The sequence below is a fragment of the Alexandriicola marinus genome (assembly GCF_004000435.1).
Lineage (GTDB): Bacteria > Pseudomonadota > Alphaproteobacteria > Rhodobacterales > Rhodobacteraceae > Alexandriicola > Alexandriicola marinus.
The window spans coordinates 1-56768 of the sequence record NZ_RBVZ01000010.1 but is presented as its reverse complement, the minus strand read 5'-3'; the positions used below and the strand labels follow the sequence as shown (position 1 = coordinate 56768).

The following is a 56768-nucleotide window of genomic DNA, read 5'->3' as shown; positions in this document are numbered from 1 at the left end:
CCCGAGAAGGCCGAATCCGATCCGCCGATATCCTTGGGCCAGAAATCGAACGGGATGTTCATTGCAGGATCAATCACGTCGTTTGTTCCCAGCTTGTAAACCATCTCGAATTCGCCGCTGGACCACATCGACCACCATGTCCCGGCCTCGACGGGCATCACGTTGACCTGGATGCCGATCTCGCCCAGCTGGTCGTTCAGGATGACCGCCGTCTGCTGGGCCATCTCGTCACCAGACGGGATGGTCAGATCGACCTCGAAGCCATCAGGCGCCGAGGATTCCGCCATCAGCTGCTTTGCCCGTTCAAGATCGAAACCCGTCGCGAACTCGTCGGTGTGATAGAGGATGCCGGGGCCGTAGAACGGCGATTCCGCAGGCTCCCCGTTGCCCAGAAGGATCGCGTCGATCATGGCTTCGCGGTCCACCGCGTAGGAGATCGCCTGACGCACCTTGACGTCGGACAGTTCAGGCACGTTGCGGATGTTGGGAACGATCGCCGCGGTGCCGTAGATCGTCACCATCGTCGCCTCGACCCCCGGGGCATTCGCAAGCGAGGCCGCCTGGCTGAACGGCACCAGAAGCGCGACATCGACTTCGCCGGTGCGCAATTGCAGGATACGCGCGTTGTCATCCTGCACGACCCGCATCTCGACCCTGTCGACATAGGGCCTTTCAGGGTCCCAGTAGCCCGGGTTCGGCGTCAGGATCGCAACCTGCCCTTTCTGCCAGTCTTCAAGGCAGAACGCGCCCGATCCCATGGGCGCGGCCGCAAGGCCTTCGGGACCGACCTCCTCGGCATAATCCTTGGACAGGATATGGCTGCCCCAAAGCGTCAGGTAGCTGACGAAGGCAACGTTCGGCCGGTCGATGTCGATCTGGACCGTGTGATCGTCGATCACGGTGACAACCGGGTTGGCCGGGAATTGCCAGCTGACGTTGCTGTCAGCCTCTGTTGCCCGGTCGAACGAGAATTTCACGTCCTCTGCCGTGATCGGATCACCGTTGCAGAAGCTTGCATCCTGGCGGAGGTTGAACGTGTAGGTGGTTGAATCTTCCGATATTTCCCAGGATTCCGCCAGCGATGGCCGCAATTCCAGCCCATCGGCGGAATTCTGGATCAGGTTCGCGAAAACCTGATGCTGGGCCCAGAGGGATGCGTTGTCGTTGGTGTATTTCGGATCCCAGAGATTCACATCGGCCGGTCGCGCGACCACCAGTGTGCCGCCCCGACGGGGCTCTTCCTGCGCATTTGCGGGCGCGGCAAGGGCCGCTGCAAATGCGACGCCGACGGCAGCCGTCTGGCGTAATGTCATTCGTTTCATTGAACGTCTCCCCAAAGTGGTTCCTGTTTCACGATCACTGCGCCGGTTCAGAGGCCTTTGCCGGTGTCATCGCGATCAATTCGTCCACGGTTCGGCCGCGGATCACGTTTCCATCTGTCATGCGCTGCACCGCATCGTCGTGTGCCGCACGGCGCGACGACGCGCAGCCATCCGTCACCAGCGTGACGTGGTAGCTGCGGTCGCGTGCATCGCGCGCGGTCAGTTCCACACAGCCTTCGGTCACCACGCCGCAGACCCACAGCCGATCGCGACCCATGTTGCGCAGGATCTGGTCGATCGAGGTCGAATTGAACGTGCTGACGCTGGTCTTGTTGATGATGATCTCGTCGCCGACCGGCGCGACGGCCTCGAGGAAATCAGCATCCATCGGCAGATAGGGCGTGCCCTGATCGCGCCGGGCCTGCAGATCGGCCCCGCCATCCTTGTTCGAGGCAGTCCGGAAGTTCACACGGATATGAAACGGCTCGATCCCGTGTTCCCGGCAATGCAGCAGCAATTTGCGAAGACGCGGGCTGATTTCGTCGATGAACTCGAACCGTTCCTTGAGGTGATCCGGTTTGCCCTGATCGCGCCCCAGACGCCCCATCCACCCGTCCGGATGCGCGCACATATTGTGCATATCAACGATCAGGAGCGCCGTTCGGGAAGGGTCTATCTCGATGTCCCTCGGTTCGGCCACCAGATCCCAATAGGGATCATGTACCATCGTTCTTACCTCCAAGCTCTTTGCCAACCCCGTTCAGAATTGACTCAATCATGCATTAGAAAAAAGATTGTCGACAGGCTACAATCAGGATTGAAAGCGAACCGATTCCTGTCAAGCAGCAATGTGGCGCGATGCAGGTTTCGCGCCGTTTTGCGCGAAAAACAGCCACTACACCCCGGATGCCCGGCTTTTGGGCGCCATATCGCGGGCAAACGCCCATTTTTCGCGCAAATCTGCGAGACCTCAATCCAACCTTGCAGCCCGGCCCGCCCGCGCATCAGGGGCCTTGTGCCCAACAGGTCGTGACAAAGGCTGCGTATCGGCCCGCCTCGATCCGCCACCGCCACCCATGTTCCATTTGGAATTTGACTTGCGATCAGGTTGCTGTTGCCATCCAAGGAGAGATGAAAAGGGAGCGGGCCGATGCTGGATCCGTTTTGCAGGATCGCCGACGCGGCCAAGGCTCTTCGCGATGGCAGCGCCGATCCGGTCGAGGAAACGCAGGCCGCTTTCGAAAGGATCGCCCGGGCCGAACCGCGGCTGAATGCGTTTTCACTGCTAGCCGAAGACCATGCGATTGCGCGCGCGACACGCGCGCGGGCAGAGTTGAGGTCCGGATTTGACCGGGGGCCATTTCACGGTGTGCCGGTGTCGGTCAAGGACCTCATCGACATGGGCGGGCTGGTGACGGGCTATGGCACGAGCGCCCCTCTCCGGAGCGGCCCGCAGCCGCGAAACGCCGAACTGGTCGACAGGCTGGAGGCCGCGGGTGCGGTGATCGTCGGCAAGAACAATTGCCTCGAATTCGCCTATGGCGCGGTCAACCCCGAGGTGGGGCAGACCAACAATCCCCACGATCCGAACCGCACGGCGGGCGGGTCTTCGGGTGGCGGGGCGGCCGCTGTCGCGGCGGGGCTTGTCTGGGGCGCGGTCGGGACCGATACCGGCGGGTCGATCCGTATCCCGGCGGCCTATTGCGGGATCACGGGGCTCAAGCCTTCCTTCGGTGCGGTCAGCCTCGAGGGCGTCTTTCCCCTGTCTCCCACGCTCGATCATGCGGGGCCGATGACACGCAGCGCGGCGGATGCGCTCGCGATGTTCGATGTCCTGTCCGGCCAGGATGGAGCGACCGATCCCCTCCCTGCCAGAAGGCTCCGGCTTGGTGTGATCCGCGAGCAGGCCCGGCATCCCGCGATCCGGCCCGATGTGCTGGAAACCTTCGACAAGACACTTGAAATGCTGGCCGCCGCCGGGGCGGTCATCGAAGAGGTATCCCTGCCCGAGCTTGCGGGGTTTGGCGAACGGCTGGTGGAAATCCTGCTGCCCGAGGCCGCGTTGATCCATGCCACGCGGCTGGCCGCGCATGATGCCGACTACGGGCCCCAGACCCTCGCGCAATTGCAGGCCGGCCCCGAGGTCTCGGCGATGACCTATCTCGCGGCGCGCGATTATGCCCGCGCACTCGCCGGGGCCTATGCCCGCAGGCTTGCGGGATTCGACGCCCTGATCGCACCCTCCGTGGCATGGGTCGCCCCTCGGGAAGACCCCGCCGTCGACGGCGAAGACGGATTTGTCGAGATGCTGTGCTCGGGCCTCGGCAATCTGGTGGGCGCGCCCTCGGTGTCGATCTTTGCGGGACCGGGCGAGGCGGGCATGCCCGTCGGGTTGACACTGAACGGCCCGACAGGTGGCGACCGGATGCTCATGCGGGTGGCGGCAGAGATCGAAAGCCTGCTGCCGCCAAGTCCAAGGCCAGCACTTTAGGCAGGTAAACCGGCCCTGATCCTGGGGCTCCGGCCGGGCTCACGCCCGACAGCGCACGTAATCTGTCCGGCTCTGCCGGCCGACCCGCCGGAGGATGGCGACCCAGGCCGCAAGACCTTCGTCGATGGCCGACATGCGCAGGAATTCGTTCGGCGCGTGATAATCCTCGTCGGCGGTCGAAAAGGAGAACATGACCGTGTCGATCCCAAGTTTGCGTTTCACGATCTCGGTCAGCGGGAGTGTCGCGCCGATCCGCACCCGGACCGGCCGCGCGCCGGTCACGGTCTCCAGCGCGCCTTCGGCCGCCGCCAGCAGGGGATGATCCCCGGGGACGGCATAGGCCCCGGCCGCGCCCCGATCCTCCGTCACGCTCAGTTCGGCACCCGGCGGGCAATGGCGCCGGAGGTGGTGCAGAACTGCATCCTGCACCGCCTGCGGATCCTGCACCGGCACCAGCCGCATGGTCAGCTTGGCATGGGCCATGTTCGGGATGACGGTCTTGCTTCCGGGTCCGGTATAGCCGCCCCACAGCCCGTTGACGTCAAGCGTCGGCCGCATCCACAGCCGTTCGAGAAAGCCGTATCCCGGCTCGCCCGCAGCCACCGACCCGATGCTGTCGAGAACCTCGTACTCGCCAAAGGGAATGGCGGCAATCTCGGCGCGTTCCGCCTCGGTCGGGTCGGCGACACCGTCGAAAAACCCCTCGACCATGATGCGCCCGGCCCCGTCGCGCAGGCTTGAGACCAGCGCCGCCATCTCATGCAGCGCGTTCGGCACCACGCCACCATAGCGGCCGGAATGCAGATCCTTGGCCGCTGTGCGAAGCGTGATTTCGAACCCGCAGATGCCACGATTGCCGACGTTGATCGACACAAGATCGGCCCGCCAGCGCGCACCATCCGCCGAGAGGACGGCATCGGCAGACAACAGGTCCCGATGGGCGACAAGGATCGGTTCGAGAGACGGGCTCCCGGTTTCTTCCTCTCCCTCGAGGAGCAGACGCACATTCACTGGCAATCGCCCCTCTACGGCAAGGAAGGCGGCCATCGCCTCGATGGCGATCATCATCGGCCCCTTGTCGTCCGAGACGCCACGCCCATAAAGACGCGCGTCCCGCGGCGTCGCCTCGAACGGCGCAGAGTGCCAGAGATCCAGCGGATCGGGGGGCTGCACGTCGTAATGGCCATAGACAAGAAGCGTCGGCGCCTGCCCCGCCCCAAGCCATTCGGCATAGATGGCAGGTTGGCCGCTCCCGTCCGAGGCTGTAAGGCGGCGCAAGCCGGTAAAGCCGATCTCGGCCAGCCGCGACTCGAGAAATGTGCGGGCGCCCTCCATCCCCGCAGCATAGGACGGATCCGCACCGACAGAGGGCTGCGCTATGAAGGCCGAAAGCCGCGCCATGAAGCCCTCCGCATCGGCAAGCGCGGCCGCGGTGACGGGATCGGCGGTCACGAGATACCCCCGTCGACGGACAGGATCTGCCCGCTGATCCATGCCGCAGCGTCAGACGTCAGAAAACAGGCCGCCGCCGCGATATCCTCGGGCGTGCCGAGCCGTCGGGTGTGAATCCGGTCGAGCAGTTGGGCCTGCCCATCGGGGCCATAGCTGGCCCATTGCCGCTCGGTCGAGTGGTTGGACAACACGAAGCCGGGCGCTACCGAATTGACGGTGATCCCGTGGGGGCCAAGCTCCAGAGACAGCTGTTTGGTCAGCCCGACCAAGGCGTGTTTGGCGGCGCAATAGGCCTGAATGCCGGTCAGGCTGGGCCGGAGGCCCGCCCCGGATGAAATCGTCACGATCCGGCCCCAGCCCGCCGCCTTCATTGGCCCCGCCACACCACGGGCAAGGTGAAAGGCGCTGTCGACATTGGCGGCAAAGACCTCGTGCCACGCCGCATCGCTGACCTGCTCGACCGGTTGGGCGGTCTGCCCGCGCACGCCACCGGCCGCGCTCACGACGATCTCGGGGGCGGCATCAAGACGGGCGAGCATCGCGACGACATCCGCCGCATCACCCAGATCGCAGGGCTCCGCCCGCAGGCCGAGGGCCAGGGCCGCGGACCTGAGCGGCTCGCCCGGAAGGTCCGTCACAACGACCTCGTGGCCCGCCTGGGCCAATTGCCCGGCGATTGCCGCGCCGATGCCGCCGACCACGCCCGTCACCAATGCTCTGCGGGTCATGTCAGGCGCTCCATCAGGGCGGCAAAGCTGTCGGGCGACAGGTCCCGCCGCCCGTCTTCGATGTCGTGGATCAACTCGACCAGCCGGTCGAGCAGCGGCACGGCGATCCCGTGCCCGTGGGCAATCCGCGCAACTGCCCCCACTTGCGCGTCGACCTCCGTGCGGCGCTTCCGAACGGCAAGATCGCGCCAGACGCCGGTGTGCGTCTTGGCGGTTCTGGAGTTGAACTCGGCCAGCTGCGCAAGGCAGGCGTGTGCGGCCTCCGGGCTCGCTCCAGGGACAAAAGCCGCAGGCTCGAACCCGTTGAAGGCGCGCGGGGTCACGCCCTCGGCGGCCGCGGTCGCCATGACCTCGCGGGCAAGCCCGATCAGTGCGGGGCCACGGGTCGGGTCGGCAAAATTCGCAGTCATGCTGTCGTTGGTCAGCGCCGTCGCGAACAGCATGGCTCCGTATCCCATCTTGCCCCAGAGATAGGCCCAAATGTCATCGGTCAGAACCGCGTCGGGTTCGAACACCTGCATAAGACGATGCATCTCGCGGGTGCGGTCGCGGATCGTGCCGTCGATCTCGCCCACCACGACAGCACCACGGTTCCCGAACAGGATGCGCCCCGGCTCCTGCCAATCGGCACCGAAATTGACGAAGGCGCCCATCGTGCGGTCAGGGCCCGCCATCGCGGCGATCACCCGTTCGTTCAAACCATTCTGCGCCGACACGACATACCCGTCCTCGGCCAGATGCGGCAACGCGGCTGCCATCGCCTCCTCGGTGGCCTGCGCCTTGACCGCCAGAACGATCCGGCGATAGCGGCCGGTCAGGTTGTCGGGTGTCACGCAGGGCACGACCTGCGTGAACGCCTCGACCGGGCCCTCGATCCGAAGGCCGGGGCCCGAGCAACACTGGGCGTGTTCGGCCACGATATCGACCATGCGGACGGGAATGCCCGCCCGCGCCCAATAGGCCCCGATCGTCCCACCGATCGCGCCTGCGCCCCAGATCAGTATCTCCTCGTCGTTGGTCATTCAGGCCCTCCGATGACATGGATCCGGGCAACCGATCTGCCGGCAAGACCGATGCCGGAGGGCGTCCCGCTCAGGCGCCAAGGTCGGGCCATGGCCCCTCCAGCGCGTCTCTTGTTTCGGCCACGCCGCTGTCCCACAGCGCCTGCATCTGGTCATCGGGGCGCTGCCATGGGCCACCGAATGCCCCATCGCCCATCAGGACGCGGCCCTGCGCGGGTGGGCTGGCCTTCATCAGGCCCATGTCGAACGGAGGCTTCTCGCCCTCGGGGGCCGGGGCATGCGCCAGCCGCGTCCATGGAAAGTTCTCCATCCAGTTGGCATGACTTCCCGAGGGGTCGATCTGCTGGACCATCTCCCAGGTCCGGGGAGCCTTCCACCATTCGTGGTATTTGATCGAAACGTCGCCCCAATCGGCCATCAACTCCTGCGCGAGGGCGCTGACCGGGGAATTTCCCCCATGCCCGTTCACGATCAGGATCTGGCGAAAGCCGGACCGCCGGACCGAGACCAACACATCGCGCATCACCGCCAGCAGGGTTTCGACCCTGAGAGAGATCGTCCCCGGATAGGCCTCGAAATAAGGGGCAAGCCCGAAGGGCATGACCGGGAAGACCGGGATGCCCAAAGGTTCCGCGGCATCAACGGCAACCTTTTCCGCAAGGATGGCATCGACGCACAGGGACAGCTGCGCATGCTGCTCGGTCGATCCGACCGGAACGATGCAGCGCGGATCGCGGGCCGCCGCGGCCTCGACATCCTTCCAGTTCATTTCCGATATCTTCATTGCACCTCGCCGCTGTCGTTGTTCCCGCGGCGCCGCCCGACAAGGGGAGGAAACCCGGCTCGTGATGGCTCAGCCCGTGGCCCACCGCGTCCTCGTTCAGGCCGCGCCGGGCATCGATGCCAAACCGATCCGAAGGGAGGGGCGGTCCAAGTCGCCCCCGATCTTCGCGATCCTATCCCTCATCCGTCGCGGGGCAAGTTGCAAAATGGGGGCGGCCCGACGAGGGCAGCCACGACGATGCCATCGACATGCGAGGCCTCTCGTCCGGCGAAGCTGTCCTGAAATCCGCAGATCCCGCGGGATTAGCTCCGGCGAACGCGCAAGAGGCCAAAGAAAACCTCCGGCAAGGTTTTCCGACGCTTTCCCAAATAATTCATATGCATATATGTGTCCCGACTGACCGCCGCATCCGCCATCGGCGGGTTCCGATGCCGGCAGGGCTGCGGTCAATGATCCATGTCAAGGCACAGCACGTTTGCGCGTCCGACGCTCGGGCCGATGATGGCTGCGCCCCTGACCCGGGCCTCTGCGATCATCCAATTGATATGATTAGAGTGGAGGAGAACCAATGCGTATCCGTTCCATGTTTCTTGTATCGTTAACCGCTGTCCCGCTTTCCCTCAGTATTGGTGCGTCGCAGGCTCTGGCCGATGGTGCGGGCGAATTCATGCGCTCCTGCGCGGTCTGTCACGGGGCCGACGGGCGCAGCAATACCAGCTTTTCCGACCTGTTGACTGTCGCGCCGCCCAACCTGACGACGCTTGCCGCCAACAATGATGGCGTATTTCCGATGCTTGAGGTCATCCAGATGATCGACGGCCGGACCGGCCTGCGCGGTCATGGATCGGAGATGCCCATCTGGGGCGATCGCTATCAGGGCGAGGCCGACATGGCGGGCCAGTATGGCGCCGAACTGATCGTGCGCGGGCGGGTTCTGGAACTGGCGGAATACATCGCCTCGATCCAGGAATAGCCAACCACCCCGCTATGGGCTGACCAGCGAAAGGGCACGTTCCGGTGCGGCAAACACGGTATCTGTCGCGCCGGGACGGCACCGCATCTTGCTCACGTCTGCGCCGGGTGTATCCTTTGACGAACCAACATATCAGGGGACCCGCGCGTGACCGAACCAGACCAGCCCGACGCCCAGCGCGCCATCGACCTGAAACATCTTCGCCGGGCGATAGAGCTGGGCGACCTCGCAGTCACACAGGGCAATCATCCCTTCGGGTCGGTCCTTGTTTCCGGCGCGGGCGAGGTGCTGGCCGAAGGCATGAACAGCCATTCCATCGACAAGGGCCCCGGCCACGCCGAGGCGAACCTTGCCCGGACGGCGGCTCGCGAATTCGACATCGCAACGCTGCGCGACGCCACGCTCTATACCTCGGTCGAGCCCTGTTCGATGTGCTCGGGCACGATCTATTGGGCCGAGATCGGAACGGTTGTCTTCGGCATGACCGAGCGGCTCTTGGGGGAAATGACGGGCGATGATCCGGAAAACCCGACGCAAGACCTTGAATGCCGTCAGATTTTCGCCTCGGGCCGCAGGCCCGTCGACGTGCGCGGCCCGTTCCCCGAGCTTGAGGATCGGATCGTGGCGCAACATCGCGCGTTCTGGCGCAGTGGTGCCGACGAATGACGGCGATCGAGTTCCGCCTCGAGGGCGATCTGGACGCGGCCTCGTTTCCCGACTGGATATGCCACCGCGCCCGGCTTCTGGACCTGTCGGGATGGGTGACGAACGAGGCCGATGGCGCCGTCTCGATCGTGGTGACCGGGCCCGAGGCGCTTATCGACGCGATGGAAATGGCTTGCAGCCTCGGCCCGCGGGAGGTGCTTGTCGACCGAATCGAACGGCGCCCCCACGGGGTGCCTGCTGCGCTGAACGGCTTTCACAAGCGCTGATGGGCCTGCCGTCCATTGCCCGATTGTTGAGCACTTGCACCATATCATATGCGTATCTATAGGCGTCTGGCGTTTTTTTGGGCTTTACGCTTCACTCTGGCGCCAAGATCCGCATCCATCGGGTGCACCACTGGGGGACGATCAAGAATGACGACAAGACCTGTCGGACTGACGCGGGATTTGCCTGCCGGTCGCGTCATGCATGCACAGGCGGATGGCAAGGACATGGTGGTGTGGCGCGCAACGGACGGCACGATCGCCGCCTGGGACAATCGCTGCCCGCATCGTGGCATGGCGCTGAGCCATGGCTTCGTAAGGGGCAACCGCCTCGCCTGCCTCTATCACGGCTGGCACTATGATCGCTCGGGCCGATGTGGCCTGATCCCGGCCCATCCCGATCTTGAACCGCCCGCGACCATTCACGCCACGCAATACGGCGTGGTCGAGACAGGTGGCGTCATCTGGGTGTCGGCCGACGAAGCGCCCGCCCCCGACGACAGCGATCTGGCGCCTTTGCGCAGTTTCATCGTCGAGGCGTCGGAAGACGCGCTGCGCGATGCGCAAGAGGCCACGTCCGCCGACGGCGCGCCCCCTGCGCCCGAAGCCTCGGATCGGGTGTCGGTCCTGTGCAATCCAATCGAGCCGGGCCGCACTCAGGTCACCGTTCTGACGGCCCCGGGCCTGCCCCTGCCCCGCCTGCGCACCTTGTCGCGCTGGTGCGAGGCGATGCGCAGGCAAGCAGAGGCGAAGGAGACGGCATGAGCCTCGAATACGCGAAGAACGACTGGTACGCCGTGGCAGACATCTTCTGCCTGCGCGACGGGCCGCGCCGGACCCGGCTTCTGGAAACCGACATCACCGTTACCGGCCCCGCAGAGGACGCGACCGTGACCGATGATCAGGGGAACCGCTATCCGGTTCAGCTGAAATTCGATCACGTCTGGACGACCCTTGGCGACTCGCCACGCCCGCTGTTCGACATTCCCGAGGGCGACGAAGAAGGCCGCCGCCGCGTGCCGTGCGGCGTGGTTCGGGTGAATTGCTCGCCCCTGCGGGCGGTTGAGAATTTCCTCGATATCGCGCATTTCCCCTTTGTTCACACCGATATCCTCGGCTCTGAACCGCATACCGAAGTCAGCCCCTACAAGGTCGCGATCCGCGAAGAAAGCGACGAGGTCTGGGCCACGCAGGTCAAGTTCTTTCAGCCGCAGGCCGCGAAAAGCGCGGGCGACGGCATCGTCACCGATTACGATTACCGCGTGCCTGCACCGACGGTCGCGGTCCTATACAAGACCTGCCCGCCCAAGCCCGAGGCGCAGGATGTCATCGCGATCTTCGTTCAGCCGGTCAGCGAGACGGTATCGGATGTCTGGCCATGGATGGCGCTCTATGACGATGCTTCCACCTTTTCCGAGATGGCTCAGTTCCAGCACGAGATTTTCGTGCAGGACCGCTCGATCCTCGAAAACCAGAGGCCGGTCAAACTGCCACTCGATCCAAAGATGGAAATCCCGACGCGCGCCGACATGACCTCGGTCGCCTACCGCCGCTGGCTCAAGAAACGCGGGGCCTTCTACGGCGCGCTGAGGGACGGCGCATGACGGCCTTTACGCTCTACAATTACGTCCTGTCCGGGAATTGCTACAAGATCCGGCTGATGGCCGGGATCTTGGATGTGAAATACGACACGGTAGCCGTGGATTTCTATCCCGGGTTCGAACATCGCCAAAACCACATGCTGGCGCTCAACCCGGCGGGCACCTTGCCTGTCATGACGATCGGCGAACAGGTGCTGACCGACACGCAGGCGATGCTGGCATGGATTGCGCTGAACCATGACCCCTCGGGCACATGGTATCCCGCGGCCGATCCGATGCTGGGGCCGCTTGTGCAGCAATGGCTGGCGTTTTCGGGGCGGCTGACCAACAGCGCAGGGCTCGCGGGGCTGCATTCCATGCTCAACTGGCCCATCGACGGCGAGGCGGCGCGCCGGGCCGCGATCAAGGACCTGCGCGAACTGGAGTTGCACCTGACCGACCGGGTCTTCGAGGGCAAGACCTGGCTTGTGGGCGATCATCCTACGATCGCCGATATCGCCTGTTTCCCCTACGTCGCGCTCAGCCCCGATGCAGGGCTCGATCACGACGGATATCCGGCGATCCGGAACTGGCTTTATGCCGTGCGGAGCCTTCCGGGTTTCGTCACCATGCCGGGCATCCACCACCTGCATGAATTGCGCGAGGGAGCCGATGGCTGACGCGCCCCCCCTTCTGCGCCTGCGCGGCATCACCAAGGCCTACCCGGCCGTCCTTGCCAATGATGCGGTCGACCTCGACGTCGGCACCGGTGAAATCCACGCCGTCCTCGGCGAGAACGGCGCCGGCAAATCCACCCTGATGAAGATAATCTACGGCTCTGTCCGTCCCGATGCGGGCACCGTCGAATGGAACGGGTCGCAGGTCGATATCCAGTCGCCCGCGATGGCGCGCGAGCTGGGGATCGGGATGGTCTTTCAGCATTTTTCGCTGTTCGAGACGCTGACCGCGGCCGAGAACATCTCGCTTGCCGTCAGCGGCACGATCCCCGAACTGTCGCGTCGCATCCGCGAGGCATCGGCCCGTTTCGGGCTGGACGTGGAGCCTGACGCGCGGGTGCAGTCTATGACCGTGGGCGAACGCCAGCGGATCGAGATCCTGCGCTGTATCCTTCAGGAACCGCGGCTGATAATCATGGATGAGCCGACCTCTGTCCTGCCGCCTCAGGGTATCGCCAAGTTGTTCGAAACGCTTCGGAAACTGGCGTCCGAAGGGATCGGGATCATCTTCATCTCGCACAAGCTCGAAGAGATCCGGGCGCTGTGCGACACGGCCACGATCATGCGCGGCGGGCGTGTCGTGGGCGTCTGCGATCCGCGCGAGGAAGACGCGCGCAGCCTGACCCGGCTGATGATCGGGCGCGAGATCGCACGGCCCCGCCACGGGGCCGAGCGGGGCGACGGCCACCCGGTGCTCGAGGTGACGGGGCTGAACCATACTCCCGAAAACCCCTTCGCGACCCCGCTTCGCGATGTCCACCTGACCCTGCGCAGCGGCGAGATCCTCGGCATCGCGGGCGTATCGGGCAATGGACAGGATTCCCTGACACAAGCGCTTGCCGGCGAAATCGAAACGCCGGACGATCGCGGCAGCACCGTCATGCTGGAAGGCAAGGCCATCGGCGCGCTCGGGCCCTATGCGCGGCGCAAGCTGGGTCTGCATTTCATCCCCGAAGAACGACTTGGCCGCGGGGCCGTGCCGATCCACACCTTGTCCGAGAATTCGGGCCTGACCACCTATCACAGGGGCATGGTGAACTGGGGCTTTCTCAACCTGGGCCGCCGCCGGAAACTGGCTGCCGAGACGATCGAGCGGATGGACGTGCGCTGCGGCGGCACGGAATCCACGGCGCAAAGCCTGTCGGGCGGCAACCTTCAGAAATTCATCGTGGGTCGGGAACTGGCCCTCGCACCGCGGGTGCTGATCGTGTCGCAGCCCACATGGGGTGTCGATGTGGGCGCCGCCGCCGCGATCCGGCAACAGCTGATCGACCTGCGCGACAGCGGAGCGGCGCTTCTTGTCGTATCCGAAGAGCTGGAGGAACTGCTGGAGATTTGCGACCGCATACAGGTCATGTTCCGAGGTCGTCTTTCGGGCTCCGTCCCGGTGCGCGATACGGATATGGATCATTTGGGCCTTGCCATGGCCGGTGATTTCGACGCCCTGAATTCCAGCCAAACGATGAAGGAGCCCGCACTTGGCTAGGTTCGTCATCGAGGCACGGCCCGAACGCTCTGCCTGGGCGCCGGTGCAGGTTGCCCTGCTCGCGCTGATCCTGACCTGTATCGGCGGATCGGTCCTGTTCATCATTTATGGCGTGTCGCCTCTCAAGGGGCTCGATGCGATCTTTATCGACCCGCTGCGCAGCACCTACGGAATTGGCGAAGTCCTGCTGAAGATGGCGCCGCTTCTGCTGATCGCACAGGGGCTTGCCATCGGGTTCCGGGCGCAGATCTGGAATATCGGCGCCGAGGGCCAGCTGATCCTTGGCGCAATTGCCGCATCGCTTCTGGCGATCCAGTTCGAGGGATCGACGTCACCTCTGCTGCTCCCGGGCATGATCGTGGTCGGCATGGTCGCCGGCATGGCCTGGGCCGGCATCGCGGCCTTCCTGCGCGCGCAGTTCAACGCCAATGAAATCCTCGTGACCTTCATGCTGTCGAGCGTCGCGCTTCAGCTTCTGTATTTCCTCGTGACCGGGCCGCTGCGCGATCCGTCGGGGTTCAACTTCCCGCAATCGATCCGCTTCGATCAGGCCGCGATGTTCCCGATCCTGATCCCCGGCACGCGGGTCAATGCCTCGCTGTTCATCGGGCTGTTCGTGACGGTGGTGGCGCTGGTCTTCGTCCAGCGCTCCCTTGCGGGCTACAAGCTGTCGGTGGGCGGCATCGCGCCGCGCGCAGCGACCTATGCGGGCTTTTCCTCGAAACGGACGATCTGGCTCGCACTTCTGATCTCGGGCGGGGCCGCTGGCCTTGCCGGCGTGGGCGAGGTCGCGGGGTCGCTGGGAATGCTTCAGCGCAACGTCTCGCCGGGCTATGGCTATGCGGGGATCATCGTGGCGGTGCTTGGCGGGCTCCATCCGATCGGGATCCTGTTCGCCTCGGCGCTGATGGCGCTGGTCTATGTCGGCGGCGACTTCGCACTCTTGTCGGTGGGCGTGCCCAACGCGGTGACAGACATCTTCCAGGGGATGCTTCTGACCTTCTATCTCGCCTGTTCGTTCCTTCTGACATCGCGCATCCGGCGGATCACGCCAGAAGCCATCGCATCGGAGGCACCGGCGGAATAATGGATGTTCTCATTTTCATCGTCGGCGGCACGCTGGCTGCGGCAACGGCCCTGATCTTTGCCGCCATGGGCGAGCTGGTGGCCGAGAAGTCGGGCGTTCTGAACCTCGGGATCGAGGGGATGATGGCCACGGGCGCTGCCATGGCCTTTGTCGTCCTGTCATTGAGCGGGTCCTACACGCTGGGCTTTGTGGCGGGTGCGGCGCTGGGGATGGTCCTGTCGCTGGTTCACGCGGCGCTGACGATCATCTTTCGTGCCAACCAGGTCGCATCGGGGCTTGCCGTGGGTATCCTCGGGCTCGGGCTTAGTTCCGCCATCGGCAAGCGCTATGAAGGCAGAACGGTGGCGGGCCTTCCGGAAAACGGCATCCCTTTCCTGTCGGATATTCCCGTGATCGGGCCGATGTTCTTTCAACAGGATATCATGGTCTACCTGTCGATCCTGCTGATCCCGGCCACGTGGTACGTTCTCAACCGCACGAAACTGGGCCTGACCATCCGCGCGATCGGCGAAAGCCCCGAGGCCGCACATGCGCTTGGCCTCAAGGTGCGGTTGATCCGGACCGGCTGCGTGGCCTTTGGCGGCGCGATGGCGGGCATCGGTGGGGCCTATATGTCGACCGCCTATACGCCGCTCTGGGCCGAGGGCATGATCGCGGGGCGCGGCTGGATCGTCGTCGCCCTGACGGTCTTCGGCACCTGGATGGTGGGCCGCGTGGCATTCGGCGCCTACCTGTTCGGGTCGATCTCTTTGCTGGAACTGTCGATCCAGGCCTTCGGGCTGAACATCCCCAGCCAGTTGATGTCGGCCCTGCCTTATCTGGTGACCATCGTCATGTTGGCGATCATTTCGCGCAACCCGACCTTCATCAAGCTCAACTCACCCGCCAGCCTTGGCGCAACACTTAAACTTTCCTGACACCACACCCCGAAAAGAGGACCACAACATGCTGCCAAACTTCCTTTCTCGCACCGGCCTTGCCGCCGCCGCGACCACGCTTCTGGCCGTCCCGGCCGTGGCGCAGGATCCGCTGACCATCGGCTTCATCTACCCCTCGCCCGTGGCCGATGTCGGCTGGGCCGCCGAACTGAACAACGGCCGCCTCGCCGTGGAAGAGCATTTCGGCGATCAGGTCCGCACGCTGTTTGTCGAGAACGTGCCCGAAGGCCCCGACGCGGCCCGCATCATGAACCAGATGGCGGCACAGGGCGCAGACATGATCATGCTGGGCTCGTTCGGCTATATGAACGACGGTCTGACGCTTGCGCAGCGGAACCCGGACATGACCTTCATCCATGCCTCCGGCTACGAGGTCGCGCCCAATTTCGGCAACTTCCAGAGCCGGAACTACGAAAGCTCCTACCTCGTGGGCATGGCCGCCGGTGACGTTACCGAGACCGACACGATCGGTATCGTCGCGGCCTATGCGATCCCCGAAGTCATCGGCATGATCAATGCCTTCACGCTCGGCATTCAGGAGATCAATCCCGACGCCACCGTTCGCGTCGTCTGGCTGAACTCCTGGTTCGACCCGCCGAAAGCGCAGGAAAGCGCCCGCGCCCTGATGGCGCAGGAAGCCGACGTGATCTATTCGCTCTACCAGGACACGCCGTCCGTCGTGACCGTGGCCGAGGAAGAGGGTGTCTGGGTCATCAACACCTCCTCCGACATGAAGGAATATGCCCCGAACTGGCTTCTGGCCTCGCAGGTTGCGGATTGGGAAAGCTACTTCGTCGAAAGCGTGCAGGCCACGCTTGACGGCACCTTCGAAGGCTCTGCCTTCTGGGGCGGCATGGCCGACGGCACGGTCGATGTGCGCAGCTGGGCCGATGCCATCTCGGACGAGACGATGGCAAAGATCGAAGAGGCCAGCGCCGCCCTGCGTGCCGGCGAGTTCCACCCGCTGACCGGACCGATCGTCGATCAGGCCGGGACCGAGCGGCTCGCCGACGGCGAAGTGATCGAGGACGGCGCCCTTCTGGGGATCGACTGGCTCGTTTCGGGCGTCGCCACGAATCTGCCCCAGTAAGGGCGGTTCCGATGCAGGCCTTTCGCGCCGACATCTTTCACAGCCCCGAACGGGGCCGGATCGAGCGCATCCCCGATGCGCTCCTTTCCGTGGGGGATGACGGTGCGATCCTGTCGGTGGCGCCCTGTCCTGACACGGCGCCACCCGATCTTGTCGACCTGCGCGCTCACGGTGTGCTGATCCCCGGTCTGGTCGATCTGCACATCCATGCACCGCAGTTCCCCCAGTTGGGAACCGCGCTCGACGTGCCGCTCGAGGAATGGCTCTTTCGCTATACCTTCCCGCTCGAGGCGCGCTACGCCGATCTTGATTTCGCGACCCGTGTCTATGACGCCTTGGTCCGGCGGCTCTTGGCCAATGGCACCACGACGGCGGTCTATTTCGCAACGATCCATGGCCCCGCCAGCCTCAGGCTGGCCGAGACCTGCCTTGCACTGGGGCAGCGCGCGCTGGTGGGCCGCGTCGCGATGGACCACCCCGAAGGCTGCCCCGAGTATTATCGCGATGCCGATCCCGAAACGGCGATCCGCGACACTGCCGATTTCATCGACGCCGTCCGCGCCCTGCCCGGCAACAGCCTCGTGGAGCCCGTCGTCACCCCCCGCTTCATTCCCGGCTGCACCGACGAGGCGCTGAAAGGTCTGGGCCGCCTTGCGGCCGAGACCGGCGCACCGGTGCAGACCCATTGCTCGGAGAGCGATTGGGAGCATACCCACGTGCTCGACCGATGCGGCATGAGCGATACCCATGCCCTCGACCATTTCGGACTGCTGACACGGCGCACGGTCCTTGCCCATTCCGGGTTCATCGACGGCGTCGACATGGACCTGATCCGCGCGCGCGGATCGGGCGTCGCGCATTGTCCGCTGTCGAACAGCTATTTCGCGGGGGCTGCGTTCCCGTTGCGCCGCGCTCTCGAGAAATCGGTGCGGGTGGGCCTTGGCACCGATATCTCGGGCGGGCCGAGCGATTTTCTGCTCGACGTGGCGCGCAACGCGGTGACGGCGTCGCGAATGCTCGAGAGCGGGGTCGATCCTGACCGGCCCGCCGCCGACCGTGGCCGCCCCGGCAGCCGGATCGATTTCCGGGATGCGTTCTGGCTTGCGACGACCGGGGGCGCGGATGTCCTCGATCTACCGGTGGGCTTCTTCGCCGAGGGCCGGCAATTCGATGCCGTCCTGATCCGGCCGCCAGAACCGGCGCTTCAGCCGATGTCGGACGACAACCTGCTCCAGCAGATCCTGATGTGCGCCCAGCCCGCCGATATCCAACGCACCTGGGTTGCGGGGCGCGAAGTCTAGCACCCGTTGCCCGCTCACTCCTGCCGGGCGGACAGGCTGGCGCCGGATCGGGAACTCTCCAACACCTCGCGCATCCTCGAAATCGCGGCCTGCGTGCCGTCGATCAGGGGGATCGGGCATTCGGAGGCCAGATCGCCCGCCAGCCCTGCCAAGGGCCCGCCCCCCAGAACGATACTGTCGACCCCATCGGACACGCAGGACAGGCACAGATCGAGGATCGGCGCCCGCAAGGCGTCGGCCACATCGGCGGGATCGTGAACCAGCGGCCCGGGCAGTGTCCGCATAGCGGCCAAGGCCCCGCCCATCCCGTAGCGTTCGGCCATCATCCGAAGCGGCGGTGCCACTTCGGGGGCAAAGCTGACGATGGCGAAGGTCCCACCGATCCGGCGCGCGTCGTCAAAAGCGGCCTCGGCGATGCCGAGAATCGCGATCCGGGGATAGAGCCGCCGCAGCGCAATGGCACCGGTATCCCCGAACGACGCCAGAACGATGCCGTCGACTCCCGCGGCATGGGCAGCGACCGCGTCCAGAACGCCCTTTTCGGCCAGTGCGGCATCGGCCGCATCGACGATCAGCCGGGGGCCATGCGCCGCGGGCACCGTCCGGAACGCATCGCCGGGACGCGCCACCGCCTGCGCGGCGGCGCCGATCCGCGCCGTCACGCCAGGGGAAGTATTGGGATTGACGATCAGAAGCCGCATCACACGATCACCGAGGGCAGCCACAGCGACAGCGCGGGAAAGACATTGATCAGAAGAAGGGCGACAAGCATCGCGCCGATGAACCACAGCATCGACGGGATGATCTTGGCGATGGAAATCTTGGCGATTGCACAGGTGATCAGAACGACCGAGGCGACGGGCGGCGTCTGTTGCCCGATACCGAGGTTGATCGTCAGGATCAGACCGAAATGCACCCGGTCGATGCCCAGCTGATCGGCCAGCGGCAGGAAGATCGGCACCAGCATCAGGATTGCGGGGGTGCCATGGATGATCGTGCCGGCCAGCAGGAAGAACACGTTGATCGCCAGAAGAACGACCCAGTAGCTGTCCGAGATGCCGAGGATCGCCTCGGCGATGTCCTGCGGGATGCGCTGGTTGGTCAGATACCAGCCCAGCAGCGTCGATGTCGCCACGATGAACATCAGCATCGCCGAGCGTTTACCGGCAACCCGCAGCGTATCGACCAGCGTGCCGAGCCTGACCGTCCGGTAGACAAGGGCGGCCAGCACGATCGACCAGAACGCCGCGATGGCACCGGCCTCGGTCGCGGTAAAGATGCCGCCGAGGATCCCCACCAGAACAAGAACCGGCAGGGTCAGGGGGATCAGGGCCTCTTTCCCGGTCTCGGCCACCCGGGCAAAGGAGAACGCCCCCTCCGTCGGATAGCCCCGTCTCACCGCAATGACATAGGCCGTCCCCATCAGCAGCGCGCAGACGAGGATGCCCGGCACGATCCCGGCTGCGAACAGCTCGGCGATGGAGGCGTTCGCCACATAGGCGTAAAGGATCAGGTTCAGGCTGGGCGGCACGATGATCGCCATCGTGGCCGAGGTCGAGGTGACGGCCGCGGCAAAGGCCGCCGGGTAGCCGCGCTTGCGCATCTGCGGGATCATCACCGATCCGATCGCCGCCGCATCCGAGGTCGCGGTGCCGGAGATTTCGGAAAAGAACAGCGATGTCAGAATGTTGACATGCGCGAGGCCGCCCCGGATGTGACCCACCAACGAGGACGCAAAGGCGATCAGCTTTTCCGCGATGCGGCCTTGGTTCATGATCTCGCCTGCGATCATGAACAGCAGCGCCGCGACCAGAAGGTAGTTGTTTGCCCCGCCGAACGGGATCAGCCCCATGATCTGCGGCACGACGGCCGGATCGAGAAGGATCATCGTCGCCGCCGTCACGCCCAAGACAAAGGCGATCGGCAGGCCCGCGATCAGCAGGACGACAAGCAGGATCAGGATCATCCAGCCGGGATCGAGAAACATCACGCGTCGCTTTCTGGCAAAAGGGATTTCGGATCGATCCGGCCGGTCAGGATACCGGCAAGCCGGACCACGCAGAACAGGAAGATCAGCGCCCCGCCCACGGGCATCGCACCACGAAAGAGCGTCATCGGCAGGTCGACCGAGATCAGCGCACGGCCCGCGAAACTCTGGGCCGCGATCCCGCCATACCATGCCATCAGCGCGCCGAACCCGCCCATCAGGATCAGGTTGATCGCCGTGACGACCCGTTGCAGACCGTCCGGCATGACCCGAAGGACCGCATCGAACCCCAGATGTTCGTTTGTCCGCGTGAGATATGCCGCCCCGATGAAGGTGAGGGCCGCCAGAATATGGGCCGGCAGTTCCTCCCCCCACGAGACGCTGTCATTGAGGATGAACCGGGCGAAGACCGCCCAGTTCAGCAGCAGCAGAAGCAGGCCCGCCATGGCGACGACAAGGATATCGAGCGCGCGGGATATGACCCCGTCGACCCATTCGATATATCCTGCAATCCTGTCCATGACGTGCCTGCCCTTCTCTATCGCTTATTCGATACCCAATGCGGTCTTGGTCGCGGCGATCATGTCGGCGCCGATCACGTCGACGAAGGTCGGGCTTTCGTAAAGCGGCGCGGAAGCCGCCTGGAACGCCGCGAAGTCGATCTCGTTGACCGCGATCTTGTCGGACAGGGCGGCGATCGTCTCGGTATCGGTGGTTTCGCCCCATTCGAACGTCCAGGCCGACAACTCCTGCGCGACGTCAAAGACGGTCTCGCGCAATTCGGGATCGAGGCTGGCCAGATAGGGCTCCCCGAAGACGAGGAAGGTCGGCAGATAGACGTGGTTCGACAGCGACATGTAGCCCTGCACCTCGAACAGCTTGGCCGTATCGACGACGTTCGCCGGGTTTTCCTGCCCATCGATCGTGCCCTGATCGAGCGCGGAATAGACCTCGCCGAAGGACAAGGGCGTCGCATTGGCGCCCAGCGTGTTGAACATCTCGACCCGCTGGCGGCTCGTCGGCGTCCGGATCTTGAGGCCGTCAAGATCGGCTGGTGTCACGATCGGACGCACGTTGTTGGTGATCTGACGGAAGCCGTTATCCCACATCGCGGCCAGAACCATGCCCGAGCCTTCGAACCCCTCTGCCAGCATCTCGCCCGCGGGACTGGCGGCAAAGGCCTGCACGGCGGCGCGATCCTCAAAGAGGTAGGGCAGATCGAAAATCGCCGTGCGCGTGTTGATCTGAGAGACCGCCGAGGCAGAGAGAGAGGCGTGATGCGTGCCGAGGCCAAGGCCCTGAAGCACGTCTTCTTCCTTGCCCAGCGTGTTCGACATGAAGATCTGCACGTCGATCTCCCCGGGGGCGGCGGCTTCGAGGCGCTCTTCGTATTCCAGAAGGAACACATGCGCGAAGGAGCCTTCGGGCAGGGAGGAGTTGATCTGCAAGACCGCCTGAGCGGATGCGATGGCGGGAACAAGGGCGGCCAGTGCGCCGGCGAAAACGGAATTTCTCAGTGTCTTCATGAGTGCAGTCCTTTCGGATGGGATGACTGATAATCGGACGAAAACTTCATGCAATGAGATTTTCACAGAAACCGATCATGAAAACATGTTTTCACAGCAGATCGTCCACCCAGACATGAAGTGCCCGGATTTTCGGCAGCATCCCGGATGATCTGATAGTCTGTTTTGCGGGTCCTTGACGCCTGTCGCGGCCTCAAAGCTCCCCCAGCGTCTCGTGCAGGCTCTCGATACGGCTGAGTCGCCGCCGCGCCTCGGGGCCCATCTGTTCAACCGCGCGGGAGGCCAGCAGGTTGCAGATCGCCATGACGCCGACATGGTTGAACAGCGGCCCCGAACTCCCCGTGGCACAGGCCACCCGCCAGCGCGACGGCAGGTCCTGCAGCCCCGGGAGATCCCCGATCAGCGCGACCGATGCCCCGGTTGCCCGCAGCTGTTCGGGCAGGTCCACGACGATGCGTGGCGGGCGGCGCAACACGAACAGGATAACGCAGTCTTCGGGCTGGATCGCCGCGACGCTTTCGGCCAGCGTTTCGCCGTCCCGGGGCAGAACCGTCACCTCCGACCGCACCTGCAGGACCTGCCAGCCCAGATAGCGCGCAAAGGATTGCCCGGCCCGGAACCCCAGAACCCACAGGCGCGGTGCGTTCAGCATCCGGTCGACCAGCGCATCGAGCGTGCCCGGTTCAACCAGCGACAGGGTCTGCTCGAGATTGACAAGGGATTGCTCGAGATGGCCGGCAAGTTCGGTCTTCAACTCGTCTCCGGCGCCGTCCACGCGAAACAAGGCGGCACCTGCGCTTTGTTCAGACCGGACGGCCTGCCGGGCCTCCTCGAAGGAGCCATAGCCGATCTTGCGCACGAACCGGGTGACTGTCGCGTTCGAGACGCCGGCCATCTGCGCCAGCTCAGTTGCCGTATAGCTGGCGATCTGGCCGGGGAAATTCAGGATCGCCTCGGCGAGCCGCCGTTCCGACGGATGCAGGGTCTCGAGCGCCGATTGCACGCGCGAGACGAAGGAGGTGGAGGGATCAGAGGCCATGACGGTGAAAAGTATCTTTCACGGCGGACCCTGACAAGCGACCGAAATGCCGCCCCCGCGCAATCGCGCCAATGCCAGGGGATCGGAACGGTCCGGCAGGGCGCGCCGATCACCTGTCGAGGAACCAGAACACCTCTGGATATCGGGGCACCGGCCAATGGGCAGGCCTCATCAGACAGCCATGTTGCGCGCGTCGATGAACTTTCGACCCAACTCGAGCGTATAGCGCTCCAGTTCGGTCAGGATCAGGTCTGCCGCAAGCGGATCCTGTGCCTCGATCGCATCGGTCAGCCTCGTGTGGAGCAGCACGATCTGTTCGCGCGACCGCGCGGAGAACGTGATCATGTTCATCAGGGGCTGCATTGCCTCGACCGCGCCTGCCAGCTGATAGGACAGGATCGGATTGCCCGCCGCATCGACAAGCGCGCGGTGCAGCGCCACGTCCGAGGCGCAGAACGCCTCGTCGCTCAGCCCCGGCTGGCCCTGACGGTGAATCTCGGCGCGCATGGCGGCAAGGTCATCGCTGCTGCGCCGCTCTGCCGCAAGCGCGGTGCAGGACTTCTCCATGGCATAGCGCGCCTCGCAGGCGACCTCGAAGCTGACCTCGTTGATCGACAGAAGCAGGGTCGACGTCGTCGCATGGAGCGACTGCGCCTCGGGATAGGACAGCCGCCGCACGAAGGCGCCCCCAAAGGCGCCGCGTTCCGTCCGGATCAGCGATTGCGCAGCCAGCCGCTTGAGCGCCTCGCGCACCGTCGGGCGCGACACCTCGAAGGTCTCGGCCAGATCCGATTCGGACGGAAGCCGGTCATCGGCGGTCAGCTCCCCCGACAGGATCGCGTCCCTGAGGGCCTTGGCGATCTGGGCCGGCAGATCCGGCTGTTGTTTTCGTTTGTCTTTTTTCATTTGTCATACATTTAAATGTCAGGCATTTTAAAATCAAGTCGGAGGCCGGTTGCAAGGAGGAGCGCAGCCTTGCTCGCAATGCGTATCAGATCGCTCGGCCGGGCACATTGGCTCGCATTTTTTGGCGGGCTTCTGGTCTGCTGGGCAGCACTGTTTGCCATGGCGATCCCGGCAGAGCTCCGGTCTCTGGAGGCGACCTACGGCGCCTCGATCATCGAGTTCCTTTGCGGTGGCGCTTTGGGCGCCCAAAGCTATCCGGCATCGTTGGCCATGTGGGCGCTGATGAGCGCCGCGATGATGGCGCCGACGATCCTTCCTGCGCTGGCCACCTATGACGATTTGTCCAACGTGGCGGCGACGGGGTTCTGGCGGCTCGTCGGGGGATATCTCGCGGTCTGGCTCGGATTTTCGGTCCTTGCAGCGGCCGCGCAAGTGACCTTGTTCCGCGCAGGCCTGATCGGAAGCCTCGGACAAAGCCTGTCGGTGCCGCTGACCATGACGCTTCTGATCGGCGCGGGGCTGTACCAGTTCAGCGCGTTGAAAGAGGCCTGCCTGTCGCGCTGCCGCGCGCCGCTCACATTTTTCATGCAGCACTGGGACGAGGGCCCGTTCCGCAACGGCCTGCGCCTCGGGCTCGATTGTCTTGGCTGCTGCTGGGCGCTGATGGCGCTGGGGTTCGTGGGCGGGACGATGAACCTTGTGTTCATGGGCCTCGCCCTCGTGCTGATGACACTCGAAAAACTGCCCGAGATCGGGCGCCACATGACACGCCCGCTTGGCGTCGCGCTGATCGGCGCGGGCCTCGCCCTGCCCCTGTTCTGACCCGGAGGAAACCACCATGCCACTCGACGCCGCGACCATCCCCGACTGGACGCTCAAGGGAGAGCTGATCCTGAACTGCAATTGCACCGTCTTCTGCCCCTGCGTGGTAAGCCTTGGAAAGCATCCGCCGACCGAAGGCTATTGCCAGGCGTGGGTCGGGATCCGCATCGACGAGGGCGCCTTTGGCGACGAAAGCCTGTCGGGCCTGAACGTCGGGCTGATCATGGATATCCCCGGCAATATGGGTCGCGGCAACTGGAAGGCCGCCGCCTATATCGACGACCGCGCCAGCGAGGCCGCCTATGACGCGCTGGTGGCGATCTTCTCGGGCGCGGCGCGCGGCACCACGGGGCTTTTCGGGATGCTGGTGAGCGAGTTTCTGGGCGCCGAACGCGCGCCCGTCACCTTCGAGACCGAGGGCAACGCCCGCCGGCTCATGGTCGGCAAGAAGATCCAGGGCGAGATCGTGCCTGTGACCAACGCAAAGGGGCAGGAAACGGTCGTGCAGAACACCGATTACTGGATGGGCCCCGATATCACCGTCGCCACCGCCACCAAGGGCCGCGTGCGCGCCTATGGCCGGGTCTGGGATTTCGACGGCCGCTCGGCCGAGATTTGCCAGATCGACTGGCGCGGACCGAACTGACGGTCCGGCTTTTCCCATCAACCCCGATTCAGGAGATCGCGCAGTCATGCGAACGGCTCTTCTCTCCCCTTCCCGCAGGGTTCGGCGCACCCCGTTTTCCGACGGTGTGGAGGCCGCGGGCGTCAAGGCCTACACCGTCTATAACCACATGCTTCTGCCGACGGTGTTCCGCTCGGTCGAAGAGGATTACCGCCACCTGAAGGAGGCCGTCCAGATATGGGACGTCGCGTGCGAACGGCAGGTCGAACTGCGCGGGCCCGATGCCGGGCGGCTGGTTCAGATCCTCACACCGCGCGACCTGCGCCCGATGCTGCCGGGGCAATGCTATTACATTCCCATCGTCGACGAGACGGGCGGGATGCTCAACGATCCGGTCGCGGTCAAGCTCGCCGAAGACCGGTGGTGGATCTCCATCGCCGACAGTGATCTGCTCTACTGGATCAAGGGGCTGGCCTACGGATATCGGCTTGATGTTCTGGTCGACGAGCCCGATGTCTCGCCACTGGCCGTGCAGGGGCCGCGCGCCGATGATCTGATGGCCGCCGTATTTGGCGACGTGGTGCGCGACATCCGGTTCTTCCGGTTCATGCATCTGGATTTCGAGGGGCGCGACATGGTCGTCGCCCGGTCGGGCTATTCCAAGCAGGGCGGGTTCGAAATCTATGTCGAGGGCGAAGACCTCGGCATGCCGCTCTGGAATGCGCTGATGGAGGCGGGTCGCGGGATGGATGTTCATGCCGGCTGCCCCAACCTGATCGAGAGGGTCGAAAGCGGGCTTCTGTCCTATGGCAACGACATGACCGACGACAACACGCCGCACGAATGCGGGCTGGGGCGGTTCTGCAATACGCAGACGGCGATCGGCTGTATCGGGCGCGATGCGCTCCTTCGGGTTGCAAAGGAAGGCCCGGTCAAGCAGATACGGGCCATCTCGATCGACGGGGATCGCGTGCCCCTGTGTGACCGCTTCTGGCCTCTGAGAGCCGGGGACAAGGTCGTGGGGCGCGTCTCGTCGGCGGCATGGTCGCCGGATTTCGACACGAATGTCGCGATCGGCATGGTCCGGATGACCCATTGGGACGCAGGAACCGAACTGATCGTCGACACGCCCGAAGGCCCGCGGCAGGCCCGCGTGAATGAAACATTCTGGAATTGAGGACTACCCACATGTTCAAGGCATTGATCGTCGAAAAGGATGACGAGGGCAAAACCTCCGCCTCCGTGCAGGAGATTGCCGAAGACAGGCTGCCCGAAGGCGACGTGACCGTTGCCGTCGAATACAGCACCGTGAATTACAAGGACGGGCTCTGCATCGGGCCGGGCGGCGGTCTGGTGCGCAACTACCCGCATGTGCCGGGGATCGACTTCGCAGGCACGGTCGAAGCCTCGGATGATGCCCGCTACAAACCGGGCGACAAGGTTGTTCTGACGGGCTGGCGCGTGGGCGAAAACCGCTGGGGCGGCTATGCCGAAAAGGCCCGCGTCATCGCCGACATGCTGGTACCCCTGCCCGAAGGCCTGACCACCCGGCAGGCCATGGCCGTGGGCACCGCCGGGTTCACCGCGATGCTGGCCGTGATGGCGCTCGAGGACCACGGGATCAAGGACGGACCCGTCCTTGTAACCGGCGCCGCGGGTGGTGTGGGTTCGGTCGCGACGGCGATCCTTGCCAATCTGGGCCATCACGTCGCCGCCGTGACAGGCCGGCCCGAGACCGGGGATTACCTCAAATCCCTCGGCGCCGCGCAGATCGTTCCGCGCGAGGACCTGGCCGAAACGGTCAAGCGCCCTCTCGAGGCCGAAACATGGGGCGGCTGCGTCGATGCAGTGGGCGGAGCGATGCTCGCCCGCGTTCTGGGCCAGATGCAATATGGCGCCAGCGTCGCGGCGGTGGGGCTTGCCGGTGGCGCGAGCCTGCCCGCGACTGTCGTGCCCTTCCTGTTGCGCGGCGTGAACCTTCTGGGCATCGACAGCGTGATGCAGCCCTATGAGAATCGCTTGCGCGCATGGGAACGGATCGCCCGCGACCTTCCGATGGACAAGCTCGACACGATGATCCAACCCGCCACGCTGGCCGATCTACCCGGGCTGGGCGCCGATATCCTCAAGGGTCAGGTCAAGGGCCGGGTGGTCGTCGACGTGACGGCCTGACGGCCGGTTGAACAGGCGGGGCTACGGGTTACTTCCCCGACAGTGAACCCGGAGCCCCGCCCATGACAGATCGCCCCTCGCAGGCGCGCGCCCTGCGCGTTCCATCCGGCCGCATCGCGCGTTTCGCGCGGCTGGGGTCGATGGCGAGCGGGATCGCGGGCAATGCCGCGTTGGGCGGCATCCGCGAGCTGGGCCGCGGCACGCGGCCCGAATGGCGCAGCCTGCTGATCACGCCGGGGAACCTCCAGCGGCTTGCCGACGAACTGGCGCATATGCGCGGCGCGGCGATGAAGGTGGGCCAGCTTCTGTCGATGGATACGGGCGAGGTGCTTCCCCCCGAACTGTCGAACATCCTCGCCCGCCTGCGCGACGACGCGCACTTCATGCCGCCCGCGCAGCTCAAGAAGGTGCTGACTGCCGAATGGGGGGCAGACTGGCTGCGCCGGTTCGAAAGGTTCGATGTCCGCCCCATCGCCGCGGCGTCCATCGGGCAGGTCCACCGGGCGCGGATGCGCGACGGGCGCGATCTGGCGATCAAGGTGCAATACCCCGGCGTCGCCCGCAGCATCGATAGTGATGTGGCGAACGTGGGCGCGCTGGTGCGCCTGTCGGGATTGCTGCCCAAGGGGTTCGAGCTGCGCCCCTATCTCGACGAGGCCCGCCGCCAGCTCCACGAGGAAACCGACTACGCCCGCGAAGGCGCGCATCTGGCGGATTTCGGCGCCCGCCTGTCCGATGATCCACGGTTCACCCTGCCGATCTTCCACGACGACTGGAGCACGCCGAACATCCTCGCCATGAGTTATATCGACAGCGACCCGATCGAGAGCGCTGAGACGGCCCCGCCCGAGACGCGCAACCGGATCGCACATGATCTGGTCGATCTGATGCTGCGCGAATTGTTCGATTTCGGCGTCATGCAAAGCGATCCGAATTTCGCCAATTACCGGATCGAAAAGGACAGCGGCCGGATCGTTCTTCTGGATTTCGGCGCGACCCGCCCCCTCGATCCCGGGCTGGTCGATCTGTATCGCCGCCTGATGGGCGCAGGGCTCGCGGGCGACAGCGCGGGTCTTGCCGAGGCTGCGACCGAAATCGGATTTCTCGATCCCGATGGCAATCCCGACCATCAGGCCCGGATCAGGCGGATGATCGAAACGGTCTTCGAGGCGCTGGATGCGCCGGGCGAATTCGATTTCACCGACACCACGCTGTCGCGACGGATGCAGTCAGAGGGCATGGCACTGGCAGAGGCGGGCTATGTGCCGCCGCTCTTGCCGATGGATGTGCTCTATCTTCANCACTGGCAGAGGCGGGCTATGTGCCGCCGCTCTTGCCGATGGATGTGCTCTATCTTCAGCGCAAGTTCGGCGGCATCTTCCTGTTGGGCAGCAGGCTGGGCGCCCGCCTGCCGCTGCGCCAGATGCTGGACCGCCATCTGACGCCCTGCTGATCAGGCGCGCAAACGGCCCGACAGGACGAAGGACAGCACCGTCAGCGGCAACACCAGTGCGAAGGCCACCGCAAGGCCCGTCACTTCCGCGAGCCCACCGAAGAGCGGCGGCCCCATGAAGTTGACCAGCGTCGAAAGCGCGGCAAAGGCCGCCACGCTTTCGGCGGACGGCCGGCCGGGCACGCGGGCAGAGGCCGCGAAGGCCTGCGGCATGGTGGTCGCGATCCCCGCCCCGATCAGCAGGCAACCCAGAAGGACAAGCGGGACGCTGGGCGACAGGACGATGAACAGAATGCCCAGCGCCGTCACCAGTGCCGACACCCGCCCGACCGCCGCAAGGCCGAACCGCGCGATCATCCCGTCGCCGGCAAAGCGGAACACCGTCTGCGTCAGCACCACCGCGGGCAGCCCCAGTGCGGCCAGCGCGTCGGACGCGCCGAAATCGTCGCGCAGGTAGATGACGATCCAGCCGCGCGTCGTGCCCTCCATCAGGATACCCGCCAGCGCCCACGCCCCGATCAAGAGGACCGCGCGCCCCGGCACGGCAAAGCGCCGGGCGGGCGCCGCTCCTGCGGCGGGTGGCCGGTCGGCCATGGGCAGGATGAACAGCGCGACCAGTCCGGCCATTGCCACCGCATGGCCGGCGAACTGCCAGACCGGCGCGATCCCCAACCGGACGATGCCCGCTGCAATCAGCGACATCGCAAGGAAGCCCAGCGCCCACCAGCCGTGGCATCGGCTCATGATCGCCTCGCCCGTCGCGAGCTCGTGGCTGTTGGCCTCCACGTTGACGGAGACGTTTCCCGCCGCGAAGAAAAGCCCATAGACGAAAAGAATCGCCGACAGCGACCATGGATCGACCGACAGGGCGATCACGACCTGCAGCGCCGTGGACACCACCAGCCCCACCGCGATCAGTCGACGCGGGCCGAAGCGGTCGATCTGCCGGGGGATCAGGACAGATCCCAGGAGCACGCCGACCGGCATCGCAAGAAGCACAAGGCCATATATCCCGGCAGAGATGCCCAGCGCCTTCTGGATTTCCGGCAGACGCACGAAAAGCCCGCCCACCGTCGTCGCGTGCAGCACGAAGGCCGCCATGACGCGGGCGGTAGGAGTGAGCATGGGCGGGGGTCCTTCGTTTCGGGCCGGAACTACAGCTTGAGGATACGCCGCGCATTTTCCTTCAGGATGAGCGGGCGCACCTCGTCCTTTATGCCGATCGTCTCGAAATCGGCAAGCCAGCGATCGGGCGTGATCGCCGGCCAGTCGGACCCGAACAGCATTTTCTTCTTCAGGATCGAATTGGCGTATTTGACGAAGATGTCGGGAAAGTATTTCGGCGACCAGCCCGACATGTCGATATAGACGTTGGGCTTGTGCTGGGCGACCATCAGCCCCTCTTCCGTCCAGGGAAAGCTGGGATGGGCCAGCACGATGGGCGTATCTGGAAAATCGACGGCCACGTCATCGACATGCACCGGGTTCGAGAATTTCAGCCGCATCCCCATGCCGCCGCGCATGCCCGATCCAACGCCGGTCTGTCCGGTATGGAACAGCATGATCGCGCCTTCCTCGGCGATGGCCTCGTAAAGCGGATAGGCCCAGCGCTCGTTGGGATAGAAACCCTGCATCGTGGGATGAAACTTGAACCCCCGCACGCCGAATTCCCGGACCAGCCGCCGCGCCTCGCGCGCGCCGGCCTTGCCCTTGGCCGGGTCGATGGAGGCGAAGGGGATCAGGATGTCGTCGTTCTCGGCGGCGATCTGCGCCACCTCTTCGTTGGAATAGCGGCGGAACCCGGTTTCGCGCTCTGCATCGACCGGAAAAATGACCGCGCCGATCTTGCGCTCGCGGAAATACTGGGCGGTTTGCTGAACCGACGGCAGCATTCCTTCGGCGCCCGCGGGGTTGCGGAAATAGGCGGCCATGCCGGCCTGAAACTCGTCATATCCATCGTCTCGCGGGCCGCAGCAGGGCTCTTCCGCGTGGGTATGGAAATCGATCGCGACAAGATCGTCGATATTCATTCGACCGGCCCTTTCTTCAGTCCGATATAGCGGCGCAGCAGATGCGCCAGTTGGTGGCTTTCCCGTTCGCTCAGATCGAGGTGGGTATGGTCGTCATGGTGGAAGAATGCCTCGCCATGCGCCTCGGTAAAGGCCTCGCCCTGCCCTGTCAGGAAAAGCTGGACGGACCGTCGGTCATAGTCGGGGATCACCCTTCGGACCAGCCCCTGTTCTTCAAGACGTCGGACCATCTTCGTCATCTGGGCGGGCTTGATCTCGAGCGTTTCGGCCAACAGTCCCTGACGGACCCCGGGATTGAGCCGGATCACCCACATCACCGAGAACTCGCCGGGCCTCAGGCCGCCATCGCCGAAGGCGTCATAGAAGCGCTGAAAGGCGTGAACCTGTGCGATCCGAAGCAGGAAGCCCAGCGATTCCTCCAATTCGCCGAGCGAGACCGCCTCTTCGGCATTCGGGGCCGCCACCCCGGTCACTGATCGCGCCCGGGGGCCACGACCTTGGCAGCCCGCTTTTCCAGGAAAGCCCGCAGCCGGTCGCGCGCATCATCGGTCATCGTGGCCAGTGCCGAGACCATGCTTTCAGTGAACAGCCCGTCTTCCGATGACATGTCGGCAATCCGCGGCAGGGCATTGATGATGGCGTAGTTGGTGAATTCGGCATTCTCGGCCATGCGCCAGGCGATCGCCTTGGCGCGTTCCAGCGCGCCGCCTTCTTCGGCCAGGTAGGTCACGCCGCCCCACCGTTCCATCTCGGTCGCATCCAGAACGCGGCCCGTCAGCATCATGTCACCCATCCGCGCCGGCCCGATCAGCCGCGCGATCCGGACAGAGCCGCCACCGCCGACGAAGATGCCCCTTTGCCCTTCGGGAAGCGCAAAGAACGCGGTGCTGTCGGCCACCCGGATATGGGTGGCGGCCGCCAGTTCGAACCCGCCGCCCACCGTCGCGCCGCTCAGCGCCGAGACAAAGGGAATGGTGCCCCGCTCGATCCCGTCAAAGACGGCATGCCAGCGGCGCGATCCCTTTACCGCCTCGAACAGCGGTTTTTCCGAATGTTCCGACAGGTCGAGCCCCGCGCAGAAATGCGGACCATGACCGTGGATCACCGCCGCGCTCGCCTCGGTCGAGGCGCGTGTCACCGCATCGTGGATTGCCTCGACGAAACGATCGCTGACGGCATTGCGCTTGTGCGGCCGATTCAACCCGATGATCGCGATGTCGCCGTCGGTTTCGTAGGTTACGAAATCCCCTGTTTCGGCCCTGGTCATGCAATCCTCCTACATTCACGAAGGAATTATATAATTGCATATAGTTTCCTCGTAAAGTATTTCCCAGCGAATAAATTGCAGCGTCAGACGGGCCGCCCCGATCCAGGGGGCCGCATCGGGAAGAGAGTGTCGGGATGGAAATTTCCGGAAAGACGGCATTGGTGACAGGCGGTGGATCGGGGCTCGGCGCCGCCACCGCACGGTTGCTGGCGGAACAGGGTGCACAGGTGATCGTCCTTGACCGCGACAGCGGTTCGGCAGTGGCGCTGGCACGCGGGATCGGCGGGATCGCCATGCCCGGCGACGTGACCTCATCCGAAGACGTCCAGGCCGCGATCGACGCTGGTGAAACGCCGCCCCGGATCGTGGTGAACTGTGCCGGGATCGGCACAGCGGGCCGGGTCGTCGGGCGCGACGGACCGATGCCCCTCGAGACGTTCGAACAGGTGATCCGCGTCAATCTGATCGGCACGTTCAATGTCTGCCGCCTTGCGGCGGCGGCCCTGTCGGAGGCAGGCCTTGATGGCGCTTTCGTCAACACCGCCTCGGTCGCCGCGTTCGAAGGTCAGATCGGTCAGGCCGCCTATGCGGCCTCGAAGGGCGGGATCGTGTCGATGGCCCTGCCGATGGCGCGCGAATTCGCCCGCTTTGGCATCCGGGTCAACACGATCGCGCCGGGCATCTTCGTGACGCCGCTTCTGGGCACCCTCCCCGCCGAGGCGCAGACGGCACTGGCGGCAAGCATTCCTTATCCCAACCGGCTGGGCCAGCCCGAGGAATTCGCGCGGACGGTCCGGTATTGCATCGAGATGGACTATCTCAACGGCGAGGTGATCCGCCTTGATGGCGCAACGCGGCTCGCCCCGAAATGATCCCGTCATCGCAGGCCGAGATCGCCCGGTTCCATGCGGCTCTGGCGGCGATGCCGCAAGACGAGCGGCCCGATATCGACACCGACATGCTGAGCCAGATCCTCGATGCGGCGGGCCGGCTGGCCGACGAGGTTCTTGCCCCGCTCGACCCGGTTGCGGATCGTCTTGGGTGCCGGATCGAAAATGGCCGGGTCCTGACGCCGCAGGGCTATGGTGCGGCATGGCAGGCGATGGCCGAGGGCGGCTGGCTGGGGCTGGACCAGCCCGAGGAATTCGGCGGCTCTGGCCTGCCCGTCACGCTCAAGGCGATGACGACCGCACTGTTCGACAGGGCCGGACTGGCGCTGGGGATGGCCTGTGGCGCCACCGCCTCGGCATCGGTTCTGCTGGCTGAACATGCGCCGCGCGACGTGGCCTCGGACTGGATCCCGGCTCTCCTCTTAGGAGAGCGGGCCGCCACGATCTGCATCTCCGAACTCGAGGCCGGGTCGGATCTGGGCCGCATGCGAAGCCGGGCAACGCCCGAGGGCGATCAATGGCGCGTAACCGGCACAAAGCAATGGATCAGCTTTGGCGATCACGACCTTGCGCCCCGGATCGGTCATTGCCTGCTGGCGAGAACCGGCGACGCGCCGGGCACGCGGGGGCTGAGCCTCTTTCTCGTGCCAAGTCACCTCGAGGATGGAACGCCCAACAACATCACGCTGGTCGGGATCGAGGAAAAGCTGGGCCTTCACGGATCGCCCACATGTGCTCTGTCGTTCGACGGGTCCAAAGCGGTGCTTCTGGGCAACGCCGAACGGGGCCTGCCCCAGCTCTTCACCATGATCACGATGATGCGGCTTCAGGTCGCCTGCCAGGGCCTGGCCGCCGCCGCGCGCGCCACCGATATCGCAGAGGCCTATGCCGCCGACCGGCGGCAGGGCGGCGCGCCGACCGAACCGCCCGTTCGGATCGAGACCCATCCCGACGTCCGGCGCCAGCTGGACATCATGCGCAGCCGGACCGAAGGCCTGAGAGCCGTGGTCCTGCAACTGGCGGCCTGTCTCGACCGCGCCAGGGTCGACCCCGAGGCCGCCGCCTTGGCCCAGTTCCTCTTGCCGCTGGCCAAGGCCATCGGGTCGGAAACGGGGTTCGATGTGGCCCATGCCGGGATCCAGGTTCTGGGCGGGGCGGGCTATACCCGCGACTGGCCCATGGAACAGACCCTGCGCGATATTCGCGTGGCCGCGATCTATGAAGGCACGACAGGGATGCAGGCTCTCGATTTCACCGAACGGCGCCTGATGCGTGAACCTGCCGGATACGAGGCGTTCCTCAGACGGGCAACCGGGCCTCTGGCTACGGCCTTTTCCGACCTTGTCGATCAGGTCCGGACAGCAGCCCCGGACAGGCGACAGGCCGCAGCCGATGCCGTTCTGCGCGCGGGCTGGCTGGCGGTTGCCGAATGGCTGGCCCCCCGTCTGCCCGAGGATGCCCGGTACTGCCTTGACGATGCGACCGATCTTTTCGCGCTTCATGCGAGCCGCGCGCGCCGCGCGCTCTGATATACTGACAACGGCCCCCACGACCCTCGCCATGGCCACGGGCTCCCTAGGAAACCGCTCCGACCTCAGATAAGGTCGGTGCCTGGCCGTTTCGGCCATCCGTCGGCCACCCAGGAGAAGGAACCCCTAACATGGATTATCGTAAGCTTGGCAACAGCGGCGCCGTCGTTTCGCATCTGGCCCTTGGCACGATGACATTCGGAGACGAAGCCGACGAAGCCACGTCCCGTGACCTGATGAGTGATTATGTTGCTGCCGGCGGGAATTTCATGGACACCGCCGATGTCTATAGCGCAGGCCTGTCCGAAGAGATCGTCGGCCGCTGGCTTCACGATCACCCCGATGACGCCAAGCGCGTTGTTCTGACGACCAAGGCGCGCTTCCCGATGGGGCAAGGCCCGAACGACCTCGGCCTGTCGCGGGTTCACCTGCGCAGCGCGCTCGACGCCTCGCTCCGGCGGCTTGGGGTCGAACATATCGACCTCTACCAGATGCACGCATGGGACGCGCTCACCCCGATCGAGGAAACCCTCAGGTTCCTCGATGATGCCGTCAGCGCGGGCAAGATCGGCTATTACGGGTTTTCCAACTTCCTCGGCTGGCAATTGACCAAGGCGGTGCATGTGGCCAAGGCGCATGGCTTCTGCGCCCCGGTGACGCTTCAGCCGCAATACAATCTTCTGGTCCGCGACATCGAATGGGAGATCGTGCCGGCCGCTCTGGATGCGGGCATCGGCCTTCTGCCGTGGTCGCCGCTGGGCGGCGGCTGGCTCACGGGCAAATACAAGCGGGACGAGATGCCCACGGGCGACAGCCGGCTTGGCGACAATCCCGACCGTGGAATGGAGGCCTATGGCCCGCGCAATTCGCAGGAACGGACCTGGGCGATCATCGACACCGTGAAAGAGATCGCCGAGGCGCGCGGGGCGTCGATGGCGCAGATCGCTCTGGCATGGCTCGCTCAGAAACCCGCGGTGACATCCGTCCTTCTGGGCGCGCGCAGCAGAAGCCAGCTGGCCGATAATCTGGGCGCGGCGGCAATCAAGCTGTCTGACGATGAGATGGCCCGCCTGAACACCATCAGCGCGCCGCAGCACAACGTCTATCCCTATGGCACGCAGGCCGATCAGCAGCGCAACCGCAAGATCGAGGGCGGCCGCTAGGCCCAGCCCACCCCCGGGGCGGCGCAGATGCGCGCGCCACCGCCCCGGGGCTACCCTTGCCCGGAATGTCACGCTAGGTTGACATAACGGATGGGTAGAGGAGTGACGGATGGCGATCTTGCTGGCCGGCGCCACGGGCACGATCGGGCAGGCGGTTGCCCGTGAATTGACGGCACAGGGCCATGAGGTGATCTGCACGCTCAGGCCCGGCGCGACCCTTCCCGAGGCCGGACCCCGGACCCTCGAATGCCGGCTGACCGAACCCGGCAGCCTGTCGCGCGCCCTGAATGGTCAACGGATCGATGCGGTGATCTCGTGCATGGCGTCGCGCAGCGGTGCGCCTGCCGATGCCTGGGCGGTCGAACATGACGCGCAGATCAACCTGATGGAGGAGGCCTCCGCCGCCGGCGCGCGCCAGTTCATCCTGCTGTCGGCGATTTGCGTGCAAAAGCCGCGACTTGCCTTCCAATACGCGAAGCTGGCATTCGAGCAGCGGCTGATCGACAGCGGCCTCGACTTCAGCATCGTCCGCCCGACCGCGTTCTTCAAATCGCTGTCGGGACAGGTGGCCCGCGTGATGGAGGGCAAGCCGTTTCTCGTGTTCGGCGATGGCCGGCAGACCGCCTGCAAACCGATCAGCGACCGCGATCTGGCGCGATTCATCGTGGGCTGCCTGACCGATCCCGATCGCCGCGGGCGCATTCTGCCGGTGGGCGGTCCGGGACCGGCGGTCACCCCCCTCGATCAGGCCGACCGCCTGTTCGACATGCTCAACCGTGAGCCGAAGATCCGCCATGTGCCCTTTGCGCTGATGGATGGCATCGCGGGCACGCTGGGCCTTGTGTCCCGTGTCATCCCGCCCTTGCGCGACAAGGCGGAATTCGCCCGGACGGGGCGCTATTACGCGACGGAATCGATGCTGATCTGGGACGACGCCAGGGCGCGCTATGATGCGGACGCCACGCCGGAATTCGGGTCAGACACGCTATGGGATCACTATGCCGACCTGATTTCGGGCCGCGCCACAACCGATCTGGGCGCCCACGCCGTGTTCTGACCGGCGCGCCTGATCAGACAAAGACCCAATCGTCGATGTGGATGGTCTGGTCGGTAAAGGCCAGAAGTTCGATATCCTCGAACCGGTCGGTGCCGTCAGAGGCGTTGCCGCCCACGTGCGAGATGACGAAACCATCGCCATCAACCGAGAGCTCATACTCCGACGACACACCATAAAAGACGAAAATATCCTCGCCCGCGCCACCGTCGACGATATCGTCGCCCCGGTTGCCGCGGATCTCGTCGTCGCCATTGCCGCCGAACAGGATGTCGTCGCCCATGTGGCCATCGACAAGGTCGTCGCCGTCCCCGCCGATCAGGATATCGTCACCCTCGTAGCCCTTCAGCTTGTCATCGCCGCTGCCCTGAGCCTCGATGTAGTCGCCAAGACCTGTCCCGGTCAGCTTGCTTGTCCCGTCATAGGTCGAGGTGATCGACACGCCGGCCCCGACAACGCCGCTGGCATCCACATGCCGCACGGCGGAGGTGTCGTCGACGACCGGGATCAGGGTCGAGATCACGTCATTGTCGGCGATGTCGAAGGTTGCGGCCTGCTGCACGATCGAGATCTGCCCGCCGTCCTCGAAGGCGGTGCCGACAAGGTCGAGCCATTTGCCGTCAACGATCGCCACGAGGTTCATCGGGAGGCTGTCGATTGCGATGGTCTGGTCCGCGAATTCGGCCCATTCCACGTTGGCGACAAGATCGGTGCCATCGGCACCCGACCCGCCCTGATGGATGATCGCCATGCGGCCATCGATCACCGAGAAGGTGTATTCGGCAAGATCGCCACGGAACGTCACAGTATCGACGCCGTGGCCGCCATCGATCAGATCGTCGCCCGAATGGCCGCGCAACACATCGTCGCCCGCGCCGCCGCTGATCGCGTCATCTCCGATATGGCCGTCGACGAAATCGTTGCCCTCGCCGCCAAAGGCGATGTCATCGCCCTCATAGGCCTTGATCTTGTCGTCGCCGCCGCCCGCGACGATGACATCGGCCTGACCGGAGGCGGTAAGTTTTGTCACGCCCTCATACTCCGACACGATATAGACACCCGCCCCCGTGACCTCGCTGGCGTCGATATTCATCACTCCGGAAGGGTCATCGCCGGTGATCGGCACCGAGGAGCCCAGGATATCGTTGTCCTCGACCGTAACAGCGCCATCGACAAGGATGATCTCGACCGCGCCCACGGTGTCCGACGCGGTCCCGCTTATCGTCATCCACTTGTCGTCAACTACTGCAACCAGCATTACTCTCTCCAATCCGAAAATCTGAACACATCCATCGTTCCGTCCAGCTTTCGGACAATAAACGATTAATGCGGCAGCGAAGGGTCGCGAACACGCTGAGACTGCGGCCCCTATCGGGCGAGAGCGCGGCACGCGACGACCGGCTCGGGGGCCACTCCCCTGGCCTGGGGAAGGTGATGGACGTGCGCCCATCGGTCTGTGAGAAAGGGCGAGAGACCATGTCAGGGAATCCCGCGATGATCGAAATTGATGTGTCGATGTCCTACCGGCTTGGCCCCGAGCGCACGGCGCTTCTTGCGCTGGAGGCCGCGGCGGCCCCGGGGCAGGAGATCGTCGAGCACAGGTTCGAGATCGCGAATGCCGACCTGCATCACCTCGCCGGAGAGAACCGGATCGGCCGGCGCTGCTGGGCCGTTCTGCCTGACCGCGAGATGAACCTGCGATACGTGGCGCAGGTGGAAGTAACCCGGCCGCGTGTGAGCCTCGATGACCTTGCAGACTCCGCGCTTCAGGACATACCCGGCGAATTCTATTCCTACCTCCGCCCCTCGCGATATTGCGAATCCGACCTGTTCGAGGACTTTGCCCGAACCCAGTTCGGTCACCTGACGGGCGGGGGCAAGGTCGCGGCGATCCGCGATTGGGTCAGGTCCGAGATCACCTATGAGGCCGGCCATTCGGATGCCACGACGACCATGGCAGAAACCTTCGACGCCCGTCGCGGGGTCTGCCGCGATTTCGTTCATGTCTTTTGCGGGCTGGTCCGGGCGTCGCATATTCCTGCCCGGTATGTCGCGGCCTACGGGCCGGACGTCACACCGCCGGATTTCCATGCTGTAGCCGAGGTCTGGCTGAACGACCGGTGGTTTCTTGTCGACCCCACCGGCATGTGCGCCGCCGACGAGATCGTGGTGATTGGTGCCGGTCGCGACGCGGCGGATGTGCCGTTCATGGAAACGCCGGACGATGCGGAACTGATCCAGCTTTCGGTGCAGGTCACGAGGCGCTGATCGCGGCACTCCCGGACCGACCACAACGACTTCGCGGCGACTATCCATCAGATTTCGTGCCGATTTCGGACGGCTTTCCTGCGCGCATGACCGCAACGGGCGAAGGTGGCGACATAGACAAGCATCGCCACAGGAGAACCCCGATGTCCCCCAGACCCTTCGCCCTTGCCCTCGCGGCCCTCGTTGCCGGCTCTGCCGCAGTCGCGGATCAGTTCGTGGCCGAGATCGTCACCCCTTTCGGAGGAGCGCGCGCCGGGCTTCTTAAAACGCTCGATGTCGTCGAGATCGAGGCCTTCAGCCATGACGGCCGCCATTACCTCGTCCTGCAGGCGCCCGACGACGGCTATGTCGAAGCCTATTTCCATGCCATCGGCCTCGCGCCCATCGCGCTTCATACGCTCAGGGCCGACTGGATCGCCCCCGGCCTAGCCGATCTGCCGCTGGCCGAGCGTCTTCCGTTCCTGACCACCGCGCCCTGCGATTATTGCCTGAGCTGAGTGGATCGGCAGATCGCCTCAAGACAAAGGGCGCAATTGGATCCGATATCCGGCCCGAACCATGCTAGGATCGGGCCGGAGACAGGTCAGAAGGGGCGGTGACATTCCCTTGCGACAACGGATCCGAGGACCGGAGGCGCCCCCATGGACCACGAGGATCAACACCCGCTTCTGATCGGAACACGGACCTTCAACCCCGCATCGCGCACACTGCGCGATGCAGCGGGCAAGACAGTTTCCCTCAGATCGCAATCCGGGCGGGTTCTGGCCGAACTTGCCCGTCATCCGGGGCAGGTCGTGACCCGTGACCGGCTGATCGCCGCGGTCTGGCCCGACATCGCGGTCACCGATGATAGCCTCGTCCAATGCATCAAGGATATCCGTCACGCGCTGGCAGACACCGATCGCACGATCCTGAGAACAGCCATCGGACAGGGGTATGCCATTGCCGCCCGTAGCATCGCCGCGTCTGGCGCCGCTCCGCCGAGTATTCATGTCGCGCGGTTCCGAACCAGCGGCGATTCCGCCGACGCCGAAGAGATTGCAGACGCGGTCTTTGAAGAGCTACTGATCCGGCTGACACCACGGGCCGGCCTCAAGGTTCTGACCGATCCGGCGCGCCGGGCAGAGGCAAGTTCGACGATCTCGGGTCGGGTGTCGTGCCGCGACGGCAAGGCCCGCGTCTATGTCCAGATCGTGCGCGTTGGCCGGGGCGAAGACATCCATGCCGCCATCGAGGAAAGCTCGGGGCCTGACATCTGGGACCTGCCCGCCCGCGTCGCCGACAAGATAGCGGCCCAGATCCGGGTTCTGATGATTTCCGGTGACGGATCGGACCTCGTGGCCCGCGATGACGCCGAACTTTCCGTTCAGGAGCTTCTGGCCAAGGCCGCATGGCATCTTTGCCGGTTTCGTCGCGAAAACTGGCATGCCGCGCGCGCCTGTCTCGCGGCGGCGGTCGACCTGGCCCCGCAGAACCCGATCGCGCTGTCCATGCTGGCGTCCTGGGATACGCAGATGATCCCGCTGATCCCGTTCGATGAATTGCCCGCAAATGTCGAGGCCGCGATGGCGCTGGCGCAGCGGGCGGTCGAGACGGGACATTCCATCGACTACGTGCTGCGAACCCGGGGCAATCTGCGGCTCTGGCGGCTAGGCGATCACGAGGGCGCGCGTCTGGATTGCGAACGCGCGCTCGACATCAATCCGGTCTTTCACCTTGCCCATCTGACCATCGCCACCAGCGAGATTTTTTCGGGTGAGCCGGCGGTCGGTGCCTTGCGCCTTCGCGAGATGCTGCGCCGAGCCCCGGGCGATCCGCAGAATCCGCTCTATTTCTCGCTGATCGGGCTGGCCGAGCTGCAATCCGGCAACGTCGGCGCCGCGATCGCGGCCGCCCGCGAAGGGCACGAGCGTAATCCCCTCGGGTCATGGAACGCGCTGGTCTATGCCGCGGTGGCCGCCGACGATCCGGCGGTCATCATGCGCGAGGAGTTCCACGCGATGCTGTCGCGGATCGAGCTGTCACCGAGGCATTTTCTCGATCTGCCTTGCACCGATCCGGCCTTTGCGCAGTATCTGGTCACCCGCACCGAACGCGCACGCGCAATGGCGCAGACCGCGTAACCGCGACTTGCCCGCGGGTCAGTCCACAACTGCCCCGGCGCGTTCGACCTCGACCAGTGCAGTATGCGCGCTACAGCCCTGACCCAGACGCGATGTGCCCACGTCCTGTGTTAGGACATTGGGATTGCCGTGCGGGTCCACATTGGCGCCGGGATCACCGAACCACGCCCCGGTCGGCAGCGCGACGACACCCGGGCGCACCGCATCGGTCACAAGGGCCCGCGCGCGGGCGGCGCCCCGCCGGTTGAAGACCCGGACGATATCGCCCGACTTGACGCCCCGGCCCTGCGCATCATCGGGGTGTATCAACACCGTCTCGGGCCGCGCGCCCTCGACATCGGCCAGCGCGCTTTCCAACTGGCTATGCAGCTTGTCCCCCGGCTGTGGGGAAACCAGATGCAGCGGCGCCTCCGGGGTCGCCGCACCCAGCCATTCCGACGGAGGGAGCCAGACCGGATGGCCCGGGCAATCGTCATAGCCGAACCCGTCGATGGTGTCGGAAAAGATCTCGATCCGACCAGAGGGTGTTCCCAGCGGGAACGCGACCGGGTCCTCGCGGAACGGCGCAAAGAAGGTGCGGTTCGGCCCCTCGGCGCGGATCGGCAGGCGCACCCAGTTGCGGTCTTTCAAGGTGTCCAGTTCCGGAACCTCGACCCCCTCACGGGCGGCAAGATCGCGGTATTCTGCATATAGCTCCGTGATCCACTCTGTCGCGCTGCGCCCGCCGGCATAAGCCTCCCCCACCCCAAGCCTCTGGGCCAGCCCCGCGAAAATGTCGTAATCGTCGCGCGCCTCGCCCACAGGCGCGATCAGGCGCGGCATGTGAAAGAGGTAATCGTCGAGGTTGGTCCGGCCGATATCCTCGCGCTCATACGGTGTGGTCGCGGGAAAGACGATGTCTGCCCGCTTGGCCGTGGCCGTCCACCACGGTTCGTTGACGATGATCGTTTCGGGTGTCTTCCACGCCTCGTGCAGCGCATTCAGATCCTGATGATGGTGATAGGGATTGCCCCCCGCCCAGTAGATGAGCCGGATATCGGGATAGCGGCGCGTCTGTCCGTTGAATGCGTAGGGCGCACCGGGATTGCGCAGCATATCGGCGATCCGGGCCACCGGGATCACTGCCCCGACCGGGTTGTCCAGCTGCGGAAAGGTCATTCCGCGCAGACCGATCAGGGACTTGCCGATCCCGCCGATCGCGCCGTAGCCATAGCCCACGCCGCCGCCCGGCAGGCCGATCTGCCCCAGCATCGCCGCCAGAACCGCCGACATCCAATAGGGCTGTTCGCCATGTTCACCCCGCTGAAGCGACCATGCCACGGTGATCAGCGTCCGTGTCGTGGCCATCCGCCGCGCGAGCGCGCGGATCGTTCCGGCATCGACGCCGCAGAGCGGCGCGGCCCATTCCGGGGTCTTGGGCGTACCATCCGGCGCGCCCATCAAATAGGGGCGGAACCTGTCGTAGCCCACCGTGTGGCTGTCGAGAAAGGACCGGTCGACAAGGCCCTCGGTCTCGAGAACATGGGCCAGCGCCAGCATCAGCGCGGTATCGGCGCCCGGCACAACGGCGATCCACTCGGACCGCGCATCCGCGTCGCCCCGCTGCGGCGCGATGTTGATGCAGCGCATCCCTTTTTCGGCAAACCGGTCGAACCACGTCGCGGTCTGATGTTCGGTGATACCGCCCATGCTGACCTGCGAATTCTTGGGATTGATGCCACCGAACATGACCAGCGTTTCGGTGTGGTCATGGATGGTCTGCCAGCTGTCCTGATGCTCGTAAAGCAGCTTGAGGAAATCGACGCCGAAAACATGCGGCATGATCGATTGGGCGCAGCCCGTCGAATAACTGCCGAACGAGGCGACATAGCCGCCGATGCAGTTCAGGAACCTGTGAACCTGGCTTTGCGCATGGTGGAAACGCCCCGCCGACGACCAGCCATAGGACCCGCCGAAGATCGCCTCGTTTCCATGGGCTCTGACGATCCGGCCGATCTCCTCGCCCGCGATATCGAGCGCCTCGTCCCACGGCAGCGCCACGAATTCGTCGCTGCCCCGGCCCGACCTGTCACGCCGCGCCAGCCAGCCGCGCCGGATCGAGGGCCGCGCGACGCGCGACTTGTGGTGAACGGCGGCGGGCAGGATCGCCGGGATCGCGGGCGGATTGGGATCGGCCGCAAAGGGCCGGGTCGCCACGATGCGTTCCCCCTGCACGTCGACCTCGAACGCTCCCCAATGGCTTGTGGTGACCTTGGTCACGGTATCTGGTCCGTCTGCCATGAGCTCCCCCTGAACGGTCGCAGGCCCCCAGCCTAGCGCGGAGCGTCATCCCCGGAAAGACCGGACCTTGCCGGCTCAGAGCCCCAGCCGCATGGCGCGGGCAATGGCATCGGCATGAGGGTCGGCCCGCCGGACAAGTACGGCGCCGCCGTTCACAGACCCGATGGTCTGATCTGATAGTGGCAGGCCGAGCCTCAGGGCGGACGGGTCTTCGGCCAGGATGCCCCCCTCGGCCCTGCACGGACCCCAGACCGATGCCCCGGCCCAGCCGGGCGCGTCGAGGGCCGATGGCAGAGCGCTGGCCGGGCAAAGGGCGATGTCCGCGCTGGGCCGGGCGGCAATCGGCCCCAGCCATCCGCTGTCGTCCGTGCCGGCTGCGATGCCGATCCCGCGCAGGAAGGCCGGTTCGGCAAGCCGGATATCGGCGGGCAGCCGATCCGCGGGGCCGTCGGCGATCCAGCGCCATTGCCCACGGCCTCCCAGAGCCACCCCACCGGGAACAAGGCGCACGACCCCGCGCAGCCGCCGGATCATTCCGGCGCGGGCCTGATCAAGCCGCAGGGGCACCGGCGCATCGGGTTCAAGGCCCGGCAGATGCATCATCGGGGCGTGGGCGATGTCGATCCACGCGGCAGCGAACCCCTGACGCACAAGCATCTGGCGCAGGCTTTCGGTCAGCGGAAAATAGCCGTCGATCGTGTCTTCGAAGAAGCGGCCCTCGACGGGCAGGATCGGGCCAGCCATCTCGGCTCCTAGAACAGGTTGAAATATTCGGCCTGTTCCCATTCCGAAACGGTCGAGAGATAGCGATCCCATTCCGCCCGCTTGATATGGGCGAGATAGCGGACGACATCCGGACCAAGCCGCCGGGCGAAAAGCTCTGATCCCTCGAAGGCCTCGATCGCCTCGATCATCGTGGACGGAAGGGCCGTCGCGGCCTCGTCATAGGGCGTCTCGGTCGCGGGCGGGGGCATGGCGCCCCGCTCGATCCCGTCGAGCCCCGAGATGATCTGCGCCGCGAAGGCGAGATAGGGGTTGGCAGTCGGGTCGGCTGCGCGGTTTTCGAGCCGGCTGGCCCTGTCCCCGGGATACATCAGCGCCCGGATCATCGCGCCGCGATTGTCCCGGCCCCACTGCACCCGGTTCGGGGCAAGCTGGAACGGGGCGAAGCGTTTGTAACTGTTGATCGTGGGCGAGGTCAGAAGGCAGGCCGCGCCCGCATGATCGAGAAGCCCCGCGATCCAGCCTGCGGCCTCTCGCGTTAATTCGCCCGGCTCCGCCGGCATGAACGCGTTTTCACCGTCTTCCGCGCGAATCAGAGACTGGTGGATATGCCAGCCATTGGCCGCCGCGTTCGGCAGCCGCGGCTTGGCCATGAAACTGGCATGAAGCCCGCGCGCCTGACACACCTCCTTGACCATCGTGCGGAACAGGACGGCACGATCCGCCTGTCCCACGGGATCGGACGGCGCAAAGGTGAATTCGAACTGGCTTGGCCCCATCTCGATTTCCATGCTGCGCGGCGCAAGGCCCATGGCCTCGGCCATCCGCCGGATCGTATCGAGAATGCCCTCGGCCTCGCCGTAGCGGGTTTCGGTCAGGTATTGCCAGCCCTGCGTCAGGTTCCGCGTGACGACAGGCGCGGGCGGGATGGTGGCCTGCCCATGATCCAGCGCGGGGTCCAGCCGTTCGAAGACCTGAAACTCGACCTCCAGCCCCATGACAGCGGCATATCCTGCGCCGGCGAGATCATCGACGGCGCGATGAAGGATCGTGCGGGACGAGACCGGAACCGGCACGTCCGCCCGGTCGGCCACGTCGCACAGGATCATCATGGAATGCGGTGACCACGGAACCGGAACGATCGTCTGGGGATCGGGCACCATCAGCACGTCGCTGGCCCCGGCGAACGGCAAGGACCCGGTCGAAGCCGCGCCGTTCCAGACCGGAAAGACCGTCTTGTGGGAGGTATCCTTCAGAAGAAGCGTCGACGGCATCCCGATGCCCGACACGAAGGCCGAGACGAGTGCATCCGCCACGATCGTCTTGCCACGAAGAATGCCGTGCTGATCGGCAAAGCACAGGCGCAGCGTCTCGATCCCGTCGGCCTCGACCCGTTCGACGACCTCTGCCGCCCGGTCGATGGCCGCCGCGTCCAGACGCCCAGCCGTTGCAAGCGGACCTGCCGCGATCCTGTCCCGGATGGATGTGCCCATGAATCAGACCGATGCGTCCCAGGGACAGGCCGCGCGCCGCGCCATGTCGGCCTGCCAGCTTGCGTCCTGCCAATTGTCGCTGTCGGCGATGGCGTCGTTCGACAATGGGCCGACCATGCGGCCCACCTCCGCCCCACCCAGCATCGGCAGCGTCGCCTCGTCGCCTTCCTCAAGCGCGGTGATGGCGCGCCGCAGCATCCGGCGAAAGCGGATGATGGCCACGTCGCTTCGGCCCAGATGTTCCTGCGTCCGGTCCTGAATGCGGCCCATGCCCTCGACCGCCCACTGGTCGTGCACGTTGATGTCGAGACCCATGCCCGTATAGGTCAGCGTCGCCTGTTCGTCGGGGTTGTAGTGATAATCGTTCGCGCGGTTCTTCAGCGGCGCGTAATCGGGCAAGCGATGTTCCTTCAGCCGCTGATCGCGCATCAGCGCCTTGTCGACGGGCCGGTCAAAGCTGGTGAAGATCGTGTACCAATAGCAGGTCTCGTCATCGATGGGCACATGCCATTGGGTGATCGTCATCTCGCGCGACATGGGGATGCAGATCGCCTCGGGGAAGATCTGGTTGGTCACACGCACATGGGTCAGCGCGCCCTCCATATGACGCAGGGCCGTGATCTTGAGACCGAAATCCGTCTCGTCCACCCGGATTTCCGGGCGCGGATATTCCCGCAGAACCTGCGTCATCGGCATGTTGGTCTGGGCCGCCTTGTCGCGAAACTGCCTGCCATAGCCCGCCTCGGGATCCTCATCCTCAAGGAAGCGATGCAGAAACGACGCATGCGCCGGATCGATCCCGATCTCGAGCGCCTGAAGCCAGTTGCATTCCCACAGGCCCTTGAACGCGAAGACATGGCTGTCGGGCGCGCGGAAACAGTCGAAGGACGGAAAATCAGGCGGATCGCCCGGGCCCATATAAGCAAAGACAACGCCGGCACACAGCGTTGCGGGATAGGTCGGGCCATCGGCATCGATCGCCACGGTTTCGGGGAAATGGGCGGGCGGTTCGCCCGGCCCCGATTGCCGCGTGACAAGGCGCAATGCGCCGTCGTCGGCCCGGACAAGCGCCAGCCGTTCGCCCATCAGGTTCACCGGCAGGGGAAGGCCCGTCTCCACCTCGTCCGCGAGGGCGGCAGGTTGCCAGTAGCGGCGCAGAACTGCGCCCGCCGGTGTGCCCGGCCCGATCCGCGTGATCCGGTCATTGAGCTGCTGACTGATCATTCCGTCGTCCTTTCCTAGGTTCCGGCATGGGCATAGATCACCCCGTCCACCTCGCGCACCGGCACCATCGGCACCTTGATCGCCTTGTACATCTGCGACCCCTCCGGTTCGGCAGGCTGTTCGACACATTGGCCCGTCCGGTCGAAATGCCAGCCGTGAAACGGACAACGCAGACCATTGTCCTCGAGCCTGCCATAGCACAGATCCGCGCCGCGGTGCGGACAGTTGCGACCGATCAGGCCAAGCCCCCCCTCTTCGTCACGAAAGAGCACCATGCGCCGTTCTCCAAGGGTGACCGGCAGGACAGGCCGCTTTGCCGGCAGATCCCGGCTTCGCGCAATTTCGAGCCAGCCCGGCCCGGGCCCAGTGGTGGCGGTTCTGTCTGACATTGAAACCTTCGGATATTGTGCGATAATCGCACATCTTGTCGATATATGAACACTAATGAGTCCGGGGAGGCTGTCAACATGGCCAGTGCCGATGGCGCATCGACCTTCGCCAAGGGGCTGCGGGTTCTGGCCTGTTTCGGGGCCGGCAGTCGCGGGCTGACGATGGCCGACATCGCGCGGCAGACAGGGTTCGACCGGGCCAGCGCCCGACGTCTGTGCCTGACGCTGATCGAGGAGGGATATCTGCGCAAGGACGGCCGCGTGCTGGAACTGACGCCCAAGATCCTCAGCGTGTCGGCGGGTTACCTGATGGCCCATGAAATCGGTCGGGTCGTGCAGCCGATCCTCAACCTCTTTGCCGAACGGCTGGACGGAGAGATCGCCCTTGCCGTCCGCGACGACGACAGCGCGCTTTATGTCGCGCAATCGGCAACCGCCTCGGCGCGCGTGTCCATCGGCTTCACCGCCGGGAGCCGCCTGCCCCTGTGGCCCACGGCAATCGGGCGGATGCTGCTGGCCCGCAGCCCCGACGACATCGTCGCGAAATTACTTGAGCAGGCGCCTTTGCGCCGCTTCACCGAAACGACAGAGACCGCGCCGGGCGCGTTGCGGCAGGCGATCGAGACGGCGCGACGCGACGGCCATGCCTTCGTCTCGGGCGAATTCGAACGGGGCGCGGCGGGTCTGGCCGTGCCTGTGGGGCGGATCGGTGGCGCATCCGCGGCACTTGGAACGACGGCGTCCGTCAATCGGCTCGCCCCGCGCGAGGCCCGCGATCGCGCGCTCGATATTCTTCGGCAGGCCGCGATCGCGCTGGGGCGGGAACCCGGCCTAGGCTGACGCGATGGCCTTGCCTTCGGCGGCCCAGATCGCACCGCGCCGGATCATCTCGGTCACCTGCGGCACCTTCAGATCGTCCAGCTCGTGCCCGATCGAGCAATAGAAGACGCGCCCCTTGTCCCACCGCCGGGTCCAGGTCACGGGGATAACCGTGCCCTCGATCCACCAGAGGTGATCGCCCGAAAACGTCGTGGTCGCCAGCACGTTGTTCGACGGATCGGTCAGCATGTAATACTGCTCCGACCGGATCCGGAAACTGCGGATGCCCTCGACAAGTGGATGATCCGGCTGGCAGATCGTCACGTCGTAGTCGATGTAATCCTCGGTGGGCTGGAGGTTGTCGGGCCAGCCGGGCGGATGGGCCACGAACTGCCCTCCGATCAGGAAATGATAGGTCGGCCGGTCGCGGAACGCATCGCCCATGTGGCCATGCCAGCCCGCCAAACCGCAGCCCGCGCCGATCAGCTTGAGCAGCCCGTCTTCCTGCGGTTTCGTCATGTTGCCGAATTCGTCGCGATGGCCCGACCGGGCCGAGGACCAGATCGGCGTGATCAGGTCCACATCGGCCAGATCGTCTGGCCGCTCCAGCGGTTCGAGCGTGTCATAGACATCGACCTCGAAGCCGTTTTCCTCGAGCAGGGCCTTGTACCAATCGGCGAAATGGGTGGGTGTGTGCCCTTCCCAGCCCCCGACAAACAGCGCGGCCTTCATGGCGCGTCCTTTCCTTGATCGGCTACTCTCGCCCGTCAGGCGACCTTGTCACCGGTGATGCCCGAGATCGCCTGGATCAGGCTGTCCTCGGTCACCTCCTCGGACGTGAATTCCCGCATGACACGGCCGGAGAACATGGCGACGATCCGGTCCGAGACGTGCAGCACCTCGGGCATTTCCGAGCTGATGACGATCACTGCATAGCCCTGTGCGGCCAAATCGCGGATCAGGTTGTGGATTTCGGATTTCGATCCCACGTCGATGCCGCGGGTCGGTTCATCGACGATCAGAACCTCGGGCCGCATCGACAGCCATTTGCCGATGACGATCTTCTGCTGGTTCCCGCCCGACAGGTTGCCCACGGTCTGGCGCCAGCCGGGGGTGCGGATATCCAGCTTGTCGCGATACTGGTCGAAGATCGCGATCTCGGCCCCGTCACTGACAAAGGGGCCGGCAGTCAGATCATCGACCTGTGGCAGGGTCATGTTGTCCCTGCAATTCATGCCAAGCACGAGCCCCTGCCCCTTGCGATCCTCCGGCACGAGCGAAATGCCGTGCGAAATCGCGTCGATGGGAGAGCTGATGCGCACTTCCTGCCCGTTGAGCAGGATCTGCCCGGCCGACGGATCGCGCAGGCCGAAGATCGTCTCGGCGATTTCGGTCCGTCCCGCGCCGACGAGGCCGTAGAACCCCAGAACCTCGCCGCGTCGGACGTTGAAGTTCACGTCCCGGAACAGGTCACCACAGCTCAACCCCCGCACCTCGAGGGCAATGTCGCCCAGTTCGTGATGACTTGCATTGCGCGACAGATCGAGGCTTCGCCCGATCATCAGCTGCGTGACCTCGTCTTCGTTGGTCTCGGAGGTGTTGAGCGTGCCGCGATACTGGCCGTCCCGCAGGACGCTGATGCGGTCGGTGATCTTGAAGATTTCTTCCATCCGGTGGGAAATATAGATGATCCCCACGCCCTTGGCTTGTAGATCTGCAATCACGTCGAAAAGAACGACCTTCTCCGCATCCGTCAGAGAGGCCGTCGGCTCGTCAAAGATCACGGCGCGGGGATCGACGGTCAGGGCGCGGGCGATCTCGACCATCTGCTGGTTCGCGATGGACAGATCCCCCACGCGGGTCTTGGCGTTGAAGCCCACGTTGAGCGTCTTGAGGATGGCATCGGTCTGGGAATAGAGCTTGGCCCAGTCGACCCGGCCCAGCGATTTCAGCGGCAATTCCCCGAGGAATATGTTCTCGGCCACCGACAATTCGTCGGCAAGGCTGAGTTCCTGGTGGATGAAGACGACGCCCTTGGCCTTGGCCTGCATGGGCGAGGTCATGACGGTGGGCTGTTCCTCGATGAAGATCTGGCCCTCATCCGGGTCGTAGATGCCGCCCAGAACCTTCATCAGGGTGGATTTTCCGGCGCCGTTCTCGCCCATCAGGGCATGAACCTCGCCCGGCATCACGGTGAAGGACACACCATCGAGGGCGCGCACGCCGGGAAAGGTCTTGACGATCCCTTCGAGGCGCAATGCGGGGGTCTGGTCGGTCATATCTTCAACTCCTCCTTGCCCTTGCGGTTCAGCTGCCGGTCAAGGAACAGCACCGCGATCAGGATCAGGCCGATGACAAGATTGACGGTCTCCGTATCCGCGCCGATGTGGCCAAGGCCCTTGCGCAGCAGCTGGATCGCGATCACGCCGCCAAGGGTCGACACGATCGAGCCATAGCCCCCCGTCAGCTTGGTGCCGCCAAGAACCACCGCCGTGATGGCCCACAGTTCATAGAGCATCCCGTCGTTGGGATTGACCGAGCCGCTTTCCGAATAGAAGACCACCGCCGACAAGGCCGCGAGAAACCCGATTATCATGAAGTTGATCAGGAAATGCGGGCCCACGCGGATACCGGCGTTGACTGCCGCCTCGCGGTTGTTGCCGATGGCATAGGCATTCCGGCCATGAACCGTCTTGGTCATCAGGAGCCACAGGATGACCGCCGTTCCCAGAAGGAACCACGTGGCCGTGTGCAGCCCCAGAAATTGCGCCTCGGCGAAATCGACGAGGGTCCAGTTCAGGTGGCTGGTCGGCTGTTCGCCATTGTACATGAAGACAAGGCCACGATAGCCCAGCATCGACCCCAGCGTCACGATGAAGGCGTCGACCCCGGTCTTCCACACGATCAACCCGTTGATCGCGCCGAGGATCACCCCGGTCAGCAAGGCAAAGACCCATGCCAGCGGGATCGCCCAGTCGCCCATCGCGGCCATGAACGGCCATGTCATGCTGTCCAGCAGGACGATCGCGGCAAGCGCGAAGGTCGCGCCGACGCTCAGGTCGATATTGCCGTTGATCATGATGATCGTCATGCCAAGCGCGATGATCCCGATCGGCGCCGACTGCTTGAGAAGCAGCAGCATGTTGTCGAAATCCATGAAGGCCTTGTCCGAGACCGACAGGTATTCGCCCGCCACCGAAAAGAAGATCAACTCGACAACGATGAAGGCCCAGATGCCGCCCTGTTTGAGAAGTGTTTCCCTGTTCATTGCATCGATCCTCAGGCAATCGGCGACCAGATGCGGCCCCGCTTCGCTGCGATATCCAGCCAGACGGCCAGGATGATGATCACCCAGGTCACAACGTACTGGAAGTAGAACTCGAGCCCGACCAGAAGCAGACCGTTCTGGATGAAGCCAAGGATCAGGACCCCGATCACCGTCTTGAAGATCGTCCCCGATCCGCCCAGAAGCGACGCGCCGCCAAGGATGACCGCGGCCAGAACCTCAAGCTCCATGCCCTGCCCGACCGTGTTCTGGCTGCCCATGCTGCGGCTGGCCTGCAACAGCCCCGCCGTCGCCACGCAGAATGCCGAGATCAGGTAGGTCATGAACACGACGCGCGCCCGGGGAATGCCCGAGAATGTCGCGGCCTGCCCGTTGCCGCCCACGGCATAGACCTTTCGTCCGAACGGCGTCCGGGAAAGGACCAGGCTCAGCACCACGGCGAGAAGCGCGAAGATCAGGATCGGAACCGGGATGCCCATGACGCGGCCCTGTCCGAAGACGGAAAACCATGTGCCGGCCTTGTCGGCGATATCCATGTTCTGACCGCCGGAATAGGTGAGCGTGAGCCCGTGGATCGCGGATAACATTCCCAATGTCACGATGAGTGAGTTGAGTTTCAGATACCCCACGAGAAACCCGATGAACGCCCCCAGCGCGAGCGTCATCCCGAACATGGCGGGAATGGCCAGTGCCGGGCCCAGCTTGTCATGCAGGTCCAGCACGACGATCGTCGAGAACGACATCATCGAGCCCACCGAAAGATCGAGGTTCCCGCCGATCACAACGAATGTAACGCCAAGCGCCATGACACCGAGGATCGCCGAGGAGCGGATCACGCCGGATATGTTGTCAATCGCGATAAACCGCTGATTTGCAAGCGCGAATCCAACCATGAAGATCACGAACGCGACAAGGATGCCTTGCCGCGCCAGGAAACTTCCGATGCTCTGTTTCGATAGTTCCGCCATCTTCTCCTCCCAAGGTGCCGATCTTGCGTGTCGTCACACCAATGTCATGCCACCGTCGATCATGACGATCTGTCCGGTCATGTAATCGCTGTCTTCCGACGCAAGGAATGTTGTCGTTCCCGTGATGTCGGCGGGTTTCGCGACGCGACCCTTGAGGATCTCGGACGAGAACTCCTCCATGGCCTGACCCGGACGTTCCGATGCGCCGATGTCCATCAGGTCCTGATCGACCTGCTCCCACATCTCTGTCGCAACCACACCGGGTGCGAACCCCGTGACGGTTATATCATGTTTCGCCAGATCGCGCGCGCCCGACTGGGTCAAGGACACCACAGCCCATTTGCTTGCGCAATAGGGGGCCACGTTGTCAAAGCCCTGTCGGCTGGCGATGCTGGCGGTATTGATGATCTTGCCGCCCGTGCCTTGGGCGATCATCTGGCGCGCGGCCTCCTGCATGCCGATCATGCAGCCCAGCCCGTTGACGCCCATTATGAAATTCCAGTTGTCCTCGGTCACGTCGAGGAAATTCATCGGCTTGTTCACGCCGGCATTGTTGAACTTCACATCCAGCTTGCCGAAGGTCGCGACGGCATGGGCGATCATCGCCCTGACCTGATCGCGATCGGTCACATCGACGGCGCTCGAGGTGACCTTGCCACCTCCGGCGGCGGCGCGCGCCGCGTTGGCCTCGGCCACGCCTGCGACCTTTTCTCCGTTGATGTCAGCGAAGCAGACATCCGCACCTTCGTCGAGTAGCGCTTCGCCAATGGCGCGCCCGATACCCTGTGCTGCACCCGTCACGATACAGGATCGCCCCGAAACCCGAGCCATCGCCTCCCCCGTCGATTATGTTGTTGGAAAAGTCATGCGCGAGGCGGACGAGCCGCCCCGCGCATCACAGGAGGATATCAGAAGACGGGACGAGTGAATTCGTCCATGTTGTCCTGCGTGATCTTCGGCGTGTCGAAGTAGTTCAGGAAGGGAACTTCCTCACCGTTGAGCACGTCGATCGCGGTCTTGAGCGCGGCTTCGGCATCGTCGACCGGGGACTGGTAGATCGAGCCCCAGTAGGTGCCTTCGGCCATCGCGTCGTAGCCCACGGCAAAGTTCGTGGCACCGACGAAGGTGATGCCATCGGCACGGCCGGCGGCGATCGCGGCGTTCATTGCGCCGACACCCATGTTGTCGTCGCCCGAGTAGACACCGTCGATGTCGTCGTACTGAACGAGGAAGGCTTCCATGACCTGCTGCGACTTCTCACGGTTCCAGTCACCCGGCTGCTCGTCGATCTGCTCCACGTTCGGGCAGACTTCGGGCAGACGGTCGTTGAAGCCCTGGGCACGCTCGATGGCGGTCGTGTAGCCCGGCTGGCCCGTGATGTGGACAACCTTGGCCTCGTTCTCGATGCCAAGCTCCTTGAACCGGTCGCACATGATCTCGGCAGAGCGGGCGCCCTGCGTGACGTTGTCAGGGCCGGAGAAGGAGGCCACGAAGTCAAAGCCGGCTTCGGCGATGTTGGAGTTTGTCACGATGACGGGAATGTCTTCCTGATAGGCCTTGCGGACGGCCGGGATCACCGCTTCGCCGTTGGTCGGCCAGATGATGATCGCGTCGACTTCCTGCTGGATCAGGTCTTCCATCTGGGCGATCTGGCGCGCAACGTCACCGCCGGCATCGAGAACCACGACTTCCACCGCGTCGTTGGCTTCGGCGGCGGCGATGAAGGCCTGTTCATAGGTCGTCTGGTAGCTGTCGACGCCCACATTGTTCTGGGTAATGCCGATGGTGTAGGTGGCATGCGCGTCGGCGAAGGCCGAGGTGCCAAGCATCGCCGTCGAGCAGACAAGCGCGATCTTTGTCGAAATCTTCATTTCCGGGTTCCTCCCAAGAGTTCGTTGGCTGATTGCGGCTGTCCTCCCAGCCCGGGACGACCCCGCGCAATCTGTCGCTTATCCAGTGCGATTCTATCCGATTTGACTCATACCATTTTATCCAAAATGAATGTTTTGATATCCATAATAGATATTTTTGACCATACTGACGGATATCAATCTGAGCAAGTTGCAGGAGGACCTCATGGGCGAGTCGCGCTCCCGGACCGACATATCCAAACGCCTCGGAAAAATGCAGCATCACGCAATCAAGAAAATTCATTTCGGACAATCTGTGCCGCCCGGCACAGAAGAGATGTCCGGAATGGCTGCCAGCCCCGAGCTGGAACGCGTGATCCTGTTTCTGCAGGAACTTTATGTCGAGCTTGATACATCAATAGATCCGAACACGCCCAACCCGCATCTGAACATGATCCTGCACCTGCTGCGCAGCCATGCCGAAGGGCGGGTCGTTTCGCCCTCCTCCATGGTGGCCGCGGCCGGCGTTCCCTATGCGACGGCAACCCGCAAGCTGGCCGAAATCCGTGATGCGGGCCTTGTCGAACAGCGGCCGCGCACCCGTACCGGCAAAAGCTATTCCCTGCATCCAAGCCCGGAATTGCTGGACAAGTTCAGCCAGCTGGCCGACCGCGTCGATCGGCTTGGCCGATCCGCATTCGGCAGCGGGGAACGCGCCGACGATGAGGCCGACTATTACTTCGGCGGCTCCTACCAGACGGGGCGCGCCACGATCGCACCGCCCCGCGCCCTGCCCCAGCCACTCAAGGCGCCGGGCGGCCTGCGCATCCTTGTTCATGGCGATCCGACCTTCATGGTCATGGAGGCGCTGAAGCGGCAGTTCGAACAGATCGTCGGCACCGACATCCACCAGCGCGCCTTTTCGATCGACCGCCTGCGCGAAGAAGCGCTGCGAAATGCCGGACGCAGCCGGAGCCGCTATGATCTGATCGCGGTCGACCTGCCCTGGCTTGGCGAATTCGTCGAAAAGGGCGTGATCCAGCCGCTGACCGACGTGATGGATGTCTCCCGCCTCGATCCAAGCGATTTCCACACCGCCGGCTGGCGCGCGGCCCATTGGGGCGGCACGCCCTATGGCGTGCCAAGCCAGACCACGCCCGAACTCATGTTCTATCGCAAGGACTGGTTCGCCGACGAGGGGCTGGAGCCGCCCACCACCACCGACGCCGTGATCGAGGCGGCACGCCATTTCCACGAACCCCGGCACGGCCGCTTTGGCGTTGCGTGGAACGCCGCGCGCGGGACGGCCCTCGGCCACACCTTCATGATGACCTGCGCGGCGTTCGGTCAGCCGATCATCGACATCCCCCGGATTGCCGGGGGATACGATGCCGATCACCTCGATCAGGGCGGCTTCAAGCCGACCCTCGACACCGAACGAACCCGGGCCGCCGCCGATTACCTGATGCAGCTGCTGGAGTTCTCGCCCCCCGACATCCTGTCGATGTCGTGGTATGAGAGAGTCCGGCCCTATGCGGCGGGCAGCGTGGCGATGGCCTATGGCTACACGCTTCTGGCGCCGTATTTCGAACTGGACGAAGGTTGCCCGGCGCATGGCAACACCGGCTACCTGCCGCATCCGCACGGCCCCGCGGGCGCGCCCATCGCACCGGTCGGCGGCTATGTGTTCTGCATCCCCTCGAACCTGGCCGAAGACCGCGTCTCGGATGCGGTCGAGGCGCTGGTCGCCTTTACCTCGCCCGGCGCCCAGAAACTCTATGCCCAGAACGGAAGCCGGACCTCGCCGCGCTATTCCGTGGGCGCCGACCCCGAAGTCCGGCGCTTGTCGCCGATCTTCGAGCTGGTCGATCAGATGTCCTGGCGCGACGAGTTGCAGTTCTGGCCGCGCCCGCCGATCCCCGAGATCTCGGACATCATCCGGATCTGCGGACACGAATTACACGATATGCTGCGCGGGATCGTGACCCCCCGCGAGGCATTGGCCCGGGCGCAGGCCCGTGCCGAAGACCTCATGCGACAAACGGTTACCCAGGGAGGAAAACATGGACCCCAATCGCCTTAAAGGTAAGAATATCCTGATCACCGGTGCTGCCCGCGGCATGGGCGCGGCAAATGCCGAAGCCTTCGCCGCGCAAGGCGCCAATGTCTGTCTCGGCGACCTCGATCTGGACGAGGCGCAGAAAATGGCCGACAAGATCAACGCCGCCGGCAACGGCCGCGCGATCGCGGTCAAGATGGACGTGACCAAGCGGGAAGACAACGCCGCCGCCGTCGCGGCCACCGTCGAAGCCTTCGGCTCGATCAATGTGGGTCTGTTCAACGCGGGCCTCAACAAGCCCCGGTTCTTCATGGATATCGATGAAGACAACTGGGACATGATCATGAACGTCAACACCAAGGCGATGTGGCTGGGCATGCAGGAGACGGCCCGACAGATGATCGCCCAAGGCCCGATGGAAGATCACCCCTACAAGCTGATCAACGTGGGCTCGATCGCCTCGCGCAAGCCGCTGGTCGACGTGACCGTCTATTGCACCTCCAAATATGGCTGCCTTGCGCTGACCGAATGCGGCGCCCTTGGCCTGGCCGAGCACAATATCACCGTCAACGGCTATGCCCCGGGCGTGGTGGTGACCCCGCTTTGGGAACAACTGGACAAGGACCTCGTCGAAATCGGCTTCAAGGAGCGTGAAGGACAGGCCTACGACGACATCGTTGCGAACAACCTCGTGATCAAGCGGGTGTCCTATCCCAACGACATCGTCGGCACCGCTTCGTTCCTCGCGTCCGACGACAGCGATTACATGACCGGCCAGATGATCTCCATCGACGGTGGCTGGGTCACCAAGTAAGCAGTCGAACAACCGAAGTCTCAAACAAGCCGGGTGCGCCGAGACGCACCCGAAAGGAGCCTATATGTCACGCGCTTTGATGCCAAATT

Annotated in this window: 55 protein-coding genes (1 of these 55 running past the window's edge); 27 read left to right on the top strand and 28 right to left on the bottom strand. The window is 64.5% G+C overall.

Annotated elements, in window-relative coordinates:
- Together EP376_RS18890 and EP376_RS18885 are read right to left on the bottom strand one after the other, a co-directional pair.
- Window positions 1–1322, bottom strand: the 5' portion of a protein-coding gene (locus tag EP376_RS18890) for an ABC transporter substrate-binding protein (RefSeq protein WP_127657189.1). Its footprint begins 229 nt before the window's first position; only the first 1322 of its 1551 coding nucleotides appear in the window; the start codon lies at window positions 1320–1322; its stop codon lies beyond the left edge, outside the window.
- 34 nt (window positions 1323–1356) lie between these two features.
- Window positions 1357–2049, bottom strand: a complete 693-nt coding sequence (locus EP376_RS18885) for a cysteine hydrolase family protein (RefSeq protein WP_127657188.1) — start codon at window positions 2047–2049, stop codon at window positions 1357–1359.
- Between the two features lie 423 nt (window positions 2050–2472).
- Between EP376_RS18885 and EP376_RS18880 the strand changes: the two genes are divergently transcribed.
- The gene (locus tag EP376_RS18880) at window positions 2473–3813 is read left to right on the top strand and encodes an amidase (RefSeq protein WP_127657187.1); all 1341 of its coding nucleotides are present in this window, start codon (window positions 2473–2475) and stop codon (window positions 3811–3813) included.
- 39 nt (window positions 3814–3852) lie between these two features.
- Here the strand turns inward: EP376_RS18880 and EP376_RS18875 are convergent, their stop codons facing one another.
- The 4 genes from EP376_RS18875 to EP376_RS18860 form a co-directional block, all read right to left on the bottom strand.
- The gene (locus tag EP376_RS18875) at window positions 3853–5265 is read right to left on the bottom strand and encodes a dipeptidase (RefSeq protein WP_240652484.1); all 1413 of its coding nucleotides are present in this window, start codon (window positions 5263–5265) and stop codon (window positions 3853–3855) included.
- Window positions 5262–5993 (bottom strand): SDR family NAD(P)-dependent oxidoreductase, encoded by a 732-nt coding sequence (locus tag EP376_RS18870; RefSeq protein WP_127657185.1) that lies wholly within the window; start codon window positions 5991–5993, stop codon window positions 5262–5264. Before EP376_RS18870 ends, EP376_RS18875 begins: the two co-directional genes overlap by 4 nt.
- Entirely contained in the window at window positions 5990–7015 is a 1026-nt protein-coding gene (locus EP376_RS18865; protein ID WP_127657184.1) for a ketopantoate reductase family protein, read from the bottom strand. Before EP376_RS18865 ends, EP376_RS18870 begins: the two co-directional genes overlap by 4 nt.
- Window positions 7016–7085: 70 nt before the next feature.
- The gene (locus tag EP376_RS18860) at window positions 7086–7799 is read right to left on the bottom strand and encodes a creatininase family protein (protein WP_127657183.1); all 714 of its coding nucleotides are present in this window, start codon (window positions 7797–7799) and stop codon (window positions 7086–7088) included.
- Between the two features lie 568 nt (window positions 7800–8367).
- Between EP376_RS18860 and EP376_RS18855 the strand changes: the two genes are divergently transcribed.
- From EP376_RS18855 to EP376_RS18805, 11 genes are all read left to right on the top strand, one after another.
- Window positions 8368–8772 (top strand): c-type cytochrome, encoded by a 405-nt coding sequence (locus tag EP376_RS18855; RefSeq protein ID WP_238928796.1) that lies wholly within the window; start codon window positions 8368–8370, stop codon window positions 8770–8772.
- Between the two features lie 147 nt (window positions 8773–8919).
- The gene (locus tag EP376_RS18850; protein WP_240652483.1) at window positions 8920–9438 is read left to right on the top strand and encodes a nucleoside deaminase; all 519 of its coding nucleotides are present in this window, start codon (window positions 8920–8922) and stop codon (window positions 9436–9438) included.
- Window positions 9435–9704 (top strand): acylphosphatase, encoded by a 270-nt coding sequence (locus EP376_RS18845; RefSeq protein WP_127657182.1) that lies wholly within the window; start codon window positions 9435–9437, stop codon window positions 9702–9704. Before EP376_RS18850 ends, EP376_RS18845 begins: the two co-directional genes overlap by 4 nt.
- A gap of 147 nt (window positions 9705–9851) precedes the next feature.
- Window positions 9852–10466, top strand: coding sequence for a Rieske (2Fe-2S) protein (locus tag EP376_RS18840; RefSeq protein ID WP_164744994.1), 615 nt, complete (start codon window positions 9852–9854; stop codon window positions 10464–10466).
- Complete coding sequence (locus EP376_RS18835) at window positions 10463–11305, top strand: aromatic ring-hydroxylating oxygenase subunit alpha (protein ID WP_127657180.1); 843 nt, start codon at window positions 10463–10465, stop codon at window positions 11303–11305. The genes EP376_RS18840 and EP376_RS18835 overlap by 4 nt, the downstream gene beginning before the upstream one ends.
- Window positions 11302–11961, top strand: coding sequence for a glutathione S-transferase family protein (locus EP376_RS18830; RefSeq protein WP_127657179.1), 660 nt, complete (start codon window positions 11302–11304; stop codon window positions 11959–11961). The genes EP376_RS18835 and EP376_RS18830 overlap by 4 nt, the downstream gene beginning before the upstream one ends.
- Window positions 11954–13504, top strand: coding sequence for an ABC transporter ATP-binding protein (locus EP376_RS18825; protein WP_203330964.1), 1551 nt, complete (start codon window positions 11954–11956; stop codon window positions 13502–13504). The genes EP376_RS18830 and EP376_RS18825 overlap by 8 nt, the downstream gene beginning before the upstream one ends.
- Window positions 13497–14591: an ABC transporter permease gene (locus tag EP376_RS18820; protein ID WP_127657177.1), complete on the top strand. Its 1095-nt coding sequence runs from the start codon at window positions 13497–13499 to the stop codon at window positions 14589–14591. The genes EP376_RS18825 and EP376_RS18820 overlap by 8 nt, the downstream gene beginning before the upstream one ends.
- Window positions 14591–15508, top strand: coding sequence for an ABC transporter permease (locus EP376_RS18815; RefSeq protein WP_127657176.1), 918 nt, complete (start codon window positions 14591–14593; stop codon window positions 15506–15508). Before EP376_RS18820 ends, EP376_RS18815 begins: the two co-directional genes overlap by 1 nt.
- Window positions 15509–15536: 28 nt before the next feature.
- Window positions 15537–16619, top strand: coding sequence for a BMP family ABC transporter substrate-binding protein (locus EP376_RS18810; protein WP_127657175.1), 1083 nt, complete (start codon window positions 15537–15539; stop codon window positions 16617–16619).
- A gap of 11 nt (window positions 16620–16630) precedes the next feature.
- Window positions 16631–17920 (top strand): amidohydrolase family protein, encoded by a 1290-nt coding sequence (locus EP376_RS18805; RefSeq protein ID WP_127657174.1) that lies wholly within the window; start codon window positions 16631–16633, stop codon window positions 17918–17920.
- A gap of 14 nt (window positions 17921–17934) precedes the next feature.
- Here EP376_RS18805 and EP376_RS18800 read toward each other — a convergent pair whose 3' ends face one another.
- The 6 genes from EP376_RS18800 to EP376_RS18775 form a co-directional block, all read right to left on the bottom strand.
- Window positions 17935–18621, bottom strand: coding sequence for an aspartate/glutamate racemase family protein (locus tag EP376_RS18800; RefSeq protein ID WP_127657173.1), 687 nt, complete (start codon window positions 18619–18621; stop codon window positions 17935–17937).
- Window positions 18621–19907 carry a TRAP transporter large permease gene (locus EP376_RS18795; protein WP_127657172.1) on the bottom strand — a complete coding sequence of 429 codons (1287 nt, stop codon included), beginning with the start codon at window positions 19905–19907 and terminating at the stop codon, window positions 18621–18623. The genes EP376_RS18800 and EP376_RS18795 overlap by 1 nt, the downstream gene beginning before the upstream one ends.
- Window positions 19907–20428 (bottom strand): TRAP transporter small permease, encoded by a 522-nt coding sequence (locus tag EP376_RS18790; protein WP_127657171.1) that lies wholly within the window; start codon window positions 20426–20428, stop codon window positions 19907–19909. The genes EP376_RS18795 and EP376_RS18790 overlap by 1 nt, the downstream gene beginning before the upstream one ends.
- A 24-nt stretch (window positions 20429–20452) precedes the next feature.
- Window positions 20453–21433, bottom strand: coding sequence for a TRAP transporter substrate-binding protein (locus EP376_RS18785; RefSeq protein WP_127657170.1), 981 nt, complete (start codon window positions 21431–21433; stop codon window positions 20453–20455).
- Between the two features lie 193 nt (window positions 21434–21626).
- Entirely contained in the window at window positions 21627–22472 is an 846-nt protein-coding gene (locus EP376_RS18780; protein ID WP_127657169.1) for a MurR/RpiR family transcriptional regulator, read from the bottom strand.
- 171 nt (window positions 22473–22643) lie between these two features.
- A complete protein-coding gene (locus EP376_RS18775) occupies window positions 22644–23378 on the bottom strand; it encodes a FadR/GntR family transcriptional regulator (protein ID WP_127657168.1) in 735 nt (244 codons plus the stop codon).
- 78 nt (window positions 23379–23456) lie between these two features.
- Here EP376_RS18775 and EP376_RS18770 point away from each other — a divergent pair, with 78 nt between their 5' ends.
- The 5 genes from EP376_RS18770 to EP376_RS18750 all read left to right on the top strand — a co-directional run bounded on the left by EP376_RS18770 (window position 23457) and on the right by EP376_RS18750 (window position 28439).
- Window positions 23457–24200: a DUF2182 domain-containing protein gene (locus EP376_RS18770; RefSeq protein WP_127657214.1), complete on the top strand. Its 744-nt coding sequence runs from the start codon at window positions 23457–23459 to the stop codon at window positions 24198–24200.
- Window positions 24201–24216: 16 nt separating this feature from the next.
- On the top strand, window positions 24217–24846 hold the full coding sequence (locus EP376_RS18765) for a DUF1326 domain-containing protein (protein WP_127657167.1): 630 nt from the start codon (window positions 24217–24219) through the stop codon (window positions 24844–24846).
- Between the two features lie 46 nt (window positions 24847–24892).
- Window positions 24893–26002, top strand: coding sequence for a dimethylsulfoniopropionate demethylase (locus tag EP376_RS18760; RefSeq protein WP_127657166.1), 1110 nt, complete (start codon window positions 24893–24895; stop codon window positions 26000–26002).
- An 11-nt stretch (window positions 26003–26013) separates the two neighbouring features.
- On the top strand, window positions 26014–26997 hold the full coding sequence (gene acuI, locus EP376_RS18755) for an acryloyl-CoA reductase (RefSeq protein WP_127657165.1): 984 nt from the start codon (window positions 26014–26016) through the stop codon (window positions 26995–26997).
- A 62-nt stretch (window positions 26998–27059) separates the two neighbouring features.
- Window positions 27060–28439, top strand: a complete 1380-nt coding sequence (locus EP376_RS18750; protein WP_338068411.1) for an ABC1 kinase family protein — start codon at window positions 27060–27062, stop codon at window positions 28437–28439.
- Window positions 28440–28450: 11 nt separating this feature from the next.
- Here EP376_RS18750 and EP376_RS18745 read toward each other — a convergent pair whose 3' ends face one another.
- From EP376_RS18745 to EP376_RS18730, 4 genes are read right to left on the bottom strand one after another with little or no spacing between them, the layout of a single operon-like run.
- Complete coding sequence (locus EP376_RS18745) at window positions 28451–29575, bottom strand: MFS transporter (RefSeq protein ID WP_127657164.1); 1125 nt, start codon at window positions 29573–29575, stop codon at window positions 28451–28453.
- A gap of 29 nt (window positions 29576–29604) precedes the next feature.
- Window positions 29605–30480, bottom strand: coding sequence for an amidohydrolase family protein (locus EP376_RS18740; RefSeq protein WP_127657163.1), 876 nt, complete (start codon window positions 30478–30480; stop codon window positions 29605–29607).
- Entirely contained in the window at window positions 30477–30953 is a 477-nt protein-coding gene (locus EP376_RS18735; RefSeq protein WP_127657162.1) for a MarR family winged helix-turn-helix transcriptional regulator, read from the bottom strand. Before EP376_RS18735 ends, EP376_RS18740 begins: the two co-directional genes overlap by 4 nt.
- On the bottom strand, window positions 30950–31747 hold the full coding sequence (locus tag EP376_RS18730; protein ID WP_127657161.1) for a crotonase/enoyl-CoA hydratase family protein: 798 nt from the start codon (window positions 31745–31747) through the stop codon (window positions 30950–30952). Before EP376_RS18730 ends, EP376_RS18735 begins: the two co-directional genes overlap by 4 nt.
- 134 nt (window positions 31748–31881) lie before the next feature.
- On the opposite strand from EP376_RS18730, the gene EP376_RS18725 reads away from it, so the two are divergent.
- From EP376_RS18725 to EP376_RS18710, 4 genes are all read left to right on the top strand, one after another.
- Window positions 31882–32619: an SDR family NAD(P)-dependent oxidoreductase gene (locus EP376_RS18725; RefSeq protein WP_127657160.1), complete on the top strand. Its 738-nt coding sequence runs from the start codon at window positions 31882–31884 to the stop codon at window positions 32617–32619.
- Window positions 32616–34166 carry an acyl-CoA dehydrogenase family protein gene (locus EP376_RS18720; protein ID WP_127657159.1) on the top strand — a complete coding sequence of 517 codons (1551 nt, stop codon included), beginning with the start codon at window positions 32616–32618 and terminating at the stop codon, window positions 34164–34166. Before EP376_RS18725 ends, EP376_RS18720 begins: the two co-directional genes overlap by 4 nt.
- A 131-nt stretch (window positions 34167–34297) precedes the next feature.
- Window positions 34298–35329: an aldo/keto reductase gene (locus EP376_RS18715; RefSeq protein WP_127657158.1), complete on the top strand. Its 1032-nt coding sequence runs from the start codon at window positions 34298–34300 to the stop codon at window positions 35327–35329.
- A gap of 109 nt (window positions 35330–35438) precedes the next feature.
- Window positions 35439–36386, top strand: coding sequence for an NAD(P)H-binding protein (locus EP376_RS18710; protein WP_127657157.1), 948 nt, complete (start codon window positions 35439–35441; stop codon window positions 36384–36386).
- 13 nt (window positions 36387–36399) lie between these two features.
- Here the strand turns inward: EP376_RS18710 and EP376_RS18705 are convergent, their stop codons facing one another.
- Window positions 36400–37641, bottom strand: coding sequence for a calcium-binding protein (locus EP376_RS18705; protein ID WP_164744993.1), 1242 nt, complete (start codon window positions 37639–37641; stop codon window positions 36400–36402).
- A 236-nt stretch (window positions 37642–37877) separates the two neighbouring features.
- On the opposite strand from EP376_RS18705, the gene EP376_RS18700 reads away from it, so the two are divergent.
- The 3 genes from EP376_RS18700 (at window position 37878) to EP376_RS18690 (ending at window position 40774) form a co-directional block, all read left to right on the top strand.
- Window positions 37878–38651, top strand: coding sequence for a transglutaminase-like domain-containing protein (locus EP376_RS18700; protein ID WP_127657155.1), 774 nt, complete (start codon window positions 37878–37880; stop codon window positions 38649–38651).
- Window positions 38652–38794: 143 nt separating this feature from the next.
- The gene (locus tag EP376_RS18695) at window positions 38795–39148 is read left to right on the top strand and encodes a hypothetical protein (protein WP_127657154.1); all 354 of its coding nucleotides are present in this window, start codon (window positions 38795–38797) and stop codon (window positions 39146–39148) included.
- A 144-nt stretch (window positions 39149–39292) separates the two neighbouring features.
- Window positions 39293–40774: a winged helix-turn-helix domain-containing protein gene (locus EP376_RS18690; RefSeq protein WP_127657153.1), complete on the top strand. Its 1482-nt coding sequence runs from the start codon at window positions 39293–39295 to the stop codon at window positions 40772–40774.
- Between the two features lie 18 nt (window positions 40775–40792).
- Here EP376_RS18690 and EP376_RS18685 read toward each other — a convergent pair whose 3' ends face one another.
- The 5 genes from EP376_RS18685 to EP376_RS18665 form a co-directional block, all read right to left on the bottom strand.
- Window positions 40793–43054, bottom strand: a complete 2262-nt coding sequence (locus EP376_RS18685) for a molybdopterin-dependent oxidoreductase (RefSeq protein ID WP_127657152.1) — start codon at window positions 43052–43054, stop codon at window positions 40793–40795.
- A 75-nt stretch (window positions 43055–43129) separates the two neighbouring features.
- Window positions 43130–43798 (bottom strand): hypothetical protein, encoded by a 669-nt coding sequence (locus tag EP376_RS18680; protein WP_127657151.1) that lies wholly within the window; start codon window positions 43796–43798, stop codon window positions 43130–43132.
- An 8-nt stretch (window positions 43799–43806) separates the two neighbouring features.
- Entirely contained in the window at window positions 43807–45270 is a 1464-nt protein-coding gene (locus tag EP376_RS18675) for a glutamine synthetase family protein (protein ID WP_127657150.1), read from the bottom strand.
- A 3-nt stretch (window positions 45271–45273) separates the two neighbouring features.
- Window positions 45274–46494: an aromatic ring-hydroxylating oxygenase subunit alpha gene (locus EP376_RS18670; protein ID WP_127657149.1), complete on the bottom strand. Its 1221-nt coding sequence runs from the start codon at window positions 46492–46494 to the stop codon at window positions 45274–45276.
- 14 nt (window positions 46495–46508) lie between these two features.
- Window positions 46509–46883, bottom strand: coding sequence for a Rieske 2Fe-2S domain-containing protein (locus tag EP376_RS18665; protein WP_127657148.1), 375 nt, complete (start codon window positions 46881–46883; stop codon window positions 46509–46511).
- Window positions 46884–46961: 78 nt separating this feature from the next.
- Between EP376_RS18665 and EP376_RS18660 the strand changes: the two genes are divergently transcribed.
- Window positions 46962–47723, top strand: a complete 762-nt coding sequence (locus EP376_RS18660) for an IclR family transcriptional regulator domain-containing protein (protein WP_164744992.1) — start codon at window positions 46962–46964, stop codon at window positions 47721–47723.
- Here the strand turns inward: EP376_RS18660 and EP376_RS18655 are convergent.
- The 6 genes from EP376_RS18655 to EP376_RS18630 all read right to left on the bottom strand — a co-directional run bounded on the left by EP376_RS18655 (window position 47715) and on the right by EP376_RS18630 (window position 53827).
- Window positions 47715–48434: a ThuA domain-containing protein gene (locus tag EP376_RS18655; RefSeq protein WP_127657146.1), complete on the bottom strand. Its 720-nt coding sequence runs from the start codon at window positions 48432–48434 to the stop codon at window positions 47715–47717. The genes EP376_RS18660 and EP376_RS18655 overlap by 9 nt on opposite strands.
- A gap of 35 nt (window positions 48435–48469) precedes the next feature.
- Window positions 48470–49981, bottom strand: a complete 1512-nt coding sequence (locus tag EP376_RS18650) for a sugar ABC transporter ATP-binding protein (protein ID WP_127657145.1) — start codon at window positions 49979–49981, stop codon at window positions 48470–48472.
- Window positions 49978–50970, bottom strand: a complete 993-nt coding sequence (locus EP376_RS18645) for an ABC transporter permease (RefSeq protein ID WP_127657144.1) — start codon at window positions 50968–50970, stop codon at window positions 49978–49980. The genes EP376_RS18650 and EP376_RS18645 overlap by 4 nt, the downstream gene beginning before the upstream one ends.
- Window positions 50971–50981: 11 nt before the next feature.
- A complete protein-coding gene (locus EP376_RS18640; RefSeq protein WP_127657143.1) occupies window positions 50982–51956 on the bottom strand; it encodes an ABC transporter permease in 975 nt (324 codons plus the stop codon).
- Between the two features lie 33 nt (window positions 51957–51989).
- Window positions 51990–52787, bottom strand: coding sequence for an SDR family oxidoreductase (locus EP376_RS18635; protein ID WP_127657142.1), 798 nt, complete (start codon window positions 52785–52787; stop codon window positions 51990–51992).
- 77 nt (window positions 52788–52864) lie between these two features.
- On the bottom strand, window positions 52865–53827 hold the full coding sequence (locus EP376_RS18630; protein ID WP_127657141.1) for a sugar ABC transporter substrate-binding protein: 963 nt from the start codon (window positions 53825–53827) through the stop codon (window positions 52865–52867).
- A gap of 316 nt (window positions 53828–54143) precedes the next feature.
- Between EP376_RS18630 and EP376_RS18625 the strand changes: the two genes are divergently transcribed.
- The gene (locus tag EP376_RS18625; RefSeq protein WP_238928797.1) at window positions 54144–55889 is read left to right on the top strand and encodes an extracellular solute-binding protein; all 1746 of its coding nucleotides are present in this window, start codon (window positions 54144–54146) and stop codon (window positions 55887–55889) included.
- On the top strand, window positions 55870–56679 hold the full coding sequence (locus tag EP376_RS18620; protein WP_127657140.1) for an SDR family oxidoreductase: 810 nt from the start codon (window positions 55870–55872) through the stop codon (window positions 56677–56679). The genes EP376_RS18625 and EP376_RS18620 overlap by 20 nt, the downstream gene beginning before the upstream one ends.
- The last annotated feature ends 89 nt before the right edge of the window (window positions 56680–56768 follow it).

Coding starts and splice junctions, on each gene's coding strand:
- EP376_RS18885 (WP_127657188.1), bottom strand. CDS start 2,049: ATGGTACATGATCCCTATTGGGATCTGGTGGCCGAACCGAGGGACATC.
- EP376_RS18880 (WP_127657187.1), top strand. CDS start 2,473: ATGCTGGATCCGTTTTGCAGGATCGCCGACGCGGCCAAGGCTCTTCGC.
- EP376_RS18870 (WP_127657185.1), bottom strand. CDS start 5,993: ATGACCCGCAGAGCATTGGTGACGGGCGTGGTCGGCGGCATCGGCGCG.
- EP376_RS18865 (WP_127657184.1), bottom strand. CDS start 7,015: ATGACCAACGACGAGGAGATACTGATCTGGGGCGCAGGCGCGATCGGT.
- EP376_RS18860 (WP_127657183.1), bottom strand. CDS start 7,799: ATGAAGATATCGGAAATGAACTGGAAGGATGTCGAGGCCGCGGCGGCC.
- EP376_RS18855 (WP_238928796.1), top strand. CDS start 8,368: ATGCGTATCCGTTCCATGTTTCTTGTATCGTTAACCGCTGTCCCGCTT.
- EP376_RS18845 (WP_127657182.1), top strand. CDS start 9,435: ATGACGGCGATCGAGTTCCGCCTCGAGGGCGATCTGGACGCGGCCTCG.
- EP376_RS18840 (WP_164744994.1), top strand. CDS start 9,852: ATGACGACAAGACCTGTCGGACTGACGCGGGATTTGCCTGCCGGTCGC.
- EP376_RS18835 (WP_127657180.1), top strand. CDS start 10,463: ATGAGCCTCGAATACGCGAAGAACGACTGGTACGCCGTGGCAGACATC.
- EP376_RS18830 (WP_127657179.1), top strand. CDS start 11,302: ATGACGGCCTTTACGCTCTACAATTACGTCCTGTCCGGGAATTGCTAC.
- EP376_RS18825 (WP_203330964.1), top strand. CDS start 11,954: ATGGCTGACGCGCCCCCCCTTCTGCGCCTGCGCGGCATCACCAAGGCC.
- EP376_RS18815 (WP_127657176.1), top strand. CDS start 14,591: ATGGATGTTCTCATTTTCATCGTCGGCGGCACGCTGGCTGCGGCAACG.
- EP376_RS18810 (WP_127657175.1), top strand. CDS start 15,537: ATGCTGCCAAACTTCCTTTCTCGCACCGGCCTTGCCGCCGCCGCGACC.
- EP376_RS18805 (WP_127657174.1), top strand. CDS start 16,631: ATGCAGGCCTTTCGCGCCGACATCTTTCACAGCCCCGAACGGGGCCGG.
- EP376_RS18800 (WP_127657173.1), bottom strand. CDS start 18,621: ATGCGGCTTCTGATCGTCAATCCCAATACTTCCCCTGGCGTGACGGCG.
- EP376_RS18795 (WP_127657172.1), bottom strand. CDS start 19,907: ATGTTTCTCGATCCCGGCTGGATGATCCTGATCCTGCTTGTCGTCCTG.
- EP376_RS18790 (WP_127657171.1), bottom strand. CDS start 20,428: ATGGACAGGATTGCAGGATATATCGAATGGGTCGACGGGGTCATATCC.
- EP376_RS18785 (WP_127657170.1), bottom strand. CDS start 21,433: ATGAAGACACTGAGAAATTCCGTTTTCGCCGGCGCACTGGCCGCCCTT.
- EP376_RS18780 (WP_127657169.1), bottom strand. CDS start 22,472: ATGGCCTCTGATCCCTCCACCTCCTTCGTCTCGCGCGTGCAATCGGCG.
- EP376_RS18775 (WP_127657168.1), bottom strand. CDS start 23,378: ATGAAAAAAGACAAACGAAAACAACAGCCGGATCTGCCGGCCCAGATC.
- EP376_RS18770 (WP_127657214.1), top strand. CDS start 23,457: ATGCGTATCAGATCGCTCGGCCGGGCACATTGGCTCGCATTTTTTGGC.
- EP376_RS18765 (WP_127657167.1), top strand. CDS start 24,217: ATGCCACTCGACGCCGCGACCATCCCCGACTGGACGCTCAAGGGAGAG.
- EP376_RS18760 (WP_127657166.1), top strand. CDS start 24,893: ATGCGAACGGCTCTTCTCTCCCCTTCCCGCAGGGTTCGGCGCACCCCG.
- acuI (WP_127657165.1), top strand. CDS start 26,014: ATGTTCAAGGCATTGATCGTCGAAAAGGATGACGAGGGCAAAACCTCC.
- EP376_RS18745 (WP_127657164.1), bottom strand. CDS start 29,575: ATGCTCACTCCTACCGCCCGCGTCATGGCGGCCTTCGTGCTGCACGCG.
- EP376_RS18740 (WP_127657163.1), bottom strand. CDS start 30,480: ATGAATATCGACGATCTTGTCGCGATCGATTTCCATACCCACGCGGAA.
- EP376_RS18730 (WP_127657161.1), bottom strand. CDS start 31,747: ATGACCAGGGCCGAAACAGGGGATTTCGTAACCTACGAAACCGACGGC.
- EP376_RS18725 (WP_127657160.1), top strand. CDS start 31,882: ATGGAAATTTCCGGAAAGACGGCATTGGTGACAGGCGGTGGATCGGGG.
- EP376_RS18720 (WP_127657159.1), top strand. CDS start 32,616: ATGATCCCGTCATCGCAGGCCGAGATCGCCCGGTTCCATGCGGCTCTG.
- EP376_RS18715 (WP_127657158.1), top strand. CDS start 34,298: ATGGATTATCGTAAGCTTGGCAACAGCGGCGCCGTCGTTTCGCATCTG.
- EP376_RS18710 (WP_127657157.1), top strand. CDS start 35,439: ATGGCGATCTTGCTGGCCGGCGCCACGGGCACGATCGGGCAGGCGGTT.
- EP376_RS18705 (WP_164744993.1), bottom strand. CDS start 37,641: ATGCTGGTTGCAGTAGTTGACGACAAGTGGATGACGATAAGCGGGACC.
- EP376_RS18700 (WP_127657155.1), top strand. CDS start 37,878: ATGATCGAAATTGATGTGTCGATGTCCTACCGGCTTGGCCCCGAGCGC.
- EP376_RS18695 (WP_127657154.1), top strand. CDS start 38,795: ATGTCCCCCAGACCCTTCGCCCTTGCCCTCGCGGCCCTCGTTGCCGGC.
- EP376_RS18690 (WP_127657153.1), top strand. CDS start 39,293: ATGGACCACGAGGATCAACACCCGCTTCTGATCGGAACACGGACCTTC.
- EP376_RS18685 (WP_127657152.1), bottom strand. CDS start 43,054: ATGGCAGACGGACCAGATACCGTGACCAAGGTCACCACAAGCCATTGG.
- EP376_RS18680 (WP_127657151.1), bottom strand. CDS start 43,798: ATGGCTGGCCCGATCCTGCCCGTCGAGGGCCGCTTCTTCGAAGACACG.
- EP376_RS18675 (WP_127657150.1), bottom strand. CDS start 45,270: ATGGGCACATCCATCCGGGACAGGATCGCGGCAGGTCCGCTTGCAACG.
- EP376_RS18670 (WP_127657149.1), bottom strand. CDS start 46,494: ATGATCAGTCAGCAGCTCAATGACCGGATCACGCGGATCGGGCCGGGC.
- EP376_RS18665 (WP_127657148.1), bottom strand. CDS start 46,883: ATGTCAGACAGAACCGCCACCACTGGGCCCGGGCCGGGCTGGCTCGAA.
- EP376_RS18660 (WP_164744992.1), top strand. CDS start 46,962: ATGGCCAGTGCCGATGGCGCATCGACCTTCGCCAAGGGGCTGCGGGTT.
- EP376_RS18655 (WP_127657146.1), bottom strand. CDS start 48,434: ATGAAGGCCGCGCTGTTTGTCGGGGGCTGGGAAGGGCACACACCCACC.
- EP376_RS18650 (WP_127657145.1), bottom strand. CDS start 49,981: ATGACCGACCAGACCCCCGCATTGCGCCTCGAAGGGATCGTCAAGACC.
- EP376_RS18645 (WP_127657144.1), bottom strand. CDS start 50,970: ATGAACAGGGAAACACTTCTCAAACAGGGCGGCATCTGGGCCTTCATC.
- EP376_RS18640 (WP_127657143.1), bottom strand. CDS start 51,956: ATGGCGGAACTATCGAAACAGAGCATCGGAAGTTTCCTGGCGCGGCAA.
- EP376_RS18635 (WP_127657142.1), bottom strand. CDS start 52,787: ATGGCTCGGGTTTCGGGGCGATCCTGTATCGTGACGGGTGCAGCACAG.
- EP376_RS18630 (WP_127657141.1), bottom strand. CDS start 53,827: ATGAAGATTTCGACAAAGATCGCGCTTGTCTGCTCGACGGCGATGCTT.
- EP376_RS18625 (WP_238928797.1), top strand. CDS start 54,144: ATGTCCGGAATGGCTGCCAGCCCCGAGCTGGAACGCGTGATCCTGTTT.
- EP376_RS18620 (WP_127657140.1), top strand. CDS start 55,870: ATGGACCCCAATCGCCTTAAAGGTAAGAATATCCTGATCACCGGTGCT.